The 56,772-nt window shown below is 69.9% G+C and carries 51 protein-coding genes and 3 pseudogenes (1 of these 54 running past the window's edge); 28 read left to right on the plus strand and 26 right to left on the minus strand.

Features of this window, described 5'->3' with window-relative positions; genetic code table 11:
- Window positions 1-107: 107 nt before the first annotated feature.
- Entirely contained in the window at window positions 108-674 is a 567-nt protein-coding gene (locus tag OIE74_RS36125) for a TetR/AcrR family transcriptional regulator (RefSeq protein WP_329391375.1), read from the minus strand.
- 102 nt (window positions 675-776) lie between these two features.
- Here OIE74_RS36125 and OIE74_RS36130 point away from each other — a divergent pair, with 102 nt between their 5' ends.
- Together OIE74_RS36130 and OIE74_RS36135 are read left to right on the plus strand one after the other, a co-directional pair.
- Window positions 777-1,691, plus strand: coding sequence for an NmrA/HSCARG family protein (locus OIE74_RS36130; protein WP_329391378.1), 915 nt, complete (start codon window positions 777-779; stop codon window positions 1,689-1,691).
- Window positions 1,692-1,782: 91 nt separating this feature from the next.
- Window positions 1,783-3,861, plus strand: a complete 2,079-nt coding sequence (locus OIE74_RS36135; RefSeq protein ID WP_329391381.1) for a SpoIIE family protein phosphatase — start codon at window positions 1,783-1,785, stop codon at window positions 3,859-3,861.
- Window positions 3,862-3,932: 71 nt separating this feature from the next.
- Here OIE74_RS36135 and OIE74_RS36140 read toward each other — a convergent pair whose 3' ends face one another.
- From OIE74_RS36140 to OIE74_RS36150, 3 genes are all read right to left on the minus strand, one after another.
- Window positions 3,933-4,790, minus strand: coding sequence for an ABC transporter substrate-binding protein (locus tag OIE74_RS36140; RefSeq protein WP_329391383.1), 858 nt, complete (start codon window positions 4,788-4,790; stop codon window positions 3,933-3,935).
- An 85-nt stretch (window positions 4,791-4,875) separates the two neighbouring features.
- A complete protein-coding gene (locus tag OIE74_RS36145; protein ID WP_329391385.1) occupies window positions 4,876-5,574 on the minus strand; it encodes a response regulator transcription factor in 699 nt (232 codons plus the stop codon).
- A gap of 2 nt (window positions 5,575-5,576) precedes the next feature.
- On the minus strand, window positions 5,577-6,557 hold the full coding sequence (locus OIE74_RS36150; protein WP_329391388.1) for a HAMP domain-containing sensor histidine kinase: 981 nt from the start codon (window positions 6,555-6,557) through the stop codon (window positions 5,577-5,579).
- A gap of 247 nt (window positions 6,558-6,804) precedes the next feature.
- Here OIE74_RS36150 and OIE74_RS36155 point away from each other — a divergent pair, with 247 nt between their 5' ends.
- The 4 genes from OIE74_RS36155 (at window position 6,805) to OIE74_RS36170 (ending at window position 10,521) form a co-directional block, all read left to right on the plus strand.
- A complete protein-coding gene (locus OIE74_RS36155) occupies window positions 6,805-8,103 on the plus strand; it encodes an ArsB/NhaD family transporter (protein ID WP_329391391.1) in 1,299 nt (432 codons plus the stop codon).
- A gap of 71 nt (window positions 8,104-8,174) precedes the next feature.
- Window positions 8,175-8,465, plus strand: coding sequence for a DUF3040 domain-containing protein (locus tag OIE74_RS36160; RefSeq protein WP_329391394.1), 291 nt, complete (start codon window positions 8,175-8,177; stop codon window positions 8,463-8,465).
- 322 nt (window positions 8,466-8,787) lie between these two features.
- Window positions 8,788-9,273, plus strand: coding sequence for a cation:proton antiporter regulatory subunit (locus tag OIE74_RS36165; RefSeq protein WP_329391396.1), 486 nt, complete (start codon window positions 8,788-8,790; stop codon window positions 9,271-9,273).
- A 6-nt stretch (window positions 9,274-9,279) separates the two neighbouring features.
- Window positions 9,280-10,521, plus strand: coding sequence for a cation:proton antiporter (locus tag OIE74_RS36170; RefSeq protein ID WP_329391398.1), 1,242 nt, complete (start codon window positions 9,280-9,282; stop codon window positions 10,519-10,521).
- Window positions 10,522-10,680: 159 nt separating this feature from the next.
- Here the strand turns inward: OIE74_RS36170 and OIE74_RS36175 are convergent, their stop codons facing one another.
- A complete protein-coding gene (locus OIE74_RS36175) occupies window positions 10,681-11,256 on the minus strand; it encodes a TerD family protein (RefSeq protein WP_329391400.1) in 576 nt (191 codons plus the stop codon).
- Between the two features lie 272 nt (window positions 11,257-11,528).
- Here OIE74_RS36175 and OIE74_RS36180 point away from each other — a divergent pair, with 272 nt between their 5' ends.
- Together OIE74_RS36180 and OIE74_RS36185 are read left to right on the plus strand one after the other, a co-directional pair.
- Window positions 11,529-11,873 carry a BlaI/MecI/CopY family transcriptional regulator gene (locus tag OIE74_RS36180; RefSeq protein WP_329392558.1) on the plus strand — a complete coding sequence of 115 codons (345 nt, stop codon included), beginning with the start codon at window positions 11,529-11,531 and terminating at the stop codon, window positions 11,871-11,873.
- Between the two features lie 4 nt (window positions 11,874-11,877).
- Window positions 11,878-12,846: a M56 family metallopeptidase gene (locus OIE74_RS36185; RefSeq protein ID WP_329391401.1), complete on the plus strand. Its 969-nt coding sequence runs from the start codon at window positions 11,878-11,880 to the stop codon at window positions 12,844-12,846.
- Window positions 12,847-12,947: 101 nt separating this feature from the next.
- Here the strand turns inward: OIE74_RS36185 and OIE74_RS36190 are convergent, their stop codons facing one another.
- From OIE74_RS36190 to dhaK, 7 genes are all read right to left on the minus strand, one after another.
- On the minus strand, window positions 12,948-13,403 hold the full coding sequence (locus tag OIE74_RS36190) for a tellurite resistance TerB family protein (protein ID WP_329391403.1): 456 nt from the start codon (window positions 13,401-13,403) through the stop codon (window positions 12,948-12,950).
- Between the two features lie 84 nt (window positions 13,404-13,487).
- Window positions 13,488-15,056 (minus strand): monooxygenase, encoded by a 1,569-nt coding sequence (locus OIE74_RS36195; RefSeq protein ID WP_443076396.1) that lies wholly within the window; start codon window positions 15,054-15,056, stop codon window positions 13,488-13,490.
- A gap of 120 nt (window positions 15,057-15,176) precedes the next feature.
- Window positions 15,177-15,791: a PadR family transcriptional regulator gene (locus OIE74_RS36200; protein WP_329391407.1), complete on the minus strand. Its 615-nt coding sequence runs from the start codon at window positions 15,789-15,791 to the stop codon at window positions 15,177-15,179.
- A 30-nt stretch (window positions 15,792-15,821) separates the two neighbouring features.
- The gene (locus tag OIE74_RS36205; RefSeq protein ID WP_329391409.1) at window positions 15,822-17,861 is read right to left on the minus strand and encodes an NADPH-dependent 2,4-dienoyl-CoA reductase; all 2,040 of its coding nucleotides are present in this window, start codon (window positions 17,859-17,861) and stop codon (window positions 15,822-15,824) included.
- A gap of 119 nt (window positions 17,862-17,980) precedes the next feature.
- The gene (locus OIE74_RS36210; protein ID WP_329391411.1) at window positions 17,981-18,391 is read right to left on the minus strand and encodes a PTS-dependent dihydroxyacetone kinase phosphotransferase subunit DhaM; all 411 of its coding nucleotides are present in this window, start codon (window positions 18,389-18,391) and stop codon (window positions 17,981-17,983) included.
- Window positions 18,388-18,987, minus strand: coding sequence for a dihydroxyacetone kinase subunit DhaL (gene dhaL / locus OIE74_RS36215; protein ID WP_329392559.1), 600 nt, complete (start codon window positions 18,985-18,987; stop codon window positions 18,388-18,390). The genes OIE74_RS36210 and dhaL overlap by 4 nt, the downstream gene beginning before the upstream one ends.
- A 115-nt stretch (window positions 18,988-19,102) precedes the next feature.
- Window positions 19,103-20,095: a dihydroxyacetone kinase subunit DhaK gene (gene dhaK, locus OIE74_RS36220; RefSeq protein WP_329391414.1), complete on the minus strand. Its 993-nt coding sequence runs from the start codon at window positions 20,093-20,095 to the stop codon at window positions 19,103-19,105.
- A gap of 501 nt (window positions 20,096-20,596) precedes the next feature.
- Between dhaK and OIE74_RS36225 the strand changes: the two are divergent.
- Window positions 20,597-20,892 (plus strand): annotated as a pseudogene (locus OIE74_RS36225) (site-specific integrase); the annotation flags it as partial.
- An 82-nt stretch (window positions 20,893-20,974) separates the two neighbouring features.
- Here OIE74_RS36225 and OIE74_RS36230 read toward each other — a convergent pair.
- The gene (locus OIE74_RS36230; protein ID WP_329391416.1) at window positions 20,975-21,343 is read right to left on the minus strand and encodes a MerR family transcriptional regulator; all 369 of its coding nucleotides are present in this window, start codon (window positions 21,341-21,343) and stop codon (window positions 20,975-20,977) included.
- Window positions 21,344-21,398: 55 nt separating this feature from the next.
- On the opposite strand from OIE74_RS36230, the gene OIE74_RS36235 reads away from it, so the two are divergent.
- Entirely contained in the window at window positions 21,399-22,550 is a 1,152-nt protein-coding gene (locus OIE74_RS36235; protein WP_329391418.1) for a serine hydrolase domain-containing protein, read from the plus strand.
- Between the two features lie 52 nt (window positions 22,551-22,602).
- Entirely contained in the window at window positions 22,603-23,475 is an 873-nt protein-coding gene (locus OIE74_RS36240) for a sulfurtransferase (protein WP_329391420.1), read from the plus strand.
- A 473-nt stretch (window positions 23,476-23,948) separates the two neighbouring features.
- Here the strand turns inward: OIE74_RS36240 and OIE74_RS36245 are convergent.
- Together OIE74_RS36245 and OIE74_RS36250 are read right to left on the minus strand one after the other, a co-directional pair.
- Window positions 23,949-24,200 (minus strand): annotated as a pseudogene (locus OIE74_RS36245) (Tn3 family transposase); the annotation flags it as partial.
- 290 nt (window positions 24,201-24,490) lie between these two features.
- On the minus strand, window positions 24,491-25,450 hold the full coding sequence (locus OIE74_RS36250; RefSeq protein WP_329391424.1) for an NAD(P)-dependent alcohol dehydrogenase: 960 nt from the start codon (window positions 25,448-25,450) through the stop codon (window positions 24,491-24,493).
- A 151-nt stretch (window positions 25,451-25,601) separates the two neighbouring features.
- On the opposite strand from OIE74_RS36250, the gene OIE74_RS36255 reads away from it, so the two are divergent.
- The 4 genes from OIE74_RS36255 to OIE74_RS36270 all read left to right on the plus strand — a co-directional run bounded on the left by OIE74_RS36255 (window position 25,602) and on the right by OIE74_RS36270 (window position 31,441).
- Window positions 25,602-26,471, plus strand: coding sequence for a helix-turn-helix transcriptional regulator (locus tag OIE74_RS36255; protein ID WP_329392560.1), 870 nt, complete (start codon window positions 25,602-25,604; stop codon window positions 26,469-26,471).
- A gap of 713 nt (window positions 26,472-27,184) precedes the next feature.
- Window positions 27,185-29,428: an MMPL family transporter gene (locus tag OIE74_RS36260; protein ID WP_329391426.1), complete on the plus strand. Its 2,244-nt coding sequence runs from the start codon at window positions 27,185-27,187 to the stop codon at window positions 29,426-29,428.
- 40 nt (window positions 29,429-29,468) lie between these two features.
- Entirely contained in the window at window positions 29,469-30,716 is a 1,248-nt protein-coding gene (locus OIE74_RS36265; RefSeq protein WP_329391428.1) for a sensor histidine kinase, read from the plus strand.
- Window positions 30,713-31,441 carry a response regulator transcription factor gene (locus OIE74_RS36270; protein ID WP_329391430.1) on the plus strand — a complete coding sequence of 243 codons (729 nt, stop codon included), beginning with the start codon at window positions 30,713-30,715 and terminating at the stop codon, window positions 31,439-31,441. Before OIE74_RS36265 ends, OIE74_RS36270 begins: the two co-directional genes overlap by 4 nt.
- A 238-nt stretch (window positions 31,442-31,679) precedes the next feature.
- On the opposite strand, the gene OIE74_RS36275 is transcribed toward OIE74_RS36270, so the two are convergent.
- From OIE74_RS36275 to OIE74_RS36305, 7 genes are all read right to left on the minus strand, one after another.
- Window positions 31,680-32,909 (minus strand): FAD-dependent monooxygenase, encoded by a 1,230-nt coding sequence (locus OIE74_RS36275; RefSeq protein ID WP_329391432.1) that lies wholly within the window; start codon window positions 32,907-32,909, stop codon window positions 31,680-31,682.
- A 46-nt stretch (window positions 32,910-32,955) separates the two neighbouring features.
- Window positions 32,956-33,753 carry an alpha/beta fold hydrolase gene (locus tag OIE74_RS36280; protein ID WP_329391434.1) on the minus strand — a complete coding sequence of 266 codons (798 nt, stop codon included), beginning with the start codon at window positions 33,751-33,753 and terminating at the stop codon, window positions 32,956-32,958.
- 37 nt (window positions 33,754-33,790) lie between these two features.
- Window positions 33,791-35,620, minus strand: a complete 1,830-nt coding sequence (locus tag OIE74_RS36285; protein WP_443076322.1) for a dipeptide ABC transporter ATP-binding protein — start codon at window positions 35,618-35,620, stop codon at window positions 33,791-33,793.
- Window positions 35,617-36,489 carry an ABC transporter permease gene (locus OIE74_RS36290; RefSeq protein WP_329391438.1) on the minus strand — a complete coding sequence of 291 codons (873 nt, stop codon included), beginning with the start codon at window positions 36,487-36,489 and terminating at the stop codon, window positions 35,617-35,619. The genes OIE74_RS36285 and OIE74_RS36290 overlap by 4 nt, the downstream gene beginning before the upstream one ends.
- Window positions 36,486-37,493, minus strand: coding sequence for an ABC transporter permease (locus tag OIE74_RS36295; RefSeq protein WP_329391440.1), 1,008 nt, complete (start codon window positions 37,491-37,493; stop codon window positions 36,486-36,488). Before OIE74_RS36295 ends, OIE74_RS36290 begins: the two co-directional genes overlap by 4 nt.
- Window positions 37,490-39,076, minus strand: coding sequence for an ABC transporter substrate-binding protein (locus OIE74_RS36300; protein ID WP_329391442.1), 1,587 nt, complete (start codon window positions 39,074-39,076; stop codon window positions 37,490-37,492). The genes OIE74_RS36295 and OIE74_RS36300 overlap by 4 nt, the downstream gene beginning before the upstream one ends.
- A gap of 152 nt (window positions 39,077-39,228) precedes the next feature.
- Entirely contained in the window at window positions 39,229-41,055 is a 1,827-nt protein-coding gene (locus OIE74_RS36305; protein ID WP_443076323.1) for a gamma-glutamyltransferase family protein, read from the minus strand.
- A 106-nt stretch (window positions 41,056-41,161) separates the two neighbouring features.
- Here OIE74_RS36305 and OIE74_RS36310 point away from each other — a divergent pair, with 106 nt between their 5' ends.
- The 4 genes from OIE74_RS36310 to OIE74_RS38755 all read left to right on the plus strand — a co-directional run bounded on the left by OIE74_RS36310 (window position 41,162) and on the right by OIE74_RS38755 (window position 44,268).
- Window positions 41,162-41,599, plus strand: a complete 438-nt coding sequence (locus tag OIE74_RS36310; RefSeq protein WP_329391444.1) for a hypothetical protein — start codon at window positions 41,162-41,164, stop codon at window positions 41,597-41,599.
- A 115-nt stretch (window positions 41,600-41,714) separates the two neighbouring features.
- Complete coding sequence (locus OIE74_RS36315; RefSeq protein WP_329391446.1) at window positions 41,715-43,103, plus strand: MFS transporter; 1,389 nt, start codon at window positions 41,715-41,717, stop codon at window positions 43,101-43,103.
- 128 nt (window positions 43,104-43,231) lie between these two features.
- Entirely contained in the window at window positions 43,232-43,954 is a 723-nt protein-coding gene (locus OIE74_RS36320; RefSeq protein ID WP_329391448.1) for a GntR family transcriptional regulator, read from the plus strand.
- Complete coding sequence (locus OIE74_RS38755) at window positions 43,924-44,268, plus strand: transposase (RefSeq protein WP_443076324.1); 345 nt, start codon at window positions 43,924-43,926, stop codon at window positions 44,266-44,268. Before OIE74_RS36320 ends, OIE74_RS38755 begins: the two co-directional genes overlap by 31 nt.
- A gap of 215 nt (window positions 44,269-44,483) precedes the next feature.
- On the opposite strand, the pseudogene OIE74_RS36325 reads toward OIE74_RS38755, so the two are convergent.
- The 4 genes and pseudogenes from OIE74_RS36325 to OIE74_RS36340 all read right to left on the minus strand — a co-directional run bounded on the left by OIE74_RS36325 (window position 44,484) and on the right by OIE74_RS36340 (window position 48,443).
- A pseudogene (locus OIE74_RS36325) lies at window positions 44,484-45,222 on the minus strand (IS5 family transposase).
- Between the two features lie 49 nt (window positions 45,223-45,271).
- The gene (locus OIE74_RS36330) at window positions 45,272-46,855 is read right to left on the minus strand and encodes an AMP-binding protein (protein ID WP_329391450.1); all 1,584 of its coding nucleotides are present in this window, start codon (window positions 46,853-46,855) and stop codon (window positions 45,272-45,274) included.
- Entirely contained in the window at window positions 46,852-47,985 is a 1,134-nt protein-coding gene (locus tag OIE74_RS36335) for a thiolase C-terminal domain-containing protein (RefSeq protein WP_329391453.1), read from the minus strand. Before OIE74_RS36335 ends, OIE74_RS36330 begins: the two co-directional genes overlap by 4 nt.
- An 8-nt stretch (window positions 47,986-47,993) precedes the next feature.
- A complete protein-coding gene (locus OIE74_RS36340) occupies window positions 47,994-48,443 on the minus strand; it encodes a Zn-ribbon domain-containing OB-fold protein (protein WP_329391456.1) in 450 nt (149 codons plus the stop codon).
- A gap of 77 nt (window positions 48,444-48,520) precedes the next feature.
- On the opposite strand from OIE74_RS36340, the gene OIE74_RS36345 reads away from it, so the two are divergent.
- The 9 genes from OIE74_RS36345 to OIE74_RS36385 all read left to right on the plus strand — a co-directional run.
- Complete coding sequence (locus OIE74_RS36345) at window positions 48,521-49,945, plus strand: amidohydrolase family protein (protein WP_329391458.1); 1,425 nt, start codon at window positions 48,521-48,523, stop codon at window positions 49,943-49,945.
- A gap of 115 nt (window positions 49,946-50,060) precedes the next feature.
- Window positions 50,061-50,939, plus strand: a complete 879-nt coding sequence (locus tag OIE74_RS36350; protein ID WP_329391461.1) for a fumarylacetoacetate hydrolase family protein — start codon at window positions 50,061-50,063, stop codon at window positions 50,937-50,939.
- Window positions 50,940-50,964: 25 nt separating this feature from the next.
- On the plus strand, window positions 50,965-51,924 hold the full coding sequence (locus tag OIE74_RS36355; protein WP_329391462.1) for an MBL fold metallo-hydrolase: 960 nt from the start codon (window positions 50,965-50,967) through the stop codon (window positions 51,922-51,924).
- A 271-nt stretch (window positions 51,925-52,195) separates the two neighbouring features.
- Window positions 52,196-52,960: an SDR family NAD(P)-dependent oxidoreductase gene (locus tag OIE74_RS36360; RefSeq protein ID WP_329391466.1), complete on the plus strand. Its 765-nt coding sequence runs from the start codon at window positions 52,196-52,198 to the stop codon at window positions 52,958-52,960.
- Window positions 52,957-53,730, plus strand: a complete 774-nt coding sequence (locus OIE74_RS36365; RefSeq protein WP_329391468.1) for a crotonase/enoyl-CoA hydratase family protein — start codon at window positions 52,957-52,959, stop codon at window positions 53,728-53,730. The genes OIE74_RS36360 and OIE74_RS36365 overlap by 4 nt, the downstream gene beginning before the upstream one ends.
- Window positions 53,727-54,890: a CaiB/BaiF CoA transferase family protein gene (locus OIE74_RS36370; protein ID WP_329391470.1), complete on the plus strand. Its 1,164-nt coding sequence runs from the start codon at window positions 53,727-53,729 to the stop codon at window positions 54,888-54,890. Before OIE74_RS36365 ends, OIE74_RS36370 begins: the two co-directional genes overlap by 4 nt.
- Window positions 54,887-55,600, plus strand: a complete 714-nt coding sequence (locus OIE74_RS36375) for a CoA transferase subunit A (RefSeq protein ID WP_329391472.1) — start codon at window positions 54,887-54,889, stop codon at window positions 55,598-55,600. The genes OIE74_RS36370 and OIE74_RS36375 overlap by 4 nt, the downstream gene beginning before the upstream one ends.
- 4 nt (window positions 55,601-55,604) lie before the next feature.
- Window positions 55,605-56,243, plus strand: a complete 639-nt coding sequence (locus OIE74_RS36380) for a 3-oxoacid CoA-transferase subunit B (RefSeq protein WP_329391474.1) — start codon at window positions 55,605-55,607, stop codon at window positions 56,241-56,243.
- A gap of 124 nt (window positions 56,244-56,367) precedes the next feature.
- A protein-coding gene (locus OIE74_RS36385; RefSeq protein ID WP_329391476.1) for a TetR/AcrR family transcriptional regulator crosses the window boundary here: on the plus strand, window positions 56,368-56,772 show its 5' portion. Its footprint extends 174 nt past the window's final position; 405 of the gene's 579 nt are visible here — the first part of the coding sequence; it begins with the start codon at window positions 56,368-56,370; the stop codon falls past the right edge of the window.

Here is a 56,772-nt window from a genome sequence, read left to right on the forward strand (position 1 = left end):
GTTGGAAAGAACGGCAGTTGGCATCACAGCACGGCGCCCTCACCGTGTCCAGGTGCATGACACGACGAGGGCGAAGCCGCTGTCGGGGAGGCCCCCGGGTCTCCCGCTCAGCTCCGCGGGCTGATTCCCGCCACGGTCAGCTTCAGCAGACGGTGCGCCTCGGCGATGGGGTCCGGGTGCTGTTCCGTGGCCAGGGCGATGCCGGTGACCAGGGTGACGAGATCGGCGACGGTCACGTCCGGCGCCACCGCACCGGCCCGCGCGGCGTTTCGCAGCAGCGGTTCGGCCGCCCCTCCGAGCTTCACCGAGCAGGCGTTCACATGAGCCGGGTCGTCCGGGTCCGTTCCGTCCTGGATCAGCAGGCCGGCCATGCCGCGCGCGGAGGCGGCGTACGTGGTGAGCGCGCCCAGCCAGTCCAGCAGCGCGGCCCGCGCGTCGTCCTTCCCGGCCAGCGAATCGGCGCGGGCGCACAGGGCCTCGATCCGCTCGTTGAACACCGCCTGCAGCATCGCGCGCCGGCCCGGGAAGTGCCTGCGCACGGTGGCCGATCCGACTCCCGCGGTGCGGGCGATCTGTTCCAGGGAGGCGTCGGCGCCGTGCTCGGCGACCTCCTGCTCGGCCACCGCGAGGATCCGCGCGTAGTTGCGCCGGGCGTCCGCGCGCTGGACGGTCATGCGGCATCTCCGAGCTTGCTAAGTGGCGGGGTCCTCCGTATCGTACCCGAAGGTAAGTGGCGGGCCACGCCATTTATCCGTGCCACCACCCCGAGGACCACCATGACCACTGAATCCGCACCCGTCCTGGTCGCCGGCGCCACCGGCCGGCAGGGCGGCGCCACCACCCGTGCCCTGCTCGCGGCGGGCGTTCCCGTCCGGGCGCTGGTCCGTGACCCCGCGACCGACCGGGCGAAGGCCGTCGAAGCGCTCGGCGCCGAACTGGTCACCGGCGACCTCTACGACCCCGGCTCCCTGACCCGCGCCGCCGAAGGGGCACGCGCCGTCTTCTCGGTCCAGATGCCCGACGTGAACGGACGCGCCTTCGAGGGCGAGGTCGTACAGGCCGTCAATCTGATCGAGGCGGCGAGGGCCGCCGGAGTCCCGCAGTTCGTGCACACCTCCGTCTCCGGCGCCGGGCAGCACACCCGCTGGGTGAAGGGCGCCTGGGCCTGGATGGAGCCCTACTACACCGCGAAGGCCGGGATCCAGGACCGCGTGCGCGAGGCCGGCTTCACGCACTGGACGCTCATCAAGCCGGGCTACTTCATGGAGAACCTGCACCCCTCCGAGGAGATCGTGTTCCCGCGCGGAGTCGAGGGGGGCCTCGTGACCCTTCTGAAGCCCGGGACCTGGCTGTCTCTCGTCGCGGTCAAGGACATCGGCAGGGCGGCGGCCGCCGCCGTCACCGAGCCCGAGAGGTTCAACCGTGTCGAGCTTGAGCTGGCCAGTGACCATCTGACGATGACCGACATCGCCGGGATCCTCTCCCGTCACCTGGGCACCGAGCTGGCGGCGCCCGACATGGGCAAGGAGGAGGCGACCGCCGCCGGAATGCCCGACATGGGATTCGGGCAGTCGCACATCAACGAGCACCCGCAGCCCGCCCGCCCGGAATTCGCGCGGGACCTCGGCCTTCCTCTCACCACCTTCGAGGAGTGGGCGCGGGAACATCTGGCACAGGCGGCACGGGGCTGAAACCTGCCGAAGAGGCCCGCCAGGACCGTTATGCGATGAGATGCAATGAAAGCTACGCTTCTTGCATCATCTCTACTTCCGGAGCGGGCACATGGCAGGACGGAACCGCCCGGCCATCGGTGCGGACGAGCGGCTTGCCCTGAACCGTATGGGCAGCTTCGACTGGGACCTGGCGCACAGGACCCTGGAACTCGATGCGGCGGGGCAGGCCGTGTTCGACCTGCGCGCGGGGGAGTACGACGGAGACCCCGAATCCCTGCGCCCCCGGCTCCCCGTGGAGGACGGCCTGCGCCTCGACTCCACGGTGGACCGGGCGATCCGCCTGGGCCGCTCGTCCTACGGCGCGTACTTCCAGGTCAACCGCCGTAACGGACTCCGCCAGTGGACCCATGTGCGGGCCCGGATTCTGCGCGACGACCGGGGGACCCCGCACCGCATCGTCGGTATCATCCGCAACGCGAGCACCGAGCTGACGGAGTTCGCCGAGGTCAGCCCCGAGGAGGCCGACCGGCGGCAGCTGACCACGATCCTCCAGGGCATCACCGAGGCCCTGTCCCGCGCGGTCACCGTCGAGGATGTCATCGACGTGCTGAGCGAGAGCGGCGGCCTGGAACGCTTCGTCGCCGACGGGCTGGCGATCGGCATCGTCGACGGCGGCTCGGTGAGACTCGTCGCCCTGGCCGGAGACTCCCTGGACGTGCCGGGGGAGATGCCCGCCGCCCCGCTGGCCGGTTCCACGCCGCTCGCCGAGGCGGCCCTCACCCGGCGGGCCCGCTTCTCCACCTCGCTCCCCGGACTCGGCGAGGCCCTCGGATTCCCCGAACCCGCCGACGACCCGACCCGGCTCGGCCCGTACGCCGGTGGCCAGGGGTTCGACGCGGCGGCCTTCCTCCCGCTCGTCGCCCAGGCGCGCTCCGTCGGCGGCCTCGCGCTCTTCTACCGCGGTCGCACCCGCTTCACGGCCGAGGACCGCGACATCTGTCTCGGCCTTGCGGGCGTCGTCGCCCAGTCGCTCCAGCGCGCGATCCTCTTCGACCAGGAGCGGGAGTTCGCCACCGGACTCCAGGCGTCCATGCTGCCCCGCGACATCCCGGCCTTCACGGGCGCCGAGATCGCGGTGCGCTACCACGCCGCCTGGAGCGGCAGGGAGGTCGGCGGCGACTGGTACGACGTGATCGCCCTGCCGGGCGGACGGGTCGGCGTCGTCGTGGGCGACGTCCAGGGACATGACACACACGCCGCCGCGATCATGGGCCAGCTGCGGATAGCCCTGCGCGCCTTCGCCGGCGAGGGCCATCCACCGGCGACCGTCCTCGCGCGGGCCTCCCGGTTTCTCGTGGAGCTGGACACCGAGCGCTTCGCCACCTGTACGTACGCCGAGCTCGACCTCTCCACCGGAGAGGTACGTGCCGTACGCGCCGGACACCTCGGCCCGCTCGTCCGGCACACCGACGGCAGAACCGGCTGGCCCCATCTGAGCGGCGGACTGCCCCTGGGCCTCGCCACCGAGTTCGGGCAGGAGGACTTCCCCGAGACCCGGCTCGACCTGGTGCCCGGCGAGACGTTCGTGCTGTGCACCGACGGTCTCGTGGAGGAGCCGGGACTCGACATCACGGACGGCATGGGGGAACTCGCCCACGCCGTGCGCACCGGGCCCGGCGGGGCGGGCCCCCTCGCCGACCATCTCCCCGACCGGCTGTGGCAGCGCTGGGCGACCGGCGACGACGTCGCGCTCCTCGTCGTGCACCGGGCGCCCGACCCCGGCACCCACCAGGCGCCGCGAATCCACCAGTACATCCACCAGGCCGACCCGGAGGGCCTGATCGAGACCCGCGCCGTGCTGCGCCAGGCGCTCGTGGACTGGCACATGCCCGCCCTGGTCGACGACGTGCAACTGGCCGCCGGGGAGATGCTGGTGAACGTGCTGCTGCACACCGAGGGAGGCGCCGTCCTCACGCTGGAGGTCGTGCCCGGTCCTGTCCGTCGGGTACGGCTCTGGGTGAAGGACCGCTCCAGCGCCTGGCCACGGCGGCGGTGGCCGGGCGAGGCGGCGACGTCGGGACGCGGGCTGCTGATGATCGACGCCGTGGCGGCGCGCTGGGGGGTCGAGCCACGCGGGGACGGCAAGGCCGTGTGGTGCGAGTTCGCCCCGTCGGGCCGAGCCGCCTGACCGGGAGGGCGCCGCCCTCATCTGACCCGGTCACTCGACCGACACGGCGCCCGCACGGCCCCCGCCCGTCTTTACAGCGCCGCCGCCACCGCGTCCACGAAGCGCGCGTGCCCCTGGTGGCTGCACGGCGCCTCCGGATTCCAGGCCACGGTGCGTGCCCGCTCCTGGAGCGCACGCCAGTGGCTGTCACCCCTGAGCGCTCCGGGCGTGGCCGCGTTCGCCCGGATGTCGCCGAGCACGACATCCGGATCGAGCGCCAGCGCCTGCTCCCAGTCGGTCGTACGCCAGTTGACGCCCGCTCCCTCCCCGGGATCGAGCAGATCGACGCCGAGCGCCGTCAGCGCCCGCAGGTCGGGCCAGGTGCCGGGCCGCGCGAGATGTACGGAGCCGGGCCCGGCGGCCGACAGGGCGAGCACCCGGGCCGCTGCGGGGCGTGCGGTGAGCGTACGGAGCCGGGCCTCCGCCCACTCCAGATCCTGTGTGTCGGGCTCGTGCGGCGCGCCGAGGGAGCGGGCGAGTGCCGTGAACCGGTCTCTTGTCCCGTCCAGCGGCCGGTCCTTGCCGACGTCGATGACGATCACACCGACCTGCTCCTCCAGATGCTTGGCCGCCTCCGGATCGATGCCGTAGATCTGGCCGCCGCCGTAGCTGACGGCCACCAGCAGATCCGGTTCGGCGGCGAGGACGGCGTCCGGATCGACCGAGGAGCCACCGCCGAAGTCGAGGGTGCGGTCGAGCGGCAGTGCGCCCGCCTTCGCGGGGTCGGGGGTGTCTCCGTCGTGGTGGGATCCGAAGATCCCCAGGGGCCGCAGGCCGTGGTCCCACAGGGTCGCGCCCGCCTGGATGTAGGCGACCACCCGTTCCGGGCGGTGGGGTGCGACGGTGAGATGGCCGCGGTCGTCCGTGAACTCCCAGCTGCTGTGGGACATGGCTCGCCTCATTCCGCTCTCGTGGTGCGGTGTCTGACTGTGACCCTGCCCGGCGGACGGCGCCGGAACTCCCCCCGTACGCCGGTCAGGGCTCGATGAGGCCGGCCCTGATGGCGTATCTGGTCAGTTCCACGCGGTCCTTGAGCCCCAACTTCTGGAGCAGATTGGCCCGATGGCGCTCGACCGTCTTGGCGCTGATGACGAGCAGATCGGCGATCTCCTTCGACGAGTGCCCCTCGGCGACGAGTTTGAGGATCTCCTCCTCCCGCACGGTCACGGCGTTCTCCGGGATGTTCTCTCCCCGGCGCACCCGGTCCAGGTAGTTGCGGATGAGCGCGGTGACGGCGCCGGGATAGAGGAACGGCTCGTCGCGCATCGCCGCGCGACACGCCTCCAACAGGTCGCGATCCGCCACCGACTTGAGGACGTAGCCGCTCGCGCCGGACTTCAGCGCCTCGAAGAAGTACTGCTCGTTGTCGTACATCGTGAGGATCAGGATGCGCGTCCCCGGCAGCAGCCTGGAGAGCTCGCGGGCGGCCTGGAGCCCGGTCAGCCTCGGCATCGCGATATCGAGAATGGCCAGATCGGGGCGGTGCTCGCGGGCCATCTCGATGGCCTCCGCGCCGTCGCCCGCCTCCGCGACGACGGTCAGGTCCGGCTCCGCGTCGAGGATCAGCCGCACCCCGCGCCGTACGAGGGCGTGGTCGTCGGCGAGCAGGATGCGGGTCCGCACCGGCCCGGAGGCCGGGGCGGGGCTGGTTCCGCGGTCCGGATGGGCGGTCATCGTCAGTCGCTCCTGTTCGTGCGGCGGGTGGCCGGTCGGATCTGAGTGGCGGGGACGTGCAGCCGTACCTCCGTACCTCCGCCGGGCGCGTCGCCCACCGACACCTCCGCGCCGATCAGCAGCGCGCGCTCGCGCATGCCCCGGATGCCCGCGCCCTCCGGGGCCGTACCGATTCCGCGTCCGTCGTCCATGACCGACAGTTCGACTCCGAGCGGGCCGTGGTGCAGCGCCACGCCGACCTGCCGGGCGCCGGCGTGCCGGATGATGTTGGTGAGGCCTTCCTGGGCGACCCGGTAGAGCACCAGCTCGACCTCGTGGTCCAGCGGTGGAAGATCGCCGTCGAAGCTGTGCCTGACGGTGAGTCCGCTATGAGTCGTGCTCTCGTTCGCCAGCGCCTTCAGCGCGCTGATCAGCCCCAGTTCCTCCAGCACCCCGGGGCGCAGCCGGCGGGCGATCCTGCGGATCTCGTCCAGGCTGTCCCTGGTGGTCTCCTGCACCTGGTGCAGTTCGTCCCGCAGCGGCTCGGGCGCACGGTCGGCGACGCGCCTGATCTCAAGCAGCACGGCGGTCAGGGTCTGGCCGATCTCGTCGTGCAACTCCTGGGCGATCCTGTGGCGTTCGGCCTCCTGCGCGGAGAGCGCGAGCGCGCTGCTGGCCGCGCGTTCGGCCTCCAGCCGGTCCAGCATCCTGTTGAACGTCCTGATCAGTTCGGCGATCTCCCCGTGTCCCGAGACGGCCGGCCGGGGGCCGGGACGCAGCAGATCGGTGGTGGTCATCGCACGGGTGAGCCGTTGCAGCGGGCCGAGTCCGATCCGCAGCAGCGCGGCGTTCGCGATCAGCATGGCGACCAGACCTGCGGCCATGATCATCGCCTCGGTGAGCAGGACCGGTGTGGAGACCGTGACGGGACCGAGCAGCAGCAGCGCGGTCGCCGCGAACAGCACGGCGGCGTTGAGCAGGAAGATGCGCCAGAACAGGGACACGGAGTACGGCCTCCTCGGGGTGGACCTCCCACTATCGCCCCTGCCCGCGACGAGTCCCCGCCACCCGGTACGACATGCATGTCCCTGACCCCCGAGTACATGTCCCACACCCCCGGATATGGGTGTCGGCACCGATGGTGACGGTGCCCGGCGCCGGGTGATCGTGGACAGACACATCCGGCGGGTACAGGAGCGGTCGGGAAGCCGGCCGCCCGGTGACGGCGCGGCGCACCGAGGGGAAGCGGAGATGGGCATCACGGCCTGGCTGGCCGTCGGGGTGTTCGCGGGTGTCTACGTCCTGATCGCCACCGAGTGGGTCCACCGTGTGAAGGCCGCCCTCGGCGGTGCGGTGATCATGCTGGCGCTCGGGGTGACCGACGCCGAGCACGCCTTCTTCTCCGAAGAGGCGGGCATCGACTGGAACGTCATCTTCCTGCTCCTCGGCATGATGCTGATCGTCTCGGTGCTCAAGCGGACCGGAGTCTTCGAGTTCATCGCGATCTGGGCGGCCAAACGGGCCCGCGGCAAGCCCTACCGGCTGATGGTGCTGCTGATCCTGGCCACCGCGGTGCTCTCCCCGTGGCTCGACAACGTGACGACCGTCCTGCTGATCGCACCCGTGACGATCCTCGTCTGCAACAAGCTCGGCCTGCCGGTCGTCCCGTATCTGATCGCCGAGGTGATGGCGTGCAACATCAGCGGCGCCGCCACCCTGATCGGTGACCCGCCCAACATCATCATCGGCTCGCGCGCGGGCCTCTCCTTCAACGACTTCCTGCTGCACATGACGCCGATCGTGGTGGTGCTGATGGTGGTCTTCGTCCTGATGAGCCGGGTGATGTTCCGCAAGGCGTTCCGCTACGACCCCGAGCGGGCCAAGTCCGTGATGGAGATGGACGAACGGGCCGCCATCAAGGACCCCCGGCTGCTCAAGCTGAGCGGGATCGTCCTGCTGGCCGTGATGGCCGGGTTCGTCCTGCACACCACGTTCCATATCGAACCCTCGGTCGTCGCGATCACCGGCGGGCTCGTCCTTCTCGCCCTCTCGCGGCTCGACGCCGAGGAGGTGGCGCGCGACGTGGAGTGGGAGACGCTGGCGTTCTTCACCGGACTGTTCGTGATGGTCGGCGCGATGGTGCAGATCGGGGTCATCGGAGACCTGGGGGAGCTGGCGGCGGAGGCCACCGAGGGTGAACTCCTCGGCACCTCCATGGCGTTGGTCTTCGGGTCGGTCGTCCCCTCGGCCTTCATCGACAACATCCCGTTCGTCGCCTCCGTCAGCCCGATCGTCTCCGAGATCGTCGCCTCGGCGGGCGGCACGGGCGAGGCGGGCATGCTCTGGTGGTCCTTCGCGCTCGGCGCGGACCTCGGCGGCAACGCGACGATCATCGCCTCGTCGGCGAACGTCGTGGTCGTCGGCATCGCCGAGCGGGAGGGCCACCACATCTCGTTCTGGACATTCAGCCGCTACGGACTGGTCGTCACGGCGGTCACCACCGTGATCGCCGCGGCGTACGTGTGGCTGCGCTACTTCGTCCTGGTGTGACCCCGGCCGCCAGGACGCGGCGCCGGCCCGGTGCCGCCGATCATTCGCACCGATCCGGGGGTGGAGGTTCCATGCACGCCCACGACGAAGACCGGCAGCTCGACGGCCTCGCCGACCGGCTGCGGCACGACGATCCGCGCTTCGCCGCCGACTTCGCACGGGGGCGCCCCTGCCGCCCCCGCGAGTACCGGCGCGGCACCGCGTGGCTGACGCTCGCCGTCGGTCTCGCGCTGCTCGGGGCGGGGATCGCGCTGGGACACGGGCTCCTTCTCGCGGGCGGGCTCGTCGTGTCCGGTGCGGCGGGGCACCTCTTCGACCCGAACCGGGAGCAGATCCGGCGCGGCACTCCGCCGCCGTCCTGACGGGGCCGGCGCGCCTCGTAGGCGCTCCGGACACCCCTGCATATGCGTCAATACACCCTCTAATGCCAACAATCGACCCATTTTGTTTTACGTTAAAATGGCTGACGAGTTGCCGTCGCTCGGTTGAGTGCTGGGCTGCTCATTGCCGATCGGTGGTCGAGGCGGAGGGGCAGCTCATGGGCGAGCGCACCCTACCCCCCTTAACGACCCGGCCGGCCGCCCGGAACTGACGGGCCCCCGCCGCGCCGCATGGCGGAGAATTGCCTCACCAGGGGCCCCGCGCCCGCACACCTCCGACGCATTCCGCATGGAGCGCCTTCCCATGGAGCACACCGCTCACGTCAGCAAGACCGCCCTGCCCGGGGTCGGTACCCGCTACGACCTCAACACCGACTCGGGCCGCCACATCTCGGTCGTGGTGCACCAGGACGGGCGCCGCATCGTCGCCTTCCACGACCCCGACGACGACGACAACTGCAAGGACTCCACCCCGCTCGCCCCGTACGAGGCGACGGCGCTCTCCAAACTCCTGATGCCCGACCCGGTCGGGCATCTGCACCAGCATCTGGAGATCGACCTCGTCACCGAACACATCCCGGTCACCAAACGCTCCCCCTTCGCAGGACGCACGCTCGGCTCCACCCAGGCCCGTACCCGCACCGGCGCGTCCATCGTCGCCGTGCTGCGCCGGACCGACGCCGTCCCCTCGCCCACCCCGGACTTCCGCTTCGCACTGGGGGACACGCTCGTCGTCGTCGGCACCAGGGAAGGCGTGGACGCCGTCGCCGAACTGATCACCGGAGGATAATCGCCCGTGCACGACACGACCGCGCTGCTCATCGAACTCGGGGCCGTCATCCTCGGCCTGGGCCTGCTCGGCCGGCTCGCCGGGAGGGTGGGCTTCTCGCCCATCCCGCTCTACCTGCTGGCGGGACTCGCCTTCGGCCACGGCGGGCTCATCCCCATGGCGGCCAGTGAGGAGTTCTTCGCCACGGGCGCCGAGATAGGAGTCATCCTGCTCCTGCTCCTGCTCGGGCTGGAGTACAGCGCCTCCGAACTCGTCACCAACCTCAAGACCCAGTACCCCTCCGGCATCGTCGACTTCGTACTGAACGCGCTGCCCGGCGCGATCGCCGCGCTCCTGCTCGGCTGGGGCGCGGTCGCCGCCGTCGCGCTCGCGGGCGTCACCTGGATCTCGTCGTCCGGCGTCATCGCCAAGGTACTCGGCGACCTCGGCAGGCTCGGCAACCGCGAAACCCCCGTCATCCTCGGCGTCCTGGTCATCGAAGATCTCGCCATGGCCGTCTATCTGCCGCTGCTCACCGCCCTGTTGGCCGGACTGAGCCTCGCGGGCGGCAGCCTCACGCTGCTCATCTCCCTCGGCAGTGTGGGCATCGTGCTGTACGTCGCCCTGCGCCACGGCCGGCTGATCAGCCGCGCGGTCTCCTCCGACAACCCGGAGATGCTGCTGCTCGTCGTCCTCGGTCTGACGGTACTGGTCGCGGGTGTCGCCCAGGAGCTTCAAGTCTCGGCCGCGGTCGGCGCGTTCCTCGTCGGCATCGCGCTGTCGGGGGAAGTGGCCGAGGGCGCGCACAACCTGCTCGCGCCGCTGCGCGATCTCTTCGCCGCCGTCTTCTTCGTGTTCTTCGGTCTGAACACCGATCCGGCCGACATCCCGCCCGTGCTCGTCCCCGCCCTGATCCTGGCCGTCGTCAGCGCGCTGACGAAGATTGCCACGGGCTGGTACGCGGCGGGCAGAGCGGGAGTCAAGACGGCGGGCCGCTGGCGGACGGGCGGCACCCTCGTGGCACGCGGGGAGTTCTCCATCGTCATCGCGGGGCTGGCCGTCGGTGTGGAACCCCGGATCGGGCCGCTGGCCACCGCGTACGTACTGATCCTGGTCATACTCGGCCCGCTGGCCGCCCGTTGGACCGAACCGCTGGCCCGGCGCCTCACCCGTAAGCCCCGGCCGCCGGCACCTGTCTCCGAGGAGATCGTCACGCCGGAGGCGCCGGCCGCCGCCGGACCGGCCGACACGGCTCATTCGCACGGCTGAGGACCGCCACCCGAGGTCCGCACACGCCGAAGGGGCGTGGAATGCGCGTCACGCGCCCACGCCCCTTCGTGCGTGCCGGCGGGAGGGCGGGCACGATCACGAGCCGCCGGACTCAGTCACCGTCGGACCTGGCCACCGCCGGGCTCGGACACCGAAGGCTCAGACACCGACACCGAAGTCGGCGGCGATGCCGGACAGGCCACTCGCGTAACCCTGGCCGACGGCGCGGAACTTCCACTCGGCGCCGCTGCGGTACAACTCGCCGAAGACCATCGCGGTCTCGGTGGACGCGTCCTCGCTCAGGTCGTAGCGCGCGATCTCGGTTCCGCCGGACTGGTTCACCACACGGATGAAGGCGTTGCGGACCTGGCCGAAGCTGTGGCCGCGGGCTTGGGCGTCATGGATCGACACCGGAAAGACGATCCTGGAGACATCGGCGGGGACACCGGCCAGGTTCACCTTGACGACCTCGTCGTCACCCTCGCCCTCACCGGTCAGGTTGTCACCCGTGTGCTCGACCGAACCGTCAGGGCTCCTGAGGTTGTTGTAGAACACGAAGTTCTGGTCCGTGCCGACCTTCCCGGCCTCGTTGACCAGCAGGGCACTGGCGTCCAGGTCGTAGTCGGTGCCGGTCGTGGTGCGGACGTCCCACCCGAGACCGACCAGGACGGCTGTCAGCCCCGGCGCCTCCTTGGTGAGGGAGACATTGCCGCCTTTGGACAGGGAAACTCCCACGCTGCTCCTCCTGAGTTGAACTGGTGACCGCATTCAAAATCCACAACACTGTAGAAGCGTGTACGGGGCGGCGAAGCCGCCACGCCGGGGCCACGCCGGAGCTGCGCCGGATGGCCCCAGGCCACACGTCGGTGCTGGAGGGAGACGGTGTGAGGGCACAAGTCGGTGGGGACGGCGGCCGGGGCGGTGACCGGCGCGCCGGGGACGCGGCCGGGGACGTTCCCGGCCACGCGGACGCGGACGGGCGCCCGCGTCGGCGCGGCCAGGGCGAGCTGGAGGCCCAGGTGCTCGCCGTGCTGCGGCAGGCGCCGGGACCGGTCAACGCGGGCTGGGTGCTCGACCAGCTCGGCGGGGACCTGGCGTACACGACGGTCATGACGATCCTCACCAGACTCCAGGCCAAACGGGCCGTCACCCGTGAGCGCGTGGGCAGGTTCTTCGAATGGTGCGCGACCTCCGACGAGGCGGGGCTGGCCGCCCTGCGGATGCGCCGCGTACTTGACGCCGAGTCGGACCGCGAAGCCGTACTGGCCCGCTTCGTCACCGCGCTCTCGCCCGACGACGAGCGGCTGCTGCGGGACCTCCTCAATCTTCCCGAGGACGGGGCGGAGGACTGACGGGATGGGCGTGTTCGTCCTGCTGCCGCTGTTGCTGCCCCTGACCGCGCTGCCGATCGCGCGCCTGGCGGAGCGGCATCTCCATCCCCGGCTCGCCACCCGGCTGTTGTCGGCGCTGGCCGCCGTACTGGCGCTGTGCAGCACGGTGTGCCTGGGGCTGCTGGTGGTCGTCGGTACGGTGCAACTGCCCGGCCATCCGCTGCCCGACGGGTGGGGCGACGCCTGGGCCGAGGAGGAGGGTCCGCCGACGGCGCCGTACGAGGAAGCAGCCGGGAAGGGGGCCGTCGTCGCGCTGCTCGCCGTGGCCGTGTCGTGGTCGACCGCCGCCCGCAGGCACCGCCGTGTCCGCCACCGGGCGGAGCACGCGCTGGCCGGAGTGCCGGACGGTGAACTCGCCGTACTGACCGACGAGGCCGCCTACGCGTACGCGCTCCCCGGCGCGCGCACGTCCGCGCGCGACCGGGTCTCGGGCGGCCGGATCGTCGTCTCCACGGCCATGCTCGCGTGTCTGGACGCGAGCGAACGCGCGGCGCTCGTCGCCCATGAACGCGCGCATCTCGCCGGGCACCACCACCGCTATCTGCTCGCCGTCCGCTTCGCCGCGCGGGCCAACCCGCTGCTGCTGCCGCTGCGTTCGGCCGTGACCTACACGACGGAACGGTGGGCGGACGAGGAGGCGGCCCGGGTGACGGGCGAGCGGCGGGTCGTGGCACGGGCCATCGGCAAGGCCGCCCTCGTCTCGCGCGGCGCCCCCACCCCGGTCCCGGCGGCCTTCGCCGCGCCGGGACCGGTGCCGCGCCGGGTGGCCGCGCTGCTCGAACCGGCGCCCTCGGCCGTCAGCTGGCCGCCGGTCTTCACCGCGGTGGGTCTGGCGGCCTGGGCGGCGGCGGCCGGGACGCTCGGATCGGCGCTCTCGTCGGCGAACGCGACGGTCACGCTCTTTCTCGTGCTGAAGACGGCCGGCCCGCTCTGAGAAACGGGTGACGCGAACGAAAACGCCGGACGGGCCGCGGGTGCGGACCGTCCGGCGACGGATGACGGTACGTGGCCCGTCTCCCGGTTGCCCAGGACTTGCTAGACGTCGAACTCCTGCGGCTGGAGGTCGAGCGCCAGGCACGCCTCGCGTACGACGGCCCGCTCCTGCGCGTCGAAGTTGCCGTCGGCGCCGCCGATGATGATGCCGATCTGGACGACGGCACGCGCCTCGGCCGGCTTCTTCTTCGCCTTGGCGACTTCCTGGAGCACATCGATCTTGCCGATCGCCGGGTCGGCGAGGAGCTTGTTCAGGTACTCGTCGAAGCGCCTCTGCAGATCGGCGGGCGGGAAGTTCCGCAGCACGTCGTTCCCGGTGATCAGCTGCGTGACGCGCTGACGCTCGGCCGGGTCGATGGAACCGTCGGCCGCCGCGACCAGGGCGCACATCGCCATGCTGGCGTCGCGGAAGGCGCCGCTCTTGAGGTCGTTCTTCTTCGCCTCCAGCTGGGTCTGCATCGTCTGGGCGGATTCCTTGATGCGATCCCACAGGGCCATGAGTGCTCCGTATGTCTCGGGCCGCCCGTGCCGGGGGGAAGGCCGGCGCGGACAGTAGCTGTTTCTACAGTGATGTAGAAGTTATCAGGTGTCCCGGGGCTCGCCTTCGGACTCCCGCCACATCGGCGGCCCGGCCGGTGTGTGTGGCACAGGACCGAACAGCACGGCGCGGGCGACACGCGGCGCGAACAGCGCACTCAGCGGAGCCTTGAGGTTCAGCACCGCACGGAACGCCGTACCGACCACCGGATCGCCGCCCGCCCGCCGTTGCACACGTGTCAGGTACCAGTTCGACGGCCGGTCGGCCGCGCTCGTGCCGGTCGCGTTGCCGACGACTCCCGGCATCTTCTTGTCCGCCCCGGCCGAGATGTCCCAGGCCTGCCGCGAGGAGGCGAGGATCGCCCGCTGCACGCGCAGGGTCGTGGGCGTACGGCGCCGGTCGCCCAGCGCCTCGCCCAGCGCGACGGCGTTGAGCGCGGCCACGGTCATGCCCTGCCCGTAGACGGGGTTGAAGGCGCACAGCGCGTCGCCCGTCGAGAGGAAGCCCGCCGGGCGGCGGCCCGGACAGTCGTACCGGCGGCGTACGTTCGCCATGTTGCGGAAGGAGCGCACGGGCGAGTCCGGCTCGGCCCGCATCAGCCAGTCGTGCAGGAACGGATGCGGGAGCGACGCGGCGAAGTCGGCGAACTCCTCCTCGTTCGAAGGGGGTTCACTGCCGTGCAGCCCCGAGAACGTGACGAGATAGCGGCCGTCCTCGATCGGCAGCGCGACTCCGCCGGACAACTGGGCGGGGTTGGGGACCACGTAGTACCCGATGGTGTCGGTGGTGCCGTCGTCCTTGCCGGGGCGGTAGGCGCGGGTGGCGTAGACGAGTCCGCTGTCGAGGGTCTCTTCCGGGGGCGGCTCGGCGCCGACGGCCGAGAGCCAGGCGGGTGCCCGCGAACCGCGGCCGGACGCGTCCACGACCAGATCGGCGGCCAGCGCGCGGGTGACGACGCCGCCACGGGACGGGGTTCCGTTCTTCGCCGCGTTCCCGGTTCTCTCCTTCGCGCCGACTCCGTGCGTGTCGGCTCCGTGCGTGTCGGCTCCGGCCGTGTCGGCTCCGCGCGTGCCCGCTCCACGCTCCCGGAGCAGTACGCCGGTCGTCCGGTACGCGTTGCCGAGCAGACCCACGACCTCCGTACGCTCCACGGTGCTGATCCGCGGATCCGCCAGGACCCTGCGCCGTACGACCCATTCGAGCAGCGGGCGGGTGGGGGTGAGGAGATGGTCGGTGGAGGGCGTACGGCGGTACCACGCGCCCGCCTGCCACTGGACCATGTCCCTCGGCATCCCCACCCGGGGCGCGCCGTGTTCCCGCAACTCGGCGACGACGCCCGGCAGAAGGGTGTCCAGCGCCAACTGGCCGCCGCCGAGCAGTACATGGGTGTGGCTGCCCTGAGGGACACCGGAGCGTGGCCGTGCCCCGTCGGGGAAACGGTCGCGTTCGACGATCGTCACGCGGTCGGCGTGCGCGGCGAGTACGTGCGCCGCGAGTAGCCCGGCGATGCTGCCGCCGATCACCACGGCGTGGCGCGCGGGCCCGCCGGTGCGCGGGTGGGGAGGTGTCCGGTCCTCGGGGCCGGATTCCCGGCCGTCGGGGTCGTCGTCCATGGCCATGCCTCCGGTTCCGTACGGCAGTTGATCGCGAGGGTCCAGTATGTCGGAGCGCGAGAACGGTGCCGGACGAACCGCGGGGGCCCGAGGAGCGTGGGGCCTGGCGCCGAACGCCGGTTACGCGCCGTCGGATCCGGTGGGTGTCGCGGACGTCGCCGGTGCCGCGCTCGCCCCGCGCAGCGCCTCGGTGAGCCACTCGACCCACATACGCTCCAGGTCGATCCCGGCGCGCAGGACCAGATGCCGCAGCCGGTCCGCCTCCGTCGGCCTCGCCGGTTCCGTCATCTCCCCGGCCTGTCCGGTCACTTCACCGTTCAGCGCGAAGTCCCGCGCCTCGATGTCCGTGTACTCGGCCAACTGCCGCTCATGGAGCGCGAGATGGCGGCGCAGCTCGTCGGGCAGTCCGTCGGTGCCGACCACCGCCGCCGCCCTCATCCTGAGCAGCAACGGGTCGCGGACGGGCCTCGGATCCTCTCTGCCCGACACCCACCCGGCCAGCTCGGCGCGGCCGGCCGGCAGCACCTCGTACTCCTTCTTCCGGCCCCGGGCGGGCTGCGCGGAGTCCAGGGCGCGGATGCAGCCCGACTGTTCGAGCCGCCCCAGCTCCCGGTAGATCTGCTGATGCGTCGCCGACCAGAAGTAACCGATCGAGCGGTCGAAGCGCCGGGCGAGCTCCAGGCCCGACGAGGGTCTTTCGAGGAGGGCGGTGAGGATGGCGTGCGGGAGGGACATGAGCGCATCCTAAAAGTTCCGGCCATCGATTCAGATCGTGGCGGCCAGCCGCGTCCCCTGGTCGATGGCGCTCTTGGCGTCCAGTTCGGCGGCGACGTCCGCCCCGCCGATGAGATGCGCGGAGGCGCCGGCCGCGCGGAGCGCGTCGTACAGCTCGCGCCGTGGTTCCTGCCCCGCGCACAGCACGACCGTGTCCACGCGCAGGAGAGCGGGGGTGCCGTCGACCGTCAGACGCAGCCCCTCGTCGTCGATCCGGTCGTAGACGGCGCCCGCGATCATGGTGACTCCCCGGTGGCGCAGTTCGGTGCGGTGGATCCACCCGGTGGTCCTGCCGAGCCCGGCGCCGACCTTTCCCGTTTTTCGCTGGATCAGGTGGACCGTCCGCGGCGGCTTCGTCCGTACGGGTTCTCCGAGTCCGCCGGGGAAGCGGTAGTCGGGGTCGACTCCCCACCGCCGGAAGTAGACGTCCGGGTCCAGGCTCGCCCGCTCGCCGCTGTCGGTGAGGAATTCGGCCACGTCGAAGCCGATGCCGCCCGCCCCGATGATCGCGACGCGCTCGCCGACGGCGGCGCCGCCGCGTAGTACGTCGAGGTAGCTGAGCACGCGCGGATGGTCGATGCCGGGGATCCGGGGTGTACGCGGTGTGACACCGGTCGCCACGACGATCTCGTCGTATCCGGCCGTACCGTTCACCAACTCACCCACCGTGGCAGGGGTGTTGAGCCGTACGTTGACCGAGAGCCGCGCGAGCCGGCCACGGAAGTAGCGCAGCGTCTCGTCGAACTCCTCCTTGCCGGGGACCCGTTTGGCGACGTTGAGCTGCCCGCCGATCTCGTCCGCCGCCTCGAACAGCGTGACGTGGTGCCCCCGTTCGGCTGCGGACACGGCGCACGCGAGCCCGGCGGGACCGGCCCCGACGACCGCGACCCGCTTGGCACGCCGGGTGGGGGAGAGGACCAGCTCGGTCTCGTGGCAGGCCCGCGGATTGACCAGACAGGAGGTGATCCTCCCGCTGAACGTGTGGTCGAGGCAGGCCTGGTTGCAGCCGATACAAGTGTTGATCGTGTCGGCCCGCCCGTCACGCGTCTTGGCGACGAAGTCCGGATCGGCCAGGAAGGGGCGGGCCATCGAGACCATGTCCGCGCGCCCGTCGGCGAGCAACTGCTCGGCCACCTCTGGTGTGTTGACGCGGTTGCTGGTGATCAGCGGTACGGAGACGGACCCCATCAGCGCCTTGGTCACCCAGGTGTACGCGCCGCGCGGGACGGACGCCGCGATCGTCGGGATGCGCGCCTCGTGCCAGCCGATCCCGGTGTTGATCAGCGTGGCGCCCGCTGCCTCGATCTCCTTTGCCAGCGTGACGACTTCGCCGAGCGAGGACCCGCCCGGCACCAGATCGAGCATCGACAGGCGGTAGATGAGGATGAAGTCGGGACCGACGCGCTCGCGGATACGGCGGACGATCTCCACCGGGAAGCGGATCCGGTTCTCGTAGGTACCGCCCCACCGGTCCTCGCGCAGATTGGTCCGCGCGGCGATGAACTCGTTGATGAGATAGCCCTCGGAACCCATGACCTCGACGCCGTCGTACCCGGCCAGCCGCGCCAGCTCCGCCGCCCGTACGAAGTCCTCGACCGTCTCCGTCACCTCGTCGTCGGTGAGGGCGTGCGGGACATGGGGGCTGATGGGAGCCTGGAGCGCGCTCGGCGCCACCAGGTCCGGGTGGTAGGCGTACCGCCCGAAGTGCAGGATCTGCATCGCGATCCGGCCGCCCGCCGCGTGCACCGCCGAGGTCACCTGCCGGTGCCGCTCGGCCTCCGCCTCGGTCGTGAGCCGGGCGCCGCCCTCGTAGGGCCGTCCCCGGTCGTTGGGCGCGATGCCGCCGGTCACCATCAGACCGACGCCGCCTCGTGCGCGGGCGGCGTAGAAGGCGGCCATGCGGGCGAAGCCGTTCTCGGCCTCTTCGAGGCCGACATGCATCGACCCCATCAGCACCCGGTTGGGCAGGGTCACGAACCCCAGGTCGAGAGGGCTGAGCAGATGGGGGTACGGGGTCGGGTACGGGTTCATGCGGGGCTCCTCGCGCGACGGCTGCGCTCCAGTAGTAGCCCGCCCACCACGCTTTATGCAACCAGTTGCACAAAGTGTGGCCCGTCTCTCCCCGCGTACCGTTCCGAGGCCCGGCGGCTTCAGACCTTGCGGTAGCTGTACGCCTCCACGGCCGCCGCCTCGACCGCGTCCAGGTCCGCGCCCGCCGACGCCGTCACCACGGCCGCGACCGCGCCTTCCAGGAAGGGCGCGTCCAGCAGCCGTGCGCCCTCCGGCAGTTCGTCGCCCTCGGCCACCAGCGACTTGACCGTCAGCACGGCACTGCCGAGATCGACCAGCAGGGCTACGCCCGCGCCCCGGTCCACCCGGGCCGCCGCCCCCGCGATCAGTTCGGAACTCGTCCCGAGCCCGCCGTCCGGAGTGCCGCCGGCGGCGGCCACCGGAGCGGTCGTTCCACCGCCCGCGAGCCCGACGGCCAGTTCCGCGACGGACTCCGCGACCGCCCGGCTGTGCGACACGAGCACGACGCCGACGTGCTTCTCGGTACTCATTCGCCCGCCGTCGCCGCGAGAGCCGCGATCAGCAGCGCCGAGGACGTGGCCCCCGGGTCCTGATGCCCGATGCTGCGCTCACCGAGATAGCTGGCCCGGCCCTTGCGGGCCAGTATCGGCACCGTGGCCACGGCGCCGTCCTCGGCGGCTGCCGCCGCGGCCGCGAAGGAGGTGCCGAGCGCCGCCACCGCGGGCTCCAGCGCGTCGATCATCGTCTTGTCCCCGGCCTTCGCGCCGCCCAGCTGCGCCACGGCTGCGACCCCGGCGCCCAGCGCCTCGGCCAGCTGGGCGGGCGTGACCTCGGCCGAGTCGTCGAGCGCCTTGCCCGTACGCCGCAGCAGCGTCCCGTACAGCGGACCCGAGGCCCCGCCCACCGTGGAGATCAACTGCCGCCCCGCGAGGATCAGTACGGCGCCGGGCGTGGCCGGCGACGCCTTCTCCAGCTCCGCGGTCACGGCCCGGAAGCCGCGCTGCAGATTGCTGCCGTGGTCGGCGTCGCCGATCGCCGAGTCGAGCTCGGTGAGATGGTCCGCCTCCCGTTCCACGGAAGCGGCCGCCGTCGTGAGCCAGCGGCGGAAGAATTCGACGTCGAGCACCGGCTCGGAATCCTGGTCGGACACAAGGTCTCCTCGAAGAGCGTCGGGCGTACGTGTCGGATGTGCCCGCCCGCCGGGTGAGGTCCGGGCCGGCGGAGATCCACCGGAGACGGACCTAACGACCCCAGCGCAGTGCGGGCGTCCGCACCGGCGCGTCCCAGAGCCGCAGCAGATCCTCGTCGACCTGACAGAGCGTCACCGAGCACCCGGCCATGTCGAGCGAGGTCACGTAGTTGCCGACGAGCGTACGGGCCACCGCGACGCCCCGCTCGGCCAGCACCCGCTGCACTTCGGCGTTGAAGCCGTACAGCTCCAGCAGCGGCGTCGCACCCATGCCGTTGACCAGCGCGATCACCGGACCGGACGGGCGCAGATCCTCCAGGACCGCGTCGACGGAGAAGTCGGCGATCTCACGCGACGTCATCATCGCGCGCCGCTCACGCCCCGGCTCGCCGTGGATACCGATGCCCAGCTCCAGCTCGCCGTCCGGCAGGTCGAAGGTCGGGCTGCCCTTGGACGGAGTGGTCACGGCGCTGAGGGCTACACCGAAGCTGCGCGAGCTCTCGTTCACCTGCCGCCCGATCGCCTCGACCCGCTCCAGCGTCGCGCCCTCCTCGGCGGCGGCGCCGGCGATCTTCTCGACGAAGAGGGTGGCACCCGTACCGCGCCGGCCCGCGGTGAAGAGACTGTCCGTCACGGCGACGTCGTCGTTGACCAGCACCTTGCCGACCCGGATGCCCTCGTCCTCGGCCAGCTCGGCGGCCATGTCGAAGTTGAGGACGTCCCCGGTGTAGTTCTTGACGATGAACAGCACACCCGCGCCACCGTCGACAGCGGCGGCGGCCCGCACCATCTGATCGGGCACGGGACTGGTGAAGACCTCACCCGGGCAGGCGGCGGAGAGCATCCCGGGCCCCACGAACCCGCCGTGCAGCGGCTCGTGCCCGGAACCACCGCCCGAGACGAGCCCCACCTTTCCCTCGACGGGGGCGTCACGGCGTACGATCACACGGTTGTCCACATCGACGGACAGCTCGGGGTGCGCGGCGGCCATCCCCCGCAGACCATCGGCGACCACGGTCTCCGGGACATTGATGAGCATTCTCAACGGATCCTCCTCGAACGATTACCACCCAGGCTTCTGAGCTGGGTTCTACCTGGTCAACCGATGTGTCGTGGGCTGTACGCCCTGGCGGTCTGTGACGGTCGATGGCGCTCCCCGGCGGGGGTGTTGCTGACTTCATGCCGACTTTCCTGATGGGGCGTCAGGCTGCCTTCGGTCCGATCCTTCCCCGTGCCCGGCGCACTCAGTATCGAAGAGGCAGGCGTGGTCGTGAAGCCTGGCGCGCGGTCATCGAGTGGTCTGTAGGTGGTGGTTTGATTCTTTGCAGTTTGATGCAGGTTGATTCGCGGAGAAGCGCACGATGGCCGCGTTCGACTCCAGCTGATTCCGATGACGCACCACGTGGAGTGCGTGGCGACCCTTGAACCGGCCGCAGAGGCCGTCTGACCTGCGGGTTCGCGGGGTGTGCGCTATGTGCGCCGTGGGCGTTCCGGGCGATATCCTGACGCTGAAACGACGCTCCCAGAGGCATCGTGACGCTCATTGGTCGTCAGCCCGCGCGACGGTGCCCAGGCACCGGGGCTCGTCCGGCTGTCGTACGGCCAGGCCCGCGTTCTGCTGGACGAACACACCACTGGGCGCGGGCCGGGTACGGGTTGGGATCTGCACGAGTGGCGGCACTCCGGCCTGACCCATCTCGGCGAGCAGGGCGCATCCCTGCTGATGCTGATGGCGAAGTCGAGGCATCGGAAGCCGGAGAACGTCCGCCGCTATTTCGAGCCTCTCCGGATGCCGTCGCCGAGGTGACCGGTCTGCTCGCGCCCGGCGACACCAGGCGGTGACCTGGGGCGGTCAGCGGGAGTCCGCGACCAGAAGGTCGACAGAACCATCTGGGCGTGATCACCGACAGAGAAACGTGGGTCATCAGTTCGCGCGCACTCGGAGTTCGGTGAGGTAGTCGGCGATCGCGTCACGGTTGCGGGCCAGGATGTCGATGCGTTCGGTCAGCCTGTCACGTTCGCGTTCGAGTGCCGCCACCGTCTCCGATGTGACGCCTTCAAAGACGATCGGATCGCGCGGAGATTCCAGACAGGGCAGGATCCCGCGGATTGCCTGCGTCGACAGGCCGGCGTTCAGCAGTTCGCGGATCTGCTGGACGCGGCCCAGGGCCGCTTCGCTGTAGTCGCGATAGTTGTTGGGCCCACGGGTCGAGGTGATCAAGCCCTTTGCCTCGTAGAACCGCACCTGTCGCGGAGAGGCACCTGCTTGGGCAGCCAGCTCGCCAATACGCATATCAGCACACTACCGCTTGACCTTGACACCAGCGTCAAGGTTTGACGATGTCGGCATGACCGAACTGAACGGAACCGTCAGCCCAACGTTCGAATCCGTCCGCTACGCCGTGGAGGACCAGCTGCGCAGCGGCGCCGAGGTGGGCCTGTCGCTGGTCGTCGATGTCGACGGCCAACAGGTGGTGGACCTGTGGGGCGGCCATCGCGATGCAGCACGCACGCAGCCCTGGCGACGCGACACGATCACCAACGTGTGGTCGATCACAAAGACCGTGACCAGCCTTGCCGCCCTGCTGCTCGTGGACGCCGGCGAACTGGACGTCTACGCGCCGGTCGCCCGCTACTGGCCCGAGTTCGCCGCGAACGGCAAGCAGGATGTCGAGGTGCGGCATCTGCTGTCACACACCTCGGGCGTGTCCGGCCTGGATCACCCCGCGCGGCTTGAGGACCTGTACGACGTGCGCGCGGCGGCCGCCCGGATGGCTTCTCAAAAGCCTTGGTGGGAGCCCGGCACGGCTTCCGGCTACCACGTCCTCAACTACGGCCATCTGACAGGCGAGCTGATCCACCGCCTGACCGGCCAGTCGCTGCGCGAATTCGTGCACCAGCACATCGTCCAGCCGAGCGGCGCCGATTTCCAGATCGGGCTGCGCGGCGCCGACGTCGAACGAGTCGCCGACGTCATCGCACCGACACTCGACTTCGATCCCTCGACGCTCGATCACGACACCGTCGCCTACAGGACCTTCACCGGTCCCTCATTCGAAGCCGGCGCGGCCAACACCCCAGCCTGGCGCGCAGCCGACCTCGGCGCGGCCAACGGACACGGGAACGCTCTGGCGATCGCCGAGATTCTCGCCCCCATCACCCGTGCAGGCGCCTCGGCGCACGGTCAGCTCCTCAAGCCCGACACCGTCGGACTCATCTTCAATGAGCAGTCCAACGGTGCGGACCTCGTCAGCGGACTGCATCTGCGATGGGGCATCGGATACGCGTTGCCCGACCGGCGCACCCTGTCCTGGATCCCTGACGGCCGCATCGCCTTCTGGGGTGGCTGGGGCGGCTCGATGGCGATCATGGACCTCGACCGGCGCATGACGATCAGCTATGTCATGAACAATATGGGGGCCGACATCCTCGGATCACAGCGGGCCGCGGCCTACACCACCGCCATCTACCAGGCCCTCTGTGACGGCAACCTCTCCTGACCAGCCCACCGTCAGCGTCGCGGGCACGAACCACGGAGGAGAGGAAACACCCATGACCACACCAGAGCATCCCGCTCTACTCAGTGCCGAACAGCTTTCCGAGGCCCTGCACGACCCGCGGCTGCGGGTCCTGGACGCCTCGACGTCGTTGGTACTCGACGAATCGACCGGCAGCTACATGGCTACTCCCATGCGCGAGGCGTACGAGGAAGCCCATATCCCCGGCGCCGTCTTCGCTGACGTTCCGGGCGCGCTGTCGGCTCCGGACGCGACATTCGACTGCACGCTTCCCACCGGTGAGTATTTCGCCGAGCAGGCCGGCCGCCTCGGCATCGGCAACTCCTCGCGTGTGGTCGTCCATGACTCGGGCGGAGCCTGGGCAACACGCCTGTGGTGGCTGTTTCGGGTATTCGGCCACGACAACGTCTCCGTACTCGACGGGGGAAAGCGCGCGTGGACAACAGCAGGGCTGACCGTCGAGTCAGGGCCACGGATCCCCGACCCCGGCCGCTTCACCGCCCATTTCCGCCCCGCGCTGGCTGCGGGCACGGAGGAAGTCGCCACCCGCGATCAGGAAGCCGTGTGTCTGGTCAACGCCCTGGACCCCGCGACCTTCCGCGGCGAGCAGGAAGTCAATCCGTATCCCCGCCGGGGCCGTATCCCTGGCAGCGAGAACCTGCCCTTCGATTCCCTGCTCGACCCGGCAACTGGCACGTTTCTTCCCCCAGCGGTACTCCGCGAAAAGCTGGACACGACCAGTCTGCTGCGGTCAGGTCGCCCGATCACATACTGCGGCGGCGGCATCGCCGCCTCCCTCGTGGCCTTCGCCGCGTACGTCGTCGGGCAGCCCGCCGTGGCGATCTACGACGGTTCGCTCTTCGAGTGGACCAGTGATCCGGGCCGACCCGTAGACCTGGGCGGCTGATCCGTCCCGCCGAACGACGAAGGCCCCGGCGAGGGCGTCGGCGGCGACTGGCCACGGGCTCTCCACCTGGGGTGCTGTGCTGCAAGGTGGCAGAAGAGATAGATCGGTGCATCTCCTCCGGAGGGAAGCGCTGACCTGGGTCGATGCCAGATCCAGTGCACGGGTGCGGAGAGGCCTGCCCGACGTAACGGCCGATGGCGGGCCCGAGACGGCGGACAAGATTTCCGTGGCGTGGTACCTGGCGGGGCCGCAGCCGTGATGATGTCGGAACGATCAAAACCGGCTGATCTGCGCAGGCCGGCCCTTCCCTCAGAACGAGCTGTACCCGCTGGCCTTGGTCACCAGGGTCACGGCGACGACGAACTCGGCGGGACATTCTTCACTCGTCGTCAACGGTGTGCGGGTCCCGCAGGGGACGGGGGCCGCCGGGCAGAGGACGACGGCGTTGAGGACCAGGCCGAGGGCGCCGATCTGTGCGCGATCGCGTCACCCAGCGGGGTCGACCGCCCGTCCCGGGACAGCATGCGGATGACGTCGTAGGCGCGCAGGGCGCCGGTGTGGATGGAGCCGATGATCCGCAGGATGTCCTCCCACCGCCGCTCGATGTGGGCGAGGTCCACCCGACCACGGGCAGCGTCAGTGAAGGCGCCGCAGTCGGCGGTGCGGTCGACGCGCCACATCTTCTGGTCCGGCAGGTCCGCCAGCTGCGGCGCGTACGCGAACCCCAGCACCCCACCGCCGCTTCGAACAGCGCCTTCGGGCCCTCACCGGTCGTCCAGGCCCGCGCGTCGACCCACACCCGCAACTCGGCTTCCGCCTCGGCGAACTCCGTGTCCTTGATGCCGAGCTGCTCGGCGAGGTAGTCGACGACTTCGGCCGGCACGTCGGTCGAGTTGTCCAGGAACACCCCGATGTTCCTCAACCCCGGTGACGTCCTTGACCGGCTGTGAGTCGACTGTCCGTGTGCCCGGATCCGCGGCATCGACCTGCGCACCACGCCCCACTGACCGGCCCGTCAGACGGAGTCGCGCGGCACTGTCACCACGTGCTTGCCCACGACGCCGCCGTGCTCGAACGCCTCGTGCGCCGCGGCGATGTCCGCGAGCGGATACACGCTGTCGATCACCGGGCGCAGCGAGCCGGAGGTGACCTGGTCGGCCAGGTCGCGCAGCAGGGGGGTTTCGGGGTTGGCGCTGAAGGTGCGGATGCGGCGGGAACCGTGCACGCTCGACGCGGCGATCGCGGCCAGGGCCGACGGGGACAGTCCGACGGTGACCATCCGGCCGCCCTTGGCCAACCGGCTCCGGTAGCAGTGCAGTTCCGTGCCGACGGTGTCCACGATGACGTCGAACGGCCCGATCCGGTCCGAGGTGGTGGAACCGTAGTCGAGGACCTCGTCGGCGCCGAGGTCGGTCAGGAGCTCGGCGTGGCGGTCGCGGGCCAGCGCGGTCACATGGCTGCCCATGGCGTGTGCCAACTGCACGGCGGCCGTGCCGACTCCGCCGGCCGCACCCCGTACCAGGATCCGTTCCCCGCTCGTGAGGTGCACGCTGTCGCGCAGCGCGATCAGCGCCGTGGAACCCGCCACCACCAGGGCTGCCGCCTCGACCGACGAGAGGTCCGCCGGGGCGTGGGCGATACGGTCCGCGGAGACGACGACGTACTCGGCCGCCCCGGCGACGGAGTGCCGCTGCCGGGGATGCACCATGCCCCACACCTGCTCCCCTGCCCTGAATCCCGCCACATCGGCGCCGGTCGCGGTGATGGTGCCCGCGAAGTCCAGTCCCACACCGATCGGGAACCGGCGTCCCGACACCATCTTCAACTCTCCCGCACGGACGATCACATCGTGCCCGTTCACGCTGGACGCCTCCACCGACACCAGTACCTCACCGGCGCGAGGAGCGGGACGATCCACGTCATTGATCCGCAGTACGTCCGCCGCACCGAAACTCGTGATCTGAACGGCCTTCATGTCGCTGTCCTTCCGTGACCGGCTGTGGTGCGTCCGATGCTGGACGCTTCGCACGGCATAACGGTCGTTCCCCTTGTCATGGGTCTGACAGACCCACCCTCGCGGGCCGCACCGGCGGCATACTGGCGCCGTGACCGACTCCTCCCACGCCATGAGCCACGACCCCCGACGCGAACTCGCCCAGTTCCTGCGCACCCGCCGAACCCGGCTGCGACCACAGGACGTGGGACTGGAGCCCGGCCCGCGGCGGCGCGTCGCCGGGTTGCGGCGGGAGGAACTGGCCCTGCTGGCGGGGGTGAGCTCGGACTACTACCAGCGCATGGAGCAGGGACGCGACGTACGGCCCTCCGAACAGGTCTTGGATGCCCTCGCGCGCGCCCTCAACTTCTCCGCCGAGGAGACCCGCCACCTGCACAGCCTGGCCGCCGCCGCACGTACACCGGCCCGTCTGCCGCATTCGTACGAGCCCGAGGAGGTACCGGACACCACGCTGCGGCTGCTGCGCGGCATGACTTCGCCCGCTCTGGTCGTCGGCCGTTTCCTGGATGTGCTGGCCTGGAACCCGCTCGGCGGTGCCCTGCTGGGTGAGTTCACCCGGCAGCCGCAGAGGGAGCGGAACCTGCTGGCGCTGTTCCTGCACCCCGAGGCCGACCGGGCGTGCCCGAACCGCGCAGCCACCGTCGCCGAGCTGATCGGAATGCTGCGGATACAGGTCGCCGCCGACCCCGGTCACCCGCGCGCGGTCGAGTTGGTGGGTGAGCTGGCCGTCCACAGCGACGAGTTCGCTGCCCAGTGGGCCCTCCACGACGTGAAGGAACCGACTCGCGGCCAAATGCGCCTCAACCACCCCCGGGTCGGCGACCTGAACCTGGACTGGGACGCCTACCCGATACCGGGCAACCCCGGCCCCGCCCTCATCGTCTGCACCGCCGCCGACGACAGCCCTGACGCCGAACGGCTCCAACTGCTCGTCGGCCTGCTGGGACCCCTTGACCCACACGGAATGAGAATCTGCGGGTGAGTTCGGGCTTGGAGCAGTGGGCCTGAGACGTCATCCGCTGAGTAGGCGTTCCCTTCAGCGGCTGGGGCGTGTTTTAGAAGTCCCGTCTGGCCCACGACGTTGGCACGCGCGCTCGCCGCGTTGTCGGAGTCATCCAAGTACGTCCGGTCCATCTACGGGGCTGATCCTCCGCCTTGCGATCGCACGCACCAGACGCCGTGGGCCCCGCCCAGTGGGCGGACGACGCTACTTCTCAAACACGCCCTAGGGCCTCGCTGAGACGGGAGGTGAGGGCGTATCGGAGAGGCGAATCACATGTGTGCTCTGCTCGTCGATCAACTGGAACACCGGTGCTCACCTTGGGCGAGAGCGGCGGCTGGGCCGAGTTCAGGGCAGCGGCCGGGTGCGTGGCGGTGAAGCGTGATCTGACCGCGGGCAGCATGTCACCTTCGTCGGCTGCGACGTGCTCGCGGGCCAGGGCGGCGATGGGGCCGACGATGCCTGCGCGTCATCCCGGAGGTACCTCGCGGGCAGCGAAAGAGGCACCTTCAGCGTCCTGGAACGGTTCAGAGCCGGATCGAGACGCTTTTACCGCGAGCGCAGTACCCGCGCGTTCCCTTGTACTGCGGGAGCGCGACGATCGTCTTCACGGTCGCGACAAAGCTGGGCAGCGTCCATCACCGCGTGTCCGACTGCCGTCAGCGCGCGGCCGTCGTCTGTCGCGAGGATGTCCTATGTCAGCTGTACTGGAGAGAATCGGCGCGTTCAGCGCCCGGAACCGGGGAGCTGTGGCTGCCGCGTGGCTGGTGATACTGGGTGCCGTCTTCGCGCTCACTCTGGGCGGGGTGAAGTCCTCCGACTCGGGCTTTGAGATTCCCGGCTCGGAGTCGGCGACCGCCCTCGATACGCTTCACCGGCAATTCCCCGAGACCGCTGAGGCCAAAGGCGAGGCGTCGCTGCAACTCGTGTTCGCCGCACGGCAGGGGGGGAATGTGTCCGATCCGGTGGCTTCCCGCGCGATCAGCGCCTCGGTCGTCGCCGCAGGGAAAGTGCCCGGTATCACTGCCGCGAGTGATCCCTTCTCGGCACCCGCGAAGTCCGGAGAGCGCGGGGAACACGCGGGGGCTGCTGAGACGGTGTCGCCGGACGGCCGGGTCGCCGTGTCGATGCTGGCCGCTGTCGGCCTGGACGACGCGCGAGCCGAAACCATGACCAGGGAGCTGTTGGCGGCGGGCGAACCGGCTCGGGCGGTCGGCCTCCAGGTGGAGATCGGAGGCGAGCTCGCGAGCGGCGAGCCGGAGCTCCTCGGGCCGACCGAGATCGTCGGCGCGCTCGTCGCGCTGCTCGTCCTTGTGCTGACCTACGGCACGCTCACTGCCGCCGGCGCCACCATGGGAAGCGCGCTTATCGGCGTGGCCGTCGGAGTGCTGGGCATCCTGGGGTACTCGGCGCTGGGCTCCGGCATCGAGAGCACCACCCCGATCCTCGCGGTGATGCTGGGCCTGGCGGTCGGTATCGACTACAGCCTGTTCATCATGGCCCGCTTCCGTGATGAACTCCGGGCGGGTCTTACGGTGCCGGACGCCGCGGCCCGGGCCGCGGCGACTGCCGGGACAGCGGTGGTCTTCGCAGGAGCGACCGTTTTCGTCGCCCTGGCCGGACTCACCGTCGTCGGCATCCCCTTCATCACCGAGATGGGCCTGGCAGGTGCCTTCGCGGTGGCGGTCGCCATCGCCGTCGCCATCACCCTGCTGCCGGCCGTCCTGAGTACTCTGGGACACCGACTTCTTCCCCGCCGCGAGCAGCGCGCCCAACAGCGACCGGCCCATCCCCGCGAGTTCACGCACAGCCCAGGGCGCCTCGTAGCCTCCTGGGCGCATTTTGTCACCGGTCGACCGCTCGCTGGGCTGCTCGGCGGGATCGCCCTGCTCGGTGTGCTGAGCATTCCCGTTGTGTCGATGTCGACCGAGCTGCTGGTACCGGGCGGTGAGGATCCCAAGGACACTCGCAGGGCCGCGTACACGTTGGTGACCGACGCCTTCGGTGCAGGGTCCCAGGATCCACTGATTCTGCTGGTCGAAGGAGACGGCGCAGCCCGCACGGCTGATGAGACGGCGAAAGCGCTGCGCACCGACCCCGCAGTGGCCTCCGTGTCATCCGCCGTGGCCGACGAGGACGACACGGATGCCTATATCCAAGTCGTCTCCCGATACGGTCCAACAGACCCGGGAACGGGGGAACTTGCCGACCGGATCAGGAAGACGCAGGGTGGCCAGAACGCGGCCACCGTCTCGGTCACCGGTGCCGTCGCCGTCGACATCGATGCCACCGACCAGCTCAGCACCGGGCTCATCGTCTATCTCTTCTGCGTCGTGGGCCTCTCACTGCTCCTGCTCGTACTCGTGTTCCGGTCGCTGCTGGTCCCGCTGCTGGCAACGCTGGGATTCCTCCTTTCCCTCGGCGCCGCTCTGGGGGTGACCACCGCCGTGTTCCAGTGGGGCTGGGCCGGCAATCTGGTGCAACTGGCCGAGGCCCGCCCGCTGTCAGCGATGCTGCCCCTCATCGTCACCGGCGTACTGTTCGGGCTGGCAATGGACTACCAGGTGTTCATGGTTTCCCGCATTCAGGAGGCATACCGTCGGGGACTCTCACCCGTCGATGCCGTGGTCGACGGCTTCCGCCGGGCGGCCGTCATCGTCGTCGCCGCCGCGGTGATCATGGCGGCTGTCTTCGCCGGCTTCCTCCTCAGCGGGGCGCTGACCCTGGTTGCCTCCATGTCGCTGGCCCTGACGATCGGGGTGCTGGCCGACGCGCTGATCGTTCGGATGGTGCTTGTCCCGGCCGTACTGGTGCTGGCCGGGAAGCGTGCGTGGTGGCTGCCCGGCCGGCTCGACCGGCTATTGCCGACCATCGACCACGACGGCTCCCATGCCCCGGCGAAGCCGGAAGAGGCCTCTTCGGTCCCGGTATCGTCGTGACCATCTGCCGGAACGACCGATGAGGGCGGGGGAGGGCGACATGACGCGTACGGACCCGGCCCGGCGCCCGGACCCACTGTGGTGGGGTGCCACCGCCTTCGGGCTGGTACTTCAGATCACCGTCGCCGCCGCCGAGATCGCAACCGGAGCCTCTCCGCTCGCCCTCTCCCTCCTCGGTGCCGGATCAGTCGGCCTGGCTTTACCCGCCCGCTACGCCCGCACCAGCGCCGCGGCCGCTGTTCTCCTCACCGCGGCCCTGGCCATTGACCCGCACCCGTGGGGCATGTGGATGGTCCCGCACCTTCTGCTGTTCCGCTTGGCCCTCAGCCGGCCCCGCGGTGAGGTGCTCGCGACAGCCGGTCTGATGGCCGCCGTGATGTGCGCCGAGGCCCTCGCGCCCACAGGTGACGGTGTATGGTTCGCGCCCGCGCAGTTCGGGTTGCTCGGGCTCACCGCCGCCACCGCGGGAACGGGTCTCTACCTCCAGACCCAGCGTCACTACACGGCGGCGCGCGCGGAATGGAATCGCCGTGAACGCCTGCGCCAAGAACAGGAGATCACGCATCGGGTAATGGCCGAGCGCCTGCGGATTGCTCACGATCTGCACGACAGCGTCGCCCACCACATCGCGGTGATCGGGGTGCACACCGGTCTGGCCCGTACCACGCTCCACACCGATCCCAAAGTGGCCGGGACCGCCCTCGCTGAGGCGCAGTCCTCGGTCCGCGAGGTGCTGCACGAACTGCAGGACGTCCTGCGAGTCCTGCGTACCCAGGAGATCGGCTCCGACGGTGTGCTCGACGCGCCGATGCGCGGTGCCGCCGGCATCCCGGACCTGCTGGACCGGGTCCAGCGGGCCGGACTTGTACTCGACGAAGACGTCGAGGAACAGGTCGGCTCCCGAACCGGCACGTCCGGCATCCGCGACGTGATCGCCACGCTGCCCCCCTCGCTGCCGCCGGCTGTCGATCTGGGCCTCTACCGGGTCATACAGGAAGCACTGACCAACGCTCACAAGCACGGCGACGGACGAGCGAGCCTCACGCTGAACGTCGACAACGGCCAACTGGCGCTCCTCGTGACCAACCGGGTTTCTTCACACGCGGCACGCAGCGCCGGCGGCTTCGGGCTGATCGGGATGCGCGAGCGCGTTCTCGCGGCGGGCGGGCAGCTGGACGTGACCCACCTCGAGGGAGTCCACCGCGTCCGTGTCGTACTTCCGCTCGACGTCACGGAGGGGCAGAACCCGGTCGGTGTTCCCCCCGACATCACAGGTGAACAGCCATGATCCGCATTGTGCTGGCCGACGACCAGGCCATGATCCGCTCCGGCCTGCGTGCCCTGCTGGAGACAGATCCCACCATCACGGTCGTGGACGAGGCCGAGGACGGTGCCCAAGCCGTCCGGCTGACCAGGCGCCATCGCCCTGATCTGGTGGTCATGGACCTTCGGATGCCCCGAGTCGACGGAGTCGAAGCCGTCCGCCGGATCCGGGCCGATCCCGACACCTCCCGGGTCCCCATCCTCGTACTGACGACCTTCGACTCCAACGCCCACGTCGTCGCTGCCATCCGGGCCGGCGCCGACGGCTTCCTCGGCAAGGCCGCCGAACCCTCCGAACTCCTGGCCGCCGCCCACGACGTGGCCGAGGGCGGATCAACTCTCTCCCCTGCCGCTGCGCGCGCCCTCGTAAGACACACCGCACAACCGGAGACGGCCGCAGCTCACGCGACACCCGAGACGAACGCCGAGCGGGTCCGCCGGGCGGCCGCCCTCACCCATCGAGAGCGCGAAGTCGCCGTCCTCGTGGCCCAGGGGCTCACCAACAGCGAGATCGCCGCCCACTTGTTCATCTCACCGCTGACCGCCAAGACCCACGTCAACCGCGCCATGCGCAAACTGGAAGCCGGTGACCGGGGGCAACTCGTCATCGCCGTCTTCGAAGCGGGGTTGCTTCAGCCCGGTGGGCACCCTGGCCCCACCGATCGCCCGGACGTCCCCGACGCTCCATAGCACTCCGGCCGCTGGAATGGAGCCTCAACTCACCCGCGCGATGGCCGCTCAGCAGCGCTTCCCGGCCCGGAACCACAAGCACGGCATCGTCATGGTGCTTGACCGGGTGGGGGACCAGCCGGGAAAGACCTGGCAGGAACGGTGGCAGACCAGCGGCATCGAGCGCCCGGGCAAGCCCCGAGCAGGGCCGAGGCGCCGCCGGTCGGGAACAGCGCCATGGGCGTCGACGCCGCCGGCCTCAACCGCTGGCGCGGTCGGCGGCGTCCGCGACCTCCGGCAGGGTGATCGCGTTGGAGGCCTCGCGCGTCGCCGCCCCCAGGTCGCCGCCGCCGGGCCTGCGGCTGGACAGCCCCCGCAACACCTCGTTGCGCCGGAGCAGGGCCTCCTCGGTGGCCGGCAGCACCGTCAGCGATCCGCTCAGCGCCAGGTCCTGGGACTTCACCATGAAGGCCCGGCAGGCGCGGTCGTACTCGGCGAAGGCCGCGGTGTGGTCGGCGTTGTTCGCCAGGGCCGTGGCCAGGCAGTACGAGCCGATCAGCGCCATGCTCGTGCCCTGGCCGGACAGGAACGCCGGTGCGAAACACGAGTCGCCGACAAGCGCCACCCGGTCCTTGCTCCACTCGTCCATCCGGATCTGCCCGACGCTGTCGAAGTAGAGGTCGTCGGTGGACCGCATTGCCGTCACGATCTCGGGGATCCGCCAGCCCTCGTTCCGGTAGGCGCGTGCCACGAGGTCGCACTGCCCGTCGAAGTCGGTCTCTCGCAGGGCGTCGGGGTCGTCCTGCCGGAAGGCGAGGAATGCCTGCCCGGGCCCGCCGGGCGTCGTCCGGCCGAACGCCGCTGTCAGTCCGGGGACGTTGTACATCGTGGACCGCTGGGGCTCCGCCCTGAACCCGTCGACGGTGAAGATCGCCACGGTGTAACCGAGGTAGCGGCTGAACCGGCTCTCCTCGCCGAACACCAGCCGGCGGGTGTTCGAGTGGATGCCATCGGCCCCGACGACGATGTCGAAGGTGCGCGGAGCTCCTCGCGTGAACGTCACGTCGACCCCGCTGTCGTGCGTGTCGAGGGTGGCGATCGAGTCGTTGAAGACGTACTCCACGTCGTCGCGGGTGTGGGCGTACAGGACGGTGGTGACCTCGCCCCGGGCGATCTCGAGGTCCTCAGGGTTGACCTGGCTCACGTAGTCCACGGTGTTGATCGACGCGATCTCGCGACCGTCCTTGTCGACGAAGGTGATGGTCTGCGGCGGGGTTCGCACGGCCTTCAGTTCGTCGTAGATCCCCATGCGCTTGACGACGTCGACCGCGGCTCCGCGGATGTCGATGTTGTACCCGCCGCCCCGCACGGCCGCCGAGCGCTCCACCACCGTGACGTCGAAGCCGTAGCGGTGCAGCCAGAACGCCAGCGCCGGGCCGGCGATGCTGGCGCCCGAGATCAGGGCTGTTCGAGGTGCTGCGTGATTCATCGTCTGCTCCGTGAGATGGTCGAGGTGGCGATCGGCGGTCGGGGGGTCATCGGCCGGCGGGCCGTCCGTGCACGAACTCTCGAACGACCCCCGCCACCAACTGCGGGAACTCGGTGGCGATCCCATGGCGTCCGCCGTCGATCAGCTCCAGGCGCGAGCCGGGGATCCGCCGGGCCATCTCCTCGGCCGCCTCGACGCGGATCAGCGGATCGTCGGTGCCATGGATCAGCAGGGTCGGCACGCTGAGGCCGGCCAGCGCATCGAGGACGTCGTGCGTCGAGACAGCCGCCATGCGCCGGGCGTTCTGCTCGGGCGTCCGGGGAGCCAGGACGCTTCGGGCGCGGTCGAGCAGGCCCGGGTCGTCGGCCTGGCCGCGGGGCGTGATGAGCATGTCGACCATGAACCCGCGCCGCTCCTCCGGATCGAGCTGGAGCAGGGTCGCCATCCCCGGCCCGCCGAAGTCGGCGTTCGGCGCGCAGGCGGCCAGCGAGAGGCTGGCGAACCGCTCCGGATGACCCAGTGCCGCGTGCATGGCGACGATGCCGCCGTACGACGTGCCGAAGAGGTGCGCACGCTCGTATCCGAGAGCGCCGACCAGGTCGGCCAGGTCCGTGCCCAGATCGTCGATCGTGTACGGGTCGCCGGGGTTGACCGTGTCGCCGGTGTCACGCTGGTCGTAGGAGATGGCGCGGATGCCGGCTCCCAGGAACGGCCGCAGGGCGGTGAACTGGGTGCGGTCGCTCTCGCCGCCGTGCACCAGTATCAGCGGCTCGCCTGTGCCCGACTCGGTGTACGCGACCTGCATCGCGCCGACGACGACTTGCGGTGGCGTCTGAACTGTCATGGCTGACCTCTCTGTTGTTTTTCTGGTGTGGGTGCCATCAGCGGGTCATCGACTCGACGTGCGGGATCGAGGCGATGAGCCGCTGCGTGTAGGGGTGCTGAGGGTCGTCGAGGACCGTCTCGGTGGCGGCGTGCTCGACGATCGCGCCGTCCTTGAGCACGTAGACGCGGTCGGTGACCTGCCGTACCACCGCGAGGTCATGGGTGATGAACACGTACGCGAGGCCGAGGTCGGCCTGCAATTCCCTCAGCAGGTTGAGGATGTGCGCCTGGACGGATACGTCGAGCGCGGACACCACCTCGTCGCACACCACCACTTGGGGGTCGCGAGCCAGCGCACGGGCGATCGCGACGCGTTGCCGTTCGCCGCCCGAAAGCTGCGCCGGCATGCGGCGGGCATAGCCGGCTGCCAGGCCCACGCGTTCGAGCAGCTCGTCGATACGGCGCGGGACGTCCGCCTTGTCGGTCAGCCGGAGACCGTCGCGCAGGGCCGAGCCGACCGAGCGCTGGGGGTTCAGCGTCGAGTAGGGGTCCTGGAACGCCATCTGGACCGTGGACCGGACCGTGTTCCAGCCGGCCTTGGAGACCCGCGCGGCGGCGAGGTCGACACCGGCCACGCGGATCGCGCCGGACGTGGGCCGGGTGAGCCCCACCATCATGCGCGCCAGCGTGGTCTTCCCGGAGCCGGATTCACCGACCAGCCCGACGCTCTCGCCCCGGAAGACGTCCACGTCCGCGCCCGCTACGGCGACCTTGTCGCCGTAGCTGCGCCGGGCGCCCCGGGTGCTGATGATCGGCGCCGATCCGTCGTCGGCACGCGCAGGCGTGACGACCGCCCGCCGGTCCCGGCGCAGGGCCGCGACCAGGTCCGGTGCGATCTCGCCGGCGCGGGCGCACCGCACGCCATGACCGGAGCCGGCGGCCTCCAGGGGCGGGTGCGCGGCCGCGCACTCCGGCGCGGCCCACTGACATCGCGGGGCGAACCGGCAGCCCGGCGGCCACGAGCCCGGCGCAGGGACGGAGCCCGGGATGTTCGCCAGGCTCGCCAGGCGGCGGTCGATCGGGGGGTCGGCCTGGATCAGGTTGGCGGTGTAGGGATGTCGCGGAGCCGCGACCAGGTCGTCGGGCCGGCCGGTCTCGATGATCTCGCCGGCGTACATGACGTAGACGCGGTCGCAGACCGAGAATGCGACGCGCAGGTCATGGGTGATCAGGATGAGGCCCAGCCCGTGCGTGTCGCGGAGTCTGCTGAGCAGCTCCAGGATCTCCTTCTGCGTGGTGACGTCGAGCGCGGTCGTGGGCTCGTCGGCGATGAGGACCCGAGGGTTCTCGGCGATGGCCGCGGCGATCGCGACGCGCTGGCGCATGCCGCCCGACAGCTCGAACGGATACCGGTCGGCGACGGCCGGGTCGGCGATGCCCACCTCGGCCAGGCGGGCCCGCGCCTGCTCCTTCCTCGCCCGTGACGAGAGGCGCCTCCCGTTCTCGCCGCGCAGCTTGGCCGTGATCTGCTCGCCGCAACGGCTGATGGGGTTCAGCATCGTGAAGGGGTCCTGCATCACGAACGCCAGCTCGCCGCCGCGCATCCGCTGCGCCTCCCGGCGGCTCAGGTCGACCAGGAGCTCGCCGTTGAGCTCGACCGCGCCTTTCGCGTCCAGCCCTCGCGGCAGCAGGTCGAGTATGGCCCGTGCCGTGATGGACTTGCCGCTGCCGGACTCTCCGACGATTGCGATGGACTCGCCGGCACCGACCTGGACGCTCACGTCGTCGGTGATCGACACCGGCCGGCCGGCTCGATGGCCGACGACGCTCAGGCCCGTGGACCGGATGGCCGGGACCGCCGGAGTCGTGCTCCGCACTTTGTTCATCGTGACCGACCCGCCTTCTCGTACTTCGTGTAGAGCCAGTCCCCGATCAGGTTGGCGGAGACCGCGAGGGCGACAAGGGACAGTCCTGGTCCGGCCGCCGCCCAGACGTTCGACGAGAGCGCGGACCGGTTCTCGGCCAGCATCAGACCCCAGTCGGGAGAGCCGGGCGCGACTCCGAGCCCGAGGAACGACAGCGACGACAGCTCGACGATCGCGAAGGTGACCTGGAGGAAGAACGAGGTCACGATGAGCGGGCTGATCGCCGGCACCAGCTGCGTCAGGAGGATCCTGGGGGTCGAGATCCCGGACATCTTGGCGGCCTCGATGTACGGGAGGTTCACCCGTTCGAGGACCGCGGCGCGCAGGAGGCGGATGTTGCTCGGCAGGCCGAACACCGTCAGCACCGCGATCGACAGCGTGAAGCCTCCGCCGACGACACCGACGATGACGATCGCGACGGTCAACGACGGGATCGAGTAGAGGACGTCGTTCACTCGTCCGATCACCGCGTCGACCCGTCCGCCGGCGTATCCGGCCAGCACCGCGAGGACAGTGCTGATCAGCACCGCGCCCGCCGCGATGGCAAGCGGCGCGAGGACCGCGGTCCGGGCGCCCGCGATGATCCTTGAGGCGATGTCGCGGCCGAGCTGGTCGGTGCCGAGGAGGTGGTCGAGGCTCGGTCCCTGGAACGACTTCGCCGGATCGATGAACGCCGGATCGTGCGGCGCCACGAACGGGGCGATCACGCAGATCACCGCGAGGGCCATGAACACGATCGAGATGCCCACCGTGACCGGGAGCTTGAGTCGTCCAGCCGAACGGCGCCACGGGGAGACCCGTCCGCCGGTCAACACATTGGCGTTGGTCATGAGGGAGTCTCCAGACCTTTGCGCAGCCGGGGATCGATGACGAAGCACAGGATGTCGACGACGAGGTTGATGACCACGACCATCACGGCGACCACGAGCGTCACGCCCTGCACGACCGGGATGTCGCGCATCGTGATGCCGGTGATCAGCAGCGTGCCGATGCCCTGCAGGCCGTACACCTGCTCCACGACGACCAGTCCGCCCGTCATGGCGACGAGGACCGCGCCGGCCAGGGTGATCATCTGGACGCCGGAGTTCTTCAGCACGATCGTGCGGATGATGTAGCGCGACGAGAGCCCTCTGGACCGGGCGAACGTCACCTGGTCCTCTTCGAGGACCTGCCCGAACCGGATCCGGGCGAAGCGGGTGGTGGAGGCCATCAGCACGATGGTCGTCGTGAGCACCGGCAGGATCAGGTGCGTGACGGTGTCCAGTCCGCCCTCCCCGGCGCCCAGGGTGGGCAACCAGCCGAGCTCCACCCCGAAGACGTACGACAGCAGGACACCGGTCGCGAAGACGGGTGAGCTCGCGCCGACGACGGTGAACCCGATGACGGCCCGGTCGGCACGGCTGCCCTGGCGGCGCGCCGTGTAGAGACCGAGCATCCCGCCGATGACGGTCGACAGCACCCACGTGGCGAGGAGCAGCGGGATCGTCACCCCCGCCGCCGTCGCGATCGAGGTCGAGACGGGCTCGCGGCGCGTGTACGACGTGCCGAGGTCGCCCTGCAGCAGGGACGTCACGAAGCTGACGTACTGCTGCCACAGAGGGTCGTTGAGGTGGTTTGCGTCGCGGATCGCCTCCAGGAGCTCGGGAGTGGCCTCCCGCCCTCCGATCGCCTGCTCCGGCCCGCCCGGAGCCGCGTGGATGAAGGCGAAGATCAGGATCGTGACGACGAACAGCACGACCATCGCCGCGGCCAGCCGTTGCAGGATCATCCGCGCCAGCGGTGGGATCACCCACCGCTGGGGGGCGACTGCCGGAGTCATGAGGTCCTGGCTCATGACGTGAGGTTCTCGGTCCAGCGGGTCATGTACCAGAAGGTGTCGAAGTCCTCCAGCGCCATGCCGTCCCGGAAGAAGGCGTAGACCTTCGGGGTGAGCAGCGGCACCATCGGCAGGTCGGTGGCGGTGGTGGACAGCGCCTCCATCAGCACCGGGACCCGGGTCGGGTCCTCGATGTCGAGCTTCTGGTAGTCGCTGAGCAGCGCCGTGACCTCGGAGTTGTCGTATCGCGCCGCGTTGCCGAACAGGCCGGGGGTGAGGACGTTCTTCGGGATGTTGAGCGGATCGGGCGTGCCACCGTTCCACGAGTCGACCGACAGTCCGTCCGCGGTGTGCTTGAAGTAGACAGCGTTACCGTGACCCTGCTGGTCGAGCGCCTTGACCTTCACCGTCACGCCGATCTCAGCGAGGTCCTGTCCCATGGTCTGGGCGATGAGCGACTGGCTCGGATCGCCCTGGTCGACCGGGATCTCGACGGCGAAACCGTCCGGCCGGCTCGACTGCGCCAGCTCCGCACGAGCGGCGTCGAGGTCGAACGCCAGACCGGACTCCAGCGCCGCGTAGGCCTGCTTGACCTCGGTGGGATCACCGGCTGCGGCCATGATCGGCTCGGGGACCAGCGTCGAGGCGAGCGCGGCCCGGCCGCCGAAGACGCCGTCGACCAGTGCCGGACGGTTGATCGCGTGCATGATGGCCCGGCGCACGTGGACGTCGTCGAACGGGGGCTTCTCGGTGTCGAAGTTGACCCGGTAGATGGCCAGGTCCGACGCTTCCTGCCCGGTGAACCCGTCGAGGTCCTCGAACGACCCGATCTGGCTCAGCGGCGGGTTCACGACCCCGTCGAACTCCCCGGTCTGGAGCGCGACCACGCGCGCCGCGTCGTCCTTGGCCACCTCCATCGTGATGCTGCTGAAGCGCGGCGGGTCGCCTCGGTAGTCGGCGTTGGCGACGAGGGTGGTCTTGGACTGGGGGGCGAACCGGTCGAACACATACGGGCCGGTGCCGATCTGCGGCACGTCGGGGGTGCCGACGGTGTCTCCGTGCTTCTCGTAATACGCCTTGCTGACGATGCCGACCTTGGCGATCGTGTAGCGGAACTGCGGGTCCGGTGCCGCCAGGGTGATCACGATCTTGTCGGTGCCGCTGATCTCAATGCTGTCGACCTGCGACCACGCGGCCGCGGTGTACGACGTGGAGTCGTCGGCGCTGTGCAGCTCGTACGAGAACTTGACGTCGTCGACGGTGAGCGGGCTGCCGTCGGAGAACGTCACGCCCTTCCGGAGCGTGTACTCGTAGACCGTGCGCGACGGGTTGGTCGCCGAGCTGGCGAGGTTGGGAACCACTGAGCCATCACTCTGGTAGGTCATCAGCGGCTCGTTGACCAGTAGCTGCGCGGCCAGCGTCTGCGAGGCTGTTTGCCGGGTGTCCCACGACGCGGGCGCCGACGGGACGATGATCTTCAGCTCGTCGTCGGCCTCGCCACTCGTCCCCGAGGACGAGCACGCTGCGGCAAGCACAGAGACGAGCGCGACCACGAGGACGACACCTGGTCGCCAGGTGGTCCTGCTCCTTGACGTATTCATCATTCGGTTCCTTCGGGGACTGACCAGCTACGCCGGTTTCGGGCCTGGGTCAAAAGCAATGTGGGGAGTATTGCATCCAATTCCAAGGAACGGAACAGACGAAACAAACTGTTTCCATGGGGTGCCGCGCGGCCCCCGCGCGACCCGTCCGCTCACCGGCCGACGCTGTACCCCTGGGCGCCACGAGGGTTCGCCGCAGCGGTCAGCAGCCCGGTCGACGGCTCCCGGCTGACCGAAGAAAGGCGCCCGAGGGACCACTCGCCGGCGCGCGTCACGACATGCCCGCGACGGACCAGGGCTTCGATCAGGTCGTCGCCCAGCCGGTCCTCGACCACGGCGCCTGCGGGCGTCCAGGTGCGTGGCCAGAAGCTGCTGGGGAAGCTCGTCGTGTGGAAGGCCGGAGCCTCGATCGCCTGCTGTGGACTCAGGCCGCCCACCAGCGTGTTGACCAGGTAGACGGCCTGCCACTGGTCCTGCTGGTCACCGCCCGGCGTGCCCAGGGCGCTCACGACGGCGCCGTCGCGCACCAGCATCGTGGGGGTCAGCGTCGTCCGCGGCCGGTGTCCGGCGCGCAGCGCCGACGGACTGCCCTCGTCCAGCCAGCACATCTGCAGCCGGGTGCCGAGCGCGAAACCCAGGCCGGGGACGGTCGGCGAGGACTGTAGCCAGCCGCCCGACGCGGTCGCGGAGACGGCGTTCCCCCACCGGTCGATGACGTCCAGATGGCAGGTGTCGCCCGGCAGGGAAGCCGAGAGGGAGACAGTCGGCTCACCCACGCCCGCCGGCCCTGCCGCCGTCTCGTCCGTCGTCGTGAACGAGACGAGCGCCGGCTCGCCCCTGCCCGCCGGCCGGCCCGGCCGGATCCGGTCCGACGCCGTCGGCCCGATCAGCGACCGGCGCTCCTTCGCGTACTCGGCCGACAGCAGATCGTCCAGATCGTGCGCCGACAGCCCCTCGCCGTAGTAGGCCTCGCGGTCGGCCATCGCCAGCTTGAGGGCTTCGAGCACGTGGTGGACTCCGGCATCGGTCGTGAGATCCAGCTCGGCGTCATTGAATCCGTCGAGAATGGCCAGCGTCTGGAGCAGCACCGGCCCCTGCGACCACGGACCCGCCTTGAGCACCTGCGTGCCCCGGAACGAACCGACGACCGGGTCCTCGTAAGTGGCCCGGAAGCCGGCCATGTCATCCAGGGTGAGGACTCCACGGTGCACTGTTCCCGACGAGTGCAGGTGCGGCGTCGACCGGACGAAGCCGTCGATCGTCTCGGCCACGAACCCCGATCGCCAGATCGCGCGGGCGGCATCGATACGGGCGGCGCGGCCGGCCCGCTCGCCGGCCCGGCTCGACGACTCTGCCACGAGCCGGGCGAGCGTGGCCGCGTAGTCCGCGTTGCGGACGAGGTCACCGGCCCCCGGAGCGGCCCCGTCCGTCAGCCAGAGCGCGGCCGACGAGGGCCAGCTCTCGCGGAACAGCGGCGCCACGGCCGCGATCGTCTCCGCCGCGCGGCCGATGAGCTGGTGCCCGGAACCGGCGTAGTGAACGGCGTACTCAAGGAGATCGGCGAGCTCCCACGTGCCGTGGTCGCGCAGCATCAGCAGCCACGCGTCGACGGCGCCGGGGACCGCCGCCGCGAGCGCACCCGCCCCCGGCACCCCGTCCAGGCCCTCGGCGGCGAAGTGATCGATCGAGGCTCCCTTCGGCGCCGGTCCCTGACCCACCAGGACCCGCGGCGGCGAGCCGGCGGGAGCGATCAGCGCGACGAGGTCGCCACCCGGCCCGTTGAGGTGGGGCTCGACCACGTGGAGCACGAACGCCGCGGCGAACGCCGCGTCGAAGGCGTTGCCGCCCCGCTCGAGAACCGCCTGCGCGGACGACGAGGCGAGCCAGTGGGTGGAGGCGCACATGCCGAAGGAACCCGTCAGGTCCGGACGGGCTTGGAAGGCCTGGCTGGCGCTACTGGTCACGTCTTGTCCCCTCATCAAGTCTGCATCTATACTGACGCAGATTGGATGCAATAATAGGCGCGTCCGATACTCATCGCGCAACCCCGGCATCGGCCGGCCTCACACCTCCAGAGAGGGACACATGACCGCGACCCCAGACCGGCACTCGGTCTCCGGATTTCCCACCACACCTGGCGACGAGCTGGTCTTCGAGAACGACCGCGTGCGGGTCTGGGCCATGAACCTCGAGGCCGGTGGCATGTTCGACTTCCACGAGCACCAGCACGACCACCTGATCCTGTGGCCGAACGCGGGCCGTGCGGAGGCTCAGGAGCACGGCCAGGACGACTGGCCCATCTCCCAGCACGCGGAGCGGGGGTTCGTGTTCTTCAAGACTGTTGGACGCGGCGGGCCCCTTCCCCCGCACCGCATCCGGAACCTCGAGGACCACCCGGTGACCCACTACATCATCGAGCTGATCGGCGAGGAGTCCCCGTCAGAGGGACGCAAGTCGGAGACCAACGGACGGGGTACGACGACCCGGCCGCACACGGTGGCCGCCTCCGGCACCGACGACTGAGCATGCGGGCCCTCGCCGAGCGCCGTCACGTGCCGACACGGACCGGACCCGCGAGCCGGCGCCCGTGAGGAGAGCACGGAGCACCCGTCATCGCACCACCCTCGCGGTTCTCACGGTGTCCGTCACGAGCTTCGCGCTGCTCCAGTCGCTGGTGACGCCCGTCCTGTCAGAGCTGCGGACCGAGCTTGGCACCGACCAGCGGACCGTCACCTGGGTCATGACCGCCTACCTGCTGTCGGCTTCGATCTGCACTCCCCTCATCGGCCGCATCGGCGACCGGATCGGCAAGCGGCGCATGCTGGTCGGCGCGCTCGCGGGACTCTCCGTCGGGTCGCTCGTGGCGGGCCTGGCCGGCAGCATCGAGGTCATGATCGCCGGCCGGGTGATCCAGGGTGTCGGCGGCGGGGTGCTGCCGCTGGCGTTCGGGATCGTCCGCGACGAGCTGCCGGCGAGACGGGTTCCGGGTGCCATTGGCCTGCTGGCCTCACTCGGCGCCGTCGGTGGCGGCATCGGCATCGTCCTGGCCGGCCCGATCGTGAACGCCCTGGGCCACCGCTGGCTCTTCTGGCTGCCCGCGCTCGTCACGGGCGTCACCGCGGCGCTCGCCCACGTGGTCGTCCCCGACTCACCCGGCCGACGAGCCGGCAGGATCAGCGCGGCGCCCGCTCTCCTGCTGTCGGGCTGGCTGGCCAGCCTGCTGATCGCCGTGAGTCAGGGGAACGCCTGGGGCTGGGCGTCCGCCCCCACTCTGGCGCTGCTGCTCGGCGCCGTCGTGCTCGGTGCGTCATGGATCGCCGTGGAACGGCGTTCGTCGTCGGCGCTCATCGACCCGGCCATGATGCGGCTGCCCGCAGTGTGGACGACCAACGCGGTCAGCCTCCTCGTCGGGTTCGGGATGTACGCGGCGTACGCCTTCCTTCCCCAGTTCGCCCAGACCCCCCAGGCCACCGGATACGGGCTCGGAGCCTCGATCACCGAGTCCGGGATCATGCTGCTGCCGATGGCCGTCACGATGTTCTGCGCCGGGCTGCTCTCCGGCACGCTCGTCAGGTCGGCCGGGCCCAGGACCATCGTGGTGGTGGGCTGCCTCATCTCCGCGGCGGCCACCGCGGCGCTCGCGCTCGCCCACGACGAGAAGTGGATGCACTACGCCGCGAACGCGGTCATGGGGGCGGGCACGGGTCTCGTGCTGGCCTGCCTGTCCAACCTCGTCGTCGCGGCGGTGCCCCGGGAGCAGACCGGCGCGGCCAGCGGCGTCAACGCCAACGTCCGCACGATCGGCGGATCCCTCGGCACCGCCGTGATGGCCGGTATCGTGACCGCCGGCCCGCGCGCGGACGGACTGCCGCGGGAGGCCGGCTACGCGAACGGACTCCTCGTGCTCGCGGTCTCGCTCGTCGCCGCGGCGTTCCTGGCGCTGCTGATCCCGCGCGCGGCCCGAGGCGGGCGTGGTCACGGCCGGCATCACGACAAGGCCGGGCATGCCTTGGAGAGCGCGCCCTGACGGCCACCTCCCGTGACCGGAAGGTCGCATCTCATTTGGCCAGAACCAGATGCAATAGGGGTCACCGTTCGCGGTGCCGTATTGGTATCGTTGTGTGCTGGAAGCCGCCGTCCCTCCGAGGAAACGTCATGACTGTTTTGCCCACGAACCTCGCTGTGAACCAGGGGGCCGAACCGATCAGTGACCACATCGTCGCGGTGCTGCAGCGACGAATCCTCGCCGGCGAGATCCCGATCGGCGCCTGGCTGCGGCACGGCGCCCTGGCCGAGGAGTTCGGCGTCAGCCGTACCCCGGTGCGGGAGGCCCTGAGGATCCTCCACTCACAAGGCGTCGTCACCATCGACCCGCACCGCGGCGCTCGCGTCAACGGGCACTCCGGCAAGGACATCCGCGAGATCGGCGCCGTCCGTGCCGAGCTGGAAGGCTATGCGGCCGAGCTGGCGACCGAACGGATCAACGACGCGCAGCTCAAGCGCATGCTCGACGCCTGGAAGGGCTTCGGCGAAGCCATACAGCAACTGGGCGCGAGCGAAGGAGACCAACGCACCCAAGCGCAGCGCTGGGCCGATTCCAACCACGAGTTCCACTCGGTGATCGTCGAGGCGTCGTGCAACCGGCAGCTCGCCCTCACCATCGCCGAGCTCAGGCGGCGCCTTCCGCACAACCTCTCCTACGGCGCCTACGCCGACAACTCCCGCCTCCTGCGCAGGAACCTCCAGCAGCACGAGGGCGTGGCCGCGGCCATCGTCGACCACAACCCGCGATTGGCCCGCAAGCGGATGACCGCGCATCTGCGGGCCTCCAACGAGGCCACCGCCCGATGGGTCGAGAGCAACAAGACCCGGAACTGAGCGACGGACAGGGTGGGTTCCTGGTGAAGCTTCCCCTTGTACAGACGAAGCGGTACACCGAGGAGTTCAAGCGGGACGCCATCGCGCTCGTCGACTCCACAGGGAAGACGGTCACTGCGGTCGCCCGGGAACTCGGGATCAGCTCTGGTCCTGGCCACCCGCGAGGTGGTCGGCTGTGCCATGGCCGACCGCCACCGCGCCGAACTCGGCGTGCCTCGACAGGAACAAGGGTTACTGCCCGAAGTTTCGGTCCGCTGCCGGCGAGAGGGGGAGCGGTAGTAGTTGTTCTGGATAGTCGACACTGCGGCGAATGACGCGGTCGCCCTGTTCGCCGCACTGGCTCGCAAGGAACTGCGAAAGGAGCGCTCATGAGTCTTGCTGCCCACTACGAGGCATTCCTACAGCAGCGTGGCACCGATCGGGCTTCACCGCCCGGGGCGTGGACGGTGGTTGCGGGGGCCGAGTGGTGTTTCGGGTGTGCGGTCCCAGGGAGTGGCATCGCTCGTGGTGACGCTCTTAAGACGCTGTTTCATTTGGTGAGGCGGCGGTGGCAGATAAGGGTGGCTGCGATACCGACGAAGGCGAGGAAGTGCTCGGCTTTGTATTCGCAGCGCCGGTGGAGGTGTCGGCAGTCGGCCAGCCACGAGACGGTTCGTTCGATGACCCGTCGGTGGCGGCCGTGCCGCTGTGAGCTCTCGACGCCTTTGCGGGCGATGCGGTGGGTGATGCCCCGCTGACGGATCCATCGGCGGAGGTGGTTGTGGTCGTGGCCCTTGTCGGCATGCGGTTTGCCGGGCCGCCGACGGCGGGGTCCACGGCGGGAGCGGATCGGCGGGATCCCGCGCACGGGCGGCTCCGGGCCCTGGCTGTCGTGCATGTTGGCGCCTCAGATGCCCAGCGACAGCGGCAGTCCGTTCCGGTCGGTGATCAGGTGGATCTTCGATCCCAGCTTGCCACGGTCGGCAGCGCGACCAGTCCAGTTCGCCCCGGGCGCCGAGTTCGTCAAGGACAACACGGTGCGGCCGCGCCCACACCCGCGCTTGCGACCACTGCGCGAAGCGATGGCAGACCGTGGGCCAGGCCAGCCCGGACACCGGCGGCAACTGCCGCCAGGTGCAGCCCGACCTGGCCACGAACAGGATCGCCGCCAGCACTTCACGATCACCCGCCCGAGCCCGGCCACTACCCTGCGGACGTATCACCTCTGTCGGCGGCACCGCCCGACGGAACAACACCCACAACTCATCCCGCACCAACCGCTCAACCAAGTCTGTCATGCACGGCTCAACAAACGATCAAGCCATAAGAAACGACGTCTTAGGAGCCCGGGCGCCGCTGTGCGACCAGCGCGGCGATCTGTGGGCGGTTGATCTTCCCGGTGCTGCTGCGGCCGACGGAGTCGACGAAGTGGAACTCGCGCGGTGTCTTGAACCGCGCCAGACGGTCGGCCAGGTGACTGCGCAGGCGGGTGGCGGCCGGCTCGCCGCCCTCCTCGCCGCCCTTCAGCTGCACGACGGCGACGACGCGCTGCCCCCATTCGTCATCCTGTACGCCGATAACCACGGCATCGGCGACCGACGGCTCCGTCACGAGGGCGGCTTCCACCTCGGCCGGGTAGATGTTGACGCCCCCCGAGAGGATCAGATCGGAGCGTCGGTCGCCGACGTAGAGATAGCCGTCCTCGTCGAGGTGGCCGATGTCGCCCGCGGTCCGGAACGGGTCGTGGGCATCCGATGCCCCGGCGGGGATCAAGTCTCCGGCCGCACCGCTGTAGGTGAAATCGAAGCCACCGCTGACGTAGATGGTGCCGGGCTCGCCTGCGGGGAGCGGCCGTCCGTCGCTCCCGCGGATCTGGAGCTGGATGCCGGGTGCCGCGCGGCCTGCGGAGCCTGGCTTCTTCAACGCCTCCTCGGAAGTGATGATCGTGGCGATGCCGAACTCCGTGCACCCGTAGTACTCGGTGAGCACCGGACCCCACCACTGGATCATCTGCTGCTTCAGCTCCGGCGGGCACGGTGCTCCAGCGTGGGTGACCAGCTGGAGCGAGCGGCCTGAGAAGGAGTCGCGGATCGACTCGTCGAGGTCGAGAAGCCGATGAAACATGACCGGGACCATGAACGTGGTCGTGACCCCGAATCGGTCGATGAGCGAGAGCGTCTCAGCCGCGTCGAACCGTGTGGTGATGACGAGCTCCTGCCCCAGGTGCAGGGCGCAGAGCGCGTTCAGATTCGGTGCCGGGTGGTAGAGCGGGGCGACCACCAGGTGCACCTGGGGGAGCACGGTGTCGGTGTCGTACTGCGCGAACCGCTGCCGAGCTCGGGCATCGGCAGCCTCGTCGGGGGTCGTCTTCGGCAGCGCCCGACGGACACCCTTGGGGCGCCCGCTCGTCCCGGAACTGTAGTACTGCACCGAGCCTGCGCTCCGCTGTATCGGCGCGGAGGCAGGATGCCGTGCGAGCAGGTTCTCGGCCGAGAGTCCGTCCGACGCGCCTCCGACCACGACGACGCGGTCGGGGGCGAGGCCGCCACCCAGGCGAGCCCCTTCGACGGCAAGCGACTCGAGGGCAGACTCGGTCACCACGGCGCGAGCCCCGGAATCCCCGATCAGGTAGGCGGCCTCGGAGGCGGTCAGGTGCCAGTTGACTGGCACGAGGTACAGGCCGATCTGCTCCGCCGCGAGCTGTGCGGCGATGAAGGTCGCACCGTTCTTCAGGACGAGGGCCACGGTCTCGCCGCGCTGCAGATCCAGGTCGTCCCGCAGCAGACGGGACCAACGGTGGGCGTCATCGAGCAGGTCGCCCCGCGTGACGGTCTCGGACCCAAGCCGCAACGCGACGGAGTCGCGGTCGCCGGCCGCGATCTCGAAGAAGCCCCGAGCAGGCGCGTCCGCCGGTGCTGTCATGCCGACACCTCCTGGTTCGAGAGCACCAACGTCGCTGCCTCCGAGAAGAAGTGTCCAACACCCTGGACCACACTGACCTCCACGTCGGGTACCTGGGCGAACGCCTCGCCCCGGAGCTGGCGGACGGCCTCCTGGATCGCGAACATCCCGTACATGCCGGTGTGGGTGTAGCGAAGGCCGCCGCCGTTGGTGTTCATCGGCAGGTGCCCGCCCGGGGCGGTGTTACCGTCGGCGACGAACGCGCCGGCCTCCCCACGCCCGACGAAACCGAGTGCCTCGAGGCCGTACAGCGGCACGTGTGCGAACGCGTCGTAGACCATCAGGTGATCCACGTCGTTGTGGCTGATGCGCGCCTCGGTGAAGGCAGCCGTGGCCGACCGCTCGAACGTCTCGGCGCGCGTGAGGTCAGGCATCTGCGACACCAAAGGGCTGTCGGCCGCCTCGCCCGACCCCCACAGATAGACGGGGGTGCGGCGCAGTTCGCGGGCGCGCTCTGCCGACGTGACGACCAGCCCACCGCCTCCGTCGCTCACCATGCAGCACATGAGCTTGGTGAACGGCCAGGCGATCGGCGTCGATGCCAAGACCTCGTCGACGCTCGCGAGAGAGGGGCGGGCCGCTCGGGGATTTCCGTGCGACCACTCGCTCTGCCGAGCCGGCACGGAGGCCAGCTGCTCGAGCGTCGTCCCCGTCTCGTGGGCGTAGCGGAGGTAAGGGAGCGTGAACATCGTGGGAGGGCCGTAGACGCCGAACGGTAGCTCGAACTGACCGAGCATCCCGTCGGCCGGCATCGGACGCGGATGGCGCCCGACCACCGACCGACGAGATTCGCCGTGCAGCACGAGGACGACTTCGGCCTGTCCAGCAGCGATCGCGGCAGCAGCGTGACGCACGTGCACCAGAAACGACGTCCCGCCCACACTCGTGCCGTCGAACCACGTCGGACGGACTCCCAACGCGTGAGCGATCTCGACCGGGTTGTGCACGGCGCTCGTGATGCCGTCGACATCGTCGAGGCTCAGGCCGGCGTCGGCGAGAGCGAGCAGCGCGGCATCGACGTGGAGGTCCAACTCGGACATGGCGGGCAGTCGTCCGAGGCTCGTTTCGGCGGCGCCGGCGATGGCGGCCACGGGGCGACTCACGCGGCGTGCCCCTCTCGGGGGGCGAACACCGGGACCACCTGGCCGCGCCGGTCCTCGAAGGCGACCTGCAGCGGCATGTCGATGACCAGCTGGTCGGGCACAGCGTCGCTCCCGATGATGTTCGTCATCATGGTCGGCCCTTCCTCCAGTTGGACGATCGCGATGACGTGCGGACCGACTGCTTCGAATCCGGGGGCGGGGAGGTGGTTGATGACATAGCTCAGCAACGTCGCGCGTCCGCTCACGTCAACCCACGACACCTCGCGGGAGCCGCAGGACGGGCACGCGATGCGGGGGTAGAAGAAGTGCGTTTCACACGACCCGCACTGCTGGACCGCCAGGCGGCCCTCGGTCGCGGCGTCCCAGAAGGGGCGGGTGGTCGGTGTCGGCAGCGCCTGCGCGGCGCCCTCGCCAGGGGTGACCCCGGACACAAACATTGGTACCATGACCGGTACTATACAGGTCGTTATAATACCGTCCAGTGGTTGGTCGGCACTCGGCCGACCGAGCGGAAGGAAGATTTGTGGGCACTCGAACGATCTACACGGGCGCGTTGGTCTTGGTGGGCGACCCCCGCGACGGCAGCTTCCAGCGAGTCGACGTCGAGGTCGTCGACGGCCGGATCAGCCAGCTTGCCGAGAACCTCGGGTCCACGCCCGAAAGTGCCGATGTCGTCGATGCGTCCTGGGCTTGGATCATCCCGGGGTTCGTGGACGCGCACCACCACATGTGGCAGGCGACGATGCGCGGCCTCACGGTGGACTTCACGCTGTCGGACTACGTGTGGACGATCCGGCGCAACCACTCCGGCGTGCACCGCGCGGTCGACATATACAACGGGACGCTCGGTGCGGCCGTGGGGCTGCTCGACTCCGGCACGACCTGCTCGGTCGACTACTCCCACAGCATCTTGACCCCTGAGCACGCCGACGCGGGCGTGGCGGCCATCAACGAGTCGGGAATCCGTGGCGTGTGGTGCTACGGGCTCTATGACCCCCACACGGCGAATCCGTACTTCACGTCTGTCGAGTCCCGTCTCGAGGACGCGCGACGCGTGCGTTCATCGTTGTTCGAGACCAGCGGCGGGCGGGTGCGCTTCGGGATCGCCCCGACCGAGCTGAGCCTGAACGGCATCGAGCAGGCCGCCCAGGAAATGGTGCTCGGGCGCGAGCTGGATTGCCTGATCCACACTCACACCAACGCCCGGTGGAAGCCCGGATACCGGTCGGAGATCAAGCAGCTGGCCGAGGCTGGGCTGCTCTGGTCGCACCAGCTCCACTCGCACTGCAACACCTCCGACGCCGAGGACTTCGCGATCCTGGCCGATCATGGGGCCAAGGTCTCCTCCACCCCCGAGACCGAGCTCAATATGGGGATGGGGTTCCCGATCGCCGCCGTCGCCGACCGCGTAGGTGTCGTGGCGGGGCTGGGTGCGGACATCCAGTCGAACAACTCTCCCGACATGTTCACGACTATGCGCCTGATGCTGGCGGGGGAGCGTGCCCGGGCCAATCAGCGCGCGCTGGAGGAGAAAGGCATTTACGACATGGGCGGCCTCGAGTTGCGTGCTGCCGACGTGCTGTACTTCGCGACGCTCGGCGGAGCCATCGGTCTGGGCCTGGAGGACGAGTGCGGTTCGATCGACGTCGGCAAGGCCGCCGATCTCCTCTTCATCCGCAACACATCCCTGAACCTGACACCAGCCGTCGACCCGATGGGTGCGATCGTCATGAGCGCTCGAACCTCCGACGTCGACACCGTTCTCGTCGGCGGTGAGGTCGTGAAGCGGGACGGCGCGATGCGTGCTGACCTCGTCGAGAAGGCGATCCGAGGCCTGCGGGAGTCGGGCATCCACATCGTGAACGAGTCGCAGGCGTACGGAGGCATGATGCCTCCGCAGCCCGAGTGGTGGGGCGCCGCGACCGCAGCGACGGGCTCGCGGTCATGACCCGTCGGCGGCCTCCTTTCGCGCGCTGGGACAGCGAACCCCGGGAGACGACATGCGGTGGGTGACATGCCGGCGCGGGCACGGTCCGCAGGTCGGTCTGGTCGTCGACGACGCGGTGCATGTCCTGGACGACGACCGCACGCTGATCGACGTGATCTCCGCAGGCCAGGTCGAGATGGAGCGCATCGCCGAGACGGTGCGGCGAGCGCCCGCGACCGTCGTCCCACTCGAGTCGACGGTGCTGCACTCCCCGATCCCGCAGCCGCCCTCCGTGCGCGACACGGTCGGCTTCCTCGACCATGTCCGCGGGTGCCGAAGGGCCTACGGCCGTGACCCGGAACTCGGCGAGGTCTGGAGCCGCGTTCCCGCCTTCTACTTCGCCAATCCGGCCACCCTCTTCGGCGCTCGCGACGACGTCGCGATCGCGCCGGGCTCACGCTGGTTCGACTTCGAGCTCGAAGTCGCAGCAGTCATCGGCACGCCCGGCTCGGACCTGGATGCTGTCGCCGCCCAGGACGCGATCGCGGGCTACATGCTCTTCTGCGACTGGACCGCCCGGGATCTGCAGCAGACCGACATGGCGCTCGGCATCGGTCAGGGCAAAGGCAAGGACTCCGGCATGACGTTCGGTCCGTGGCTCGTGACGGCCGACGAAGTCGCGAACCGGCTCGTCGACGGTCGCCTCGACCTCGAGGTGGCGGTCGAGGTCAACGGCGTCGAGATCGCCCGCGGGACGACCGGTGCGATGGACTGGACCTTCGGAGAGATCGTGTCGTTCGTGTCGCGCGGCACCCGTTTGATCCCCGGCGACGTCATCGGGTCCGGCACGATCCCCGGCGGTTGCCTGCTGGAGCACCTCGTCGGTGACCCGGAGACCTACGAGGGATGGCTGAAGCCAGGCGACACCGTCTCACTCAGCGGTCGCGCCCTCGGACGCACGCATCAGCGCATCGTCGACGGCGCCCGCCCTCACCCGCTCTCGAGGGGCTACTGATCCCGACCGACACGAGGAACCTGTCATGACGAACACCTACACGCGCGGCCTGCACGAGATCGCCGCCGGAATCCGGGCCTGGCTGCTGCCCGACGGCGGGTGGGGCATGAGCAACGCGGGGCTGGTGCAGGGCGAGGGGCAGAGCTTCCTCATCGACACCCTCTTCGACCTCCCCCTCACGACCGAGATGCTGGACGCCATGGCGGACCTGACTGCCGCCACGCCGATCCAGGGCGTCCTGAACACCCACGCCAACGGCGACCACTGCTTCGGCAACCAACTCCTCGACGACACGGTCACGGTGTACGCGACGAGCGAGACCGACCACGAGATCCAGCACGGCACGACCCCCGAACGGCTCCACATGCTGGCGACATCGGACTTCGGACCGGTCCTGTCGCCCTTCCTGCGGAGCTGTTTCGGAGCGTTCGACTTCACCGGCATCACTCTGCGAAACGCCGACACGGTCTTCGACGACTCCCTGACAGTGACAGTCGGCGGTCGCGATGTCGACCTGTTGCGGCTGGGCCCGGCGCACACTGCCGGTGACGCCATCGCCCACGTGCCAGATGCCGGGGTGATCTTTGCCGGCGACCTCCTCTTCATCGGTGGGACGCCCATCATGTGGGCCGGCTCGCTCACGAACTGGCTGCGTGCCTGCGACCGGATGGCCGCGCTCGATCCGACGGTCGTGGTGCCCGGTCACGGACCGCTCACCGACGTCGACGGGATCGCGGAGATGCGGGGCTACCTGGCCCACGTCAAGGACCGCATCGCCGACGGGGTGGAGGCGGGCCGACCGTGGCGCGAGACCGCTGACCGGATGGATCTGGACCGCTACGCCTCCTGGCCGCAGGCCGAACGCATCGTCGTCACGACTTACCAGGCCTACCGGCAGGCTGCGGTGGACACCCCGCAGGAGGACGGCATCGACCTCTTCGGCGAGATGGCCGCCTGGCAGCAGCGCCGTGCAAGGAAACGCTGACGCCCCGGCGCCGCGGCCGACGACGGATGCCGCGGGTGACCTCCTCCCCCCCCCGGTCGATCGGGCGTCGCCGGGAGCCGGCGGTGGTGAGCGCATTCACTTGCGCGGTACCAGAGAAGCATCTATAGTACCAGAACTGTTACCAGCACCACGCGCTGGTCCGCGGTGTGCGCGGTGGAACGGCGGTGGCGCTCTCGGCGCCGCTCGGATCGCTGACGACCCCCGCAAGGATCTGCGTCGGCGTGCTCTTCATCGTCGGAAGGACGTGTCAATGACAGACACCCCATCGGTGTACGTGGTGACCGGAGGTGCCGGCGGACTCGGCGGCGCCACGGCGAAGCTCTTGGCGGAGCGCGACGTGTCCGTCGTGGTGACCGACCTGGTCGACGCCGACGAGAGCGAGCTGCGCGCACAGCTCGGTGAGCGCGTGACGTTCGTCCGCGGCGACGTCTGCTCGGAGAGCGACCTCGGCCAGGTGCTCGACCACGCCTCCGAACGCGGCACGATCCGCGGGCTGGTCCACTGTCCGGGGAAGGGTTTCCCCCGCAGGATCGTGGACCGTGCCGGGACGCCATTCCCGCTGGACCAGTTCGAGACCGCCCTGAGGCTGAATCTGGTGGGCACCTTCAACGCCCTGCGGCTGACGGCCGCACGCATGGCCACGAACGACCCCGACGAAGGCGAACGCGGGTCGATCGTCATGACCGCGTCGGTCGCCGCCTGGGACGGGCAAGTCGGACAGATCGCCTACGCCGCCGCGAAGTCCGGCGTCGTCGGCATGACCCTGTGCGCCGCTCGTGACCTCGCCGACCTCGGCATCCGCGTCAACACCATCGCTCCTGGCATCTTCGATACCCCGCTGCTGGCCCGGTTCTCCCAGGACATCCGCGACGGCCTCGCGGAATCGGTCACCTTCCCGAAGCGCCTCGGTGACCCGGAGGAGTACGCCTCGCTCGCCGACCAGCTACTCCGCAACCGCTACCTGAACGGCGAGGTCATCCGCCTCGACGGCGCCATCCGGATGGCGGCCCGATGAGCGCCGCCGGCGCCCCGGTCTTGTTCGAGGAGACCGACGGTGTCGCGACGATCACCCTCAACCGTCCCGCGGTGCGCAACGCCGTCGACGCCTCGATGGCGGGAGCTCTCGCCGAGATCGTCGACCACCTGGACGAGCGCAGCGACCTCCGCGCAGCCATCCTCACCGGTACCGGCGGCAGCTTCTGCTCGGGCATGGACCTGAAGGCCTTTGTCCGTGGCGAGAAGTCCTCGATCCCGGGCCGCGGGTTCGCCGGATTCACCGCCCGCCCTCCTGCCATCCCCGTGATAGCCGCCGTCGAAGGTGCCGCCGTCGCCGGCGGCTGCGAGCTCGTGCTCGCCTGCGACCTGGTTGTCGCGGCCGAGTCCGCACGCTTCGGGGTGCCAGAGGTCAAGCGCGGACTGGTCGCCGTGGGCGGCGCGCTCCTCAAGCTGCCGTCGCGGATCCCGTACCAGGTCGCAATGGAGTGGATCCTGACCGGCGACATGGTCGGCGCTCGTCGCGCCCACGAGGTGGGGCTGGTCAACGCGGTGGCGCCGGACGGTGAGGCACTGGCGGTCGCCCGGCGCTTGGCAGACCGCGTCGCCGCCAACGGCCCGCTGGCGCTTCGTGCCAGCAAGCAGATCGTCGCGGCGTCGTCCTCGTGGAGCCACGAAGAGGCGTACGAGCGTCAGCTCGAGATAGCGCGCCCGGTGACGGAGTCGGCGGACGCCCAGGAGGGCGCCCGTGCCTTTGCCGAGAAGCGAAGCCCCGTGTGGAGCGGTCGATGAGCGCGGGGCCGCTGGACGGCGTGCGTGTCGTCGAGCTCGGCGGGATCGGACCGGCGCCGTTCGCGTGCATGATGCTCGCCGACCTCGGTGCCGACGTCATCAGGATCGACCGGCCGGGAGCCGAGCTCCACCCGGTGATGCACCGCAATCGCCGCTCGATCGCGCTCGATCTCAAGTCTCCGGAGGGCCGCGCGATCGCGATGCGGCTGGTCGCGACCAGCGACGTCGCCGTCGAGGGCTTCCGCCCAGGGGTGGCCGAACGCTTGGGCCTTGGGCCTGACGACGTCTCGCGCGAGGCGCCGCACGTCGTGTATGGCCGGATGACCGGTTGGGGGCAGGACGGTCCCTGGGCACAGCTTCCCGGGCACGACATCAACTACATCGCCCTGACCGGCGCTCTCCATGCGATCGGTCCCGCCGACGGGGACCCAGTGGTGCCACTCAACCTTGTTGGCGACTTCGGCGGTGGCGGCATGCTGTTGGCCTACGGCGTCCTCGCGGCCGTCGTCAGCGCTCGCACCACAGGGCGAGGGCAGGTCGTCGACGCCGCGATGATCGACGGCTCGGCGGCCCTCATGGCGATGCTCCACGGGTACCTCGCCGAGGGGCGATGGGTCGACGAGCGTGGGGTGAACCACCTCGACGGTGGGGCTCCCTACTACCGGACGTACGCGTGCGGCGATGGTCGGCACGTGGCGGTCGGCTGCATCGAGCCGCAGTTCTACGCGAGCCTGCTCGAAGGGCTTGACCTGGGCGACGACCCGGACTTCGCGGCCCAGGACGATCGCTCGCGATGGCCGTCCATGGTGAACCGCCTGCAGGCGATCTTCGGTTCGAGGCCGCGTGATGAGTGGGCCGAAGTGTTCGCCACGAGCTCGGCCTGCGTCACCCCGGTCCTGTCGATCGGTGAAGCGCCACTGCACCCGCACCACGTCGAACGGCAGACCTATACCTCGCTCGGCGGCGGTCACATGGCGCGACCCGTGCCTCGCTTCGCAGGAACACCTGCCGCCGAGCCGCGCCCGGCACCCGTCGTCGGTAGCGACGGCCTGGCGCTGCTGGGGGAGCTCGGCCTCCAGGCAGCCGAGGTCCGGAGTCATCTTGAGGCGGGGGTGGTCGTGCTGCCGCCGAGCGCCACCGACGAGGGGGGACCGAGGTGACGACGGCGCGCGAGCTCGTGGCTCGTCACGTGTTCGACGGCATGACGATCGCCGTCGGGGGTTTCGGCCTCTGTGGCAACCCGTTCGACCTGATCGAGGCGGTCCGTGACTCGGGCGTGACCGACCTGACGATCGTCTCCAACAACATGGGTACCGACGGCAAGGGTCTCGGCGTGCTCCTGGAGGGTCGGCAGGTCCGCAAGGTCGTGGCGTCCTACGTCGGTGAGAACCGCCAGTTCGCCCAGCAGTACCTCGACGGGCAGCTTGAGATCGAGTTCACCCCGCAGGGCACCCTGGCCGAACGGCTCCGCGCGGGCGGGGCGGGGATTCCCGCTTTCTACACCCCGACCGGAGCCCACACGATCGTCGCCGAGGGCAAGCCGACCACGCGGATGGGCGGCCGTACCGTGATCCTGGAGCACGCGATCGTCGCGGACCTCGCGCTCGTGCGCGCCCACCACGCGGACGCGGCGGGCAACTTGACGTATCGGATGACAGCGCGGAACTTCAATCCCGTCGTCGCCACCGCGGGGCGGGTCACGCTCGCGGAGGTCGACCGGGTGGTGGAGGAGTACCTCGACCCCGACCTCGTGCAGACGCCGGGGATCTACGTCGACGAGGTGGTCGTCGCGTCGGCGCGAGCGCCGGAGATCGAGCAACGGACGACGCGGCCGCGGCAGTCCGAAGGAGGCGCCCATGTGGAGGCGTGAGCAGATGGCCGCCGTCGCGGCGCGCGAGCTGGTCGACGGCGCGTATGTCAATCTCGGGATCGGCATTCCGACGTTGGTGGCGAATCACGTGCCGGCGGGCATCCGGGTGACCCTGCAAAGCGAGAACGGCATGCTGGGCATGGGGGAGTTCCCGGCCGAGGGCGGCGAGGACGCCGACCTCATCAACGCTGGTAAGCAGACGGTCACGATCGAGCCGGGTGGCAGCTTCTTCGGGTCCGACCAGTCCTTCGCGATGATTCGCGGCGGCCACATCGACCTGGCGATCCTCGGGGCCATGCAGGTGTCGGGGTCGGGCGACCTCGCCAACTGGACGATCCCCGGTGTGCTCGTCAAGGGCATGGGCGGCGCGATGGACCTCGTGGCGGGGGCCCGGCGGGTCGTCGTCCTGACCGACCACACGACGAAGGACGGCCGGCCGAAGATCGTCGAGACCTGCGACCTGCCCCTGACCGGCCGCAGTGTCGTGGACCGGGTCGTCACCGACCTGGCCATCTTCGACGTGACGCAGGCAGGTCTGGCGCTGGTCGAGCTCGCCCCCGAGGTGACGCTGGAGGAGGTCCGCGACCGCACGGGCTGCCGGTTCGACGATCTCCGGGAGGGTGCGGCGCACGGCATCGACTGACGGTGCGGCCGCCCGACCACAACTCCAGGCCCAGGAAGCGGTATCGTTCGCAACCTCGGAGTACCGTGAATCGGGCCGGCCCAGGGCCTGGTCCCGGCGACGACGCAGTGAAGTGAGGGGGACCATGCCAGACGTCAGGTCGAACGCCCTTTCCGGGCGGCAGTCCGACGTGCTCAACGCCCTTGAGGAGGCCTTCCTCGCTGAGGGCTTCCGCCATCTCACGATTGGTGACATGGCCGCCCTCGCTCGCACCTCCCGTCGCACGATCTATCACCTGGGGCAGAGCAAGGAAGAGGTCGTGGTCGGCGTCGTCGACCGCTACTTCAACTCGATGGGCAAGGAGGCGCTGCGCCGCGCCCACGGCACAGCGAATGTGCACGACCAGATCGAGGCCTACCTGTCAGCCTCCGTTGAGCGCAATCGTCGAGCCAGCCGTCAGTTCGTGCACGACGTCGAGAACTATCTGCCTACGAGCCACGTCTACGACCGCCATCAGGAGATCGCGATTCGGGAGCTGGAGACGATCGTG

The sequence above is a fragment of the Streptomyces sp. NBC_01716 genome (assembly GCF_036248275.1).
Lineage (GTDB): Bacteria > Actinomycetota > Actinomycetes > Streptomycetales > Streptomycetaceae > Streptomyces.

Bases quoted from the DNA above. Each gene is read 5' to 3' on its own strand.
- OIE74_RS36125 (WP_329391375.1), bottom strand. From the start codon at position 674: ATGACCGTCCAGCGCGCGGACGCCCGGCGCAACTACGCGCGGATCCTC.
- OIE74_RS36130 (WP_329391378.1), top strand. From the start codon at position 777: ATGACCACTGAATCCGCACCCGTCCTGGTCGCCGGCGCCACCGGCCGG.
- OIE74_RS36135 (WP_329391381.1), top strand. From the start codon at position 1,783: ATGGCAGGACGGAACCGCCCGGCCATCGGTGCGGACGAGCGGCTTGCC.
- OIE74_RS36140 (WP_329391383.1), bottom strand. From the start codon at position 4,790: ATGTCCCACAGCAGCTGGGAGTTCACGGACGACCGCGGCCATCTCACC.
- OIE74_RS36145 (WP_329391385.1), bottom strand. From the start codon at position 5,574: ATGACCGCCCATCCGGACCGCGGAACCAGCCCCGCCCCGGCCTCCGGG.
- OIE74_RS36155 (WP_329391391.1), top strand. From the start codon at position 6,805: ATGGGCATCACGGCCTGGCTGGCCGTCGGGGTGTTCGCGGGTGTCTAC.
- OIE74_RS36160 (WP_329391394.1), top strand. From the start codon at position 8,175: ATGCACGCCCACGACGAAGACCGGCAGCTCGACGGCCTCGCCGACCGG.
- OIE74_RS36165 (WP_329391396.1), top strand. From the start codon at position 8,788: ATGGAGCACACCGCTCACGTCAGCAAGACCGCCCTGCCCGGGGTCGGT.
- OIE74_RS36185 (WP_329391401.1), top strand. From the start codon at position 11,878: ATGGGCGTGTTCGTCCTGCTGCCGCTGTTGCTGCCCCTGACCGCGCTG.
- OIE74_RS36190 (WP_329391403.1), bottom strand. From the start codon at position 13,403: ATGGCCCTGTGGGATCGCATCAAGGAATCCGCCCAGACGATGCAGACC.
- OIE74_RS36195 (WP_443076396.1), bottom strand. From the start codon at position 15,056: ATGGACGACGACCCCGACGGCCGGGAATCCGGCCCCGAGGACCGGACA.
- OIE74_RS36200 (WP_329391407.1), bottom strand. From the start codon at position 15,791: ATGTCCCTCCCGCACGCCATCCTCACCGCCCTCCTCGAAAGACCCTCG.
- OIE74_RS36205 (WP_329391409.1), bottom strand. From the start codon at position 17,861: ATGAACCCGTACCCGACCCCGTACCCCCATCTGCTCAGCCCTCTCGAC.
- OIE74_RS36210 (WP_329391411.1), bottom strand. From the start codon at position 18,391: ATGAGTACCGAGAAGCACGTCGGCGTCGTGCTCGTGTCGCACAGCCGG.
- OIE74_RS36230 (WP_329391416.1), bottom strand. From the start codon at position 21,343: ATGCGTATTGGCGAGCTGGCTGCCCAAGCAGGTGCCTCTCCGCGACAG.
- OIE74_RS36235 (WP_329391418.1), top strand. From the start codon at position 21,399: ATGACCGAACTGAACGGAACCGTCAGCCCAACGTTCGAATCCGTCCGC.
- OIE74_RS36240 (WP_329391420.1), top strand. From the start codon at position 22,603: ATGACCACACCAGAGCATCCCGCTCTACTCAGTGCCGAACAGCTTTCC.
- OIE74_RS36250 (WP_329391424.1), bottom strand. From the start codon at position 25,450: ATGAAGGCCGTTCAGATCACGAGTTTCGGTGCGGCGGACGTACTGCGG.
- OIE74_RS36255 (WP_329392560.1), top strand. From the start codon at position 25,602: ATGAGCCACGACCCCCGACGCGAACTCGCCCAGTTCCTGCGCACCCGC.
- OIE74_RS36260 (WP_329391426.1), top strand. From the start codon at position 27,185: ATGTCAGCTGTACTGGAGAGAATCGGCGCGTTCAGCGCCCGGAACCGG.
- OIE74_RS36265 (WP_329391428.1), top strand. From the start codon at position 29,469: ATGACGCGTACGGACCCGGCCCGGCGCCCGGACCCACTGTGGTGGGGT.
- OIE74_RS36270 (WP_329391430.1), top strand. From the start codon at position 30,713: ATGATCCGCATTGTGCTGGCCGACGACCAGGCCATGATCCGCTCCGGC.
- OIE74_RS36275 (WP_329391432.1), bottom strand. From the start codon at position 32,909: ATGAATCACGCAGCACCTCGAACAGCCCTGATCTCGGGCGCCAGCATC.
- OIE74_RS36280 (WP_329391434.1), bottom strand. From the start codon at position 33,753: ATGACAGTTCAGACGCCACCGCAAGTCGTCGTCGGCGCGATGCAGGTC.
- OIE74_RS36285 (WP_443076322.1), bottom strand. From the start codon at position 35,620: ATGAACAAAGTGCGGAGCACGACTCCGGCGGTCCCGGCCATCCGGTCC.
- OIE74_RS36290 (WP_329391438.1), bottom strand. From the start codon at position 36,489: ATGACCAACGCCAATGTGTTGACCGGCGGACGGGTCTCCCCGTGGCGC.
- OIE74_RS36295 (WP_329391440.1), bottom strand. From the start codon at position 37,493: ATGAGCCAGGACCTCATGACTCCGGCAGTCGCCCCCCAGCGGTGGGTG.
- OIE74_RS36300 (WP_329391442.1), bottom strand. From the start codon at position 39,076: ATGAATACGTCAAGGAGCAGGACCACCTGGCGACCAGGTGTCGTCCTC.
- OIE74_RS36305 (WP_443076323.1), bottom strand. From the start codon at position 41,055: ATGAGGGGACAAGACGTGACCAGTAGCGCCAGCCAGGCCTTCCAAGCC.
- OIE74_RS36310 (WP_329391444.1), top strand. From the start codon at position 41,162: ATGACCGCGACCCCAGACCGGCACTCGGTCTCCGGATTTCCCACCACA.
- OIE74_RS36320 (WP_329391448.1), top strand. From the start codon at position 43,232: ATGACTGTTTTGCCCACGAACCTCGCTGTGAACCAGGGGGCCGAACCG.
- OIE74_RS38755 (WP_443076324.1), top strand. From the start codon at position 43,924: ATGGGTCGAGAGCAACAAGACCCGGAACTGAGCGACGGACAGGGTGGG.
- OIE74_RS36330 (WP_329391450.1), bottom strand. From the start codon at position 46,855: ATGACAGCACCGGCGGACGCGCCTGCTCGGGGCTTCTTCGAGATCGCG.
- OIE74_RS36340 (WP_329391456.1), bottom strand. From the start codon at position 48,443: ATGGTACCAATGTTTGTGTCCGGGGTCACCCCTGGCGAGGGCGCCGCG.
- OIE74_RS36355 (WP_329391462.1), top strand. From the start codon at position 50,965: ATGACGAACACCTACACGCGCGGCCTGCACGAGATCGCCGCCGGAATC.
- OIE74_RS36360 (WP_329391466.1), top strand. From the start codon at position 52,196: ATGACAGACACCCCATCGGTGTACGTGGTGACCGGAGGTGCCGGCGGA.
- OIE74_RS36365 (WP_329391468.1), top strand. From the start codon at position 52,957: ATGAGCGCCGCCGGCGCCCCGGTCTTGTTCGAGGAGACCGACGGTGTC.
- OIE74_RS36370 (WP_329391470.1), top strand. From the start codon at position 53,727: ATGAGCGCGGGGCCGCTGGACGGCGTGCGTGTCGTCGAGCTCGGCGGG.
- OIE74_RS36380 (WP_329391474.1), top strand. From the start codon at position 55,605: ATGGCCGCCGTCGCGGCGCGCGAGCTGGTCGACGGCGCGTATGTCAAT.